Genomic DNA, 56751 nt, shown 5'->3' on the forward strand with positions numbered 1-56751 from the left:
CGAACAGTTGCCAATGCTCGGCGATCACGTCCCAGTTCATGTCGCATCCTTCAAGGTGGCGGTGGCGGTGGCGGTGGCGGTGGCAGTGGCGGTGGCAGTGGCGGGCATGGGCGCCGGCCGTTCGGCGCCCTGGGCGCCGCGGCGCTCGAACCAGCGCAGCACGAGCACGGAGGCCGTGGTGATCAGCAGGTAGACCGCCGCGGTGAGCAGGAAGAAGGTGAAGGGCTGGCGCGTCGCCTGGGCGGCGTTCTTGGCGCGGAACATGATGTCCTCCAGTCCCAGCACGGAGACCAGCGCGGTCGACTTGACCAGCACCAGCCAGGTGTTCGTGAAGCCCGGCAGCGCCAGCCGCGCCATCTGCGGCAGCACGATGCGCCAGCCGATGCGCAGCCGGCCGAGGCCGAAGGCCGAAGCCGCCTCGATTTGGCCCTTCGGAATGCCGAGGATGGCGCCGCGGAAGGTCTCGGTCAGGTAGGCGCCGAAGATCAGGCCCAGCGTGACGATGCCGGCGACGAAGGGATCGATGTCGACGGTGGTCTCGAACCCCATCCGTTCGAGCGCGAGGTTGGCCAGCGCCGGGCCGCCGTAGAAGAACAGCAGCATCAGCACCAGGTCCGGCACGCCGCGCACGAGCGTGGTGTAGGTCTCGGCCACGGCCGCGATCGCGCGGCCGCCCGACAGCTTGGCCCAGGCGCCGAGCAGGCCGAGCGCGATGGCCAGCAGCAGCGATCCGAGGGCCACTTCGAGCGTGACCGAACCGGCTGCCAGCACGTTCCAGAGATAGTCCATCAACGGCTCCCGAAGGGCGGCGACGCGCGCGTCAGTCCACCACCAGGGTGAACGGGAAGTACTTGTCGTTGATCTTCTTCAGCGTGCCGTTCTTGCGCAAGGACTGCAGGCCCTGGTTGAACAAGGCCTTGAGTTCCTTGTCGTCCTTGCGCACCGCGACCGCGACGCCTTCGCCGAGGGTCTTGTCGTCCTTGCCCGAGACCGAGGGGCCGACGAACTCGTAGCCCTTGCCGTCCTTGCTCAGGAAGCTGTCGTTGATCTGCACGACGAAGCCGAAATGCAGATCGGCGCGGCCGCTCAGGAGCTCCAGGTAGGGCTCGCTCGCGCCCTGGTAGTACTTGACGTCGGCGATGTCGCCGTAGAACTTGCGCACGTAGCTTGCCTGCGCGGTGCCGGCCTGCACCGCGATCTTCTTGCCCTTGAGGCCCTCGCGGCTGATGGGGATGTTCGCGCCCTTCTTGGCGACGAAGCGGTTCTCCATGCGGTAGTAGGGCTCGCTGAAGTCGATCACGCGCTTGCGGTCCTCGTTGATGTTCAGCGATGTGATCAGCGCATCGGACTTCTTCGTGACCAGGCCGGGAATCAGCGCGTCGAAGGCCACGTTGACCAGCTTGCACTTGAGCTTGAGCTCCTCGCACAGCGCATTGGAAAGGTCGACCTCGAAGCCGACCAGCTTGCCGTCAGGGCCGACCGATTCGAAGGGCGGGTAGGTCGCGTCCATCGCGATCGTGACCTCCTTCCATTCCTTGGCCGAGGCGCCGAGGGCGATGGCTGCCAGCGCGAGGGCGGCGAGTTGCTTCGCAGGGATCATCTTTCTCATGGTTTCTCCAAGGTGGGGCGAATGGGTGGGAAGAGGGGAGTCAGCGGGCGCTGATGACATGACGCAGCTCCTGGAAGGCCTGGAGGCCCCAGGGGCCCAGCTCGCGGCCCAGGCCGCTGCGCTTGAAGCCGCCCCAGGCGGTCTGCGGGAACACGAGTTGCGGCAGGTTGACCCAGGCGGTTCCGACCTCCAGCTGCGCGGCCACCCGCTGCGCGCGTTCGCGGTCGGTGGAGGCCACGCTCGCGACCAGGCCGAAGTCGCTGTCGTTGACCAGCGCCACCGCGTCGGCGTCCTGGTCGAAGGGCTGGACGCAGGCCACCGGGCCGAAGATCTCCTCGCGCCACAGGGCATCCGCGTGCGTGGCGTCGGTGAACACGGTGGGCTGCACCGCGAAGCCGCCGGCTCCGTCCAGGGCCCGGCCGCCGCAGCGCAGCCGCGCGCCGTCGGCCAGGCCGCGCTCGATGCGCGCGAGCACGCCGTCGCGCTGCGCGGCGCTGATCAGCGGGCCGAGGTCGACGGCCGGGTCGGCCGGGTCGCCGTGGCGCAGCGCCTGCGCGGCCACGACCAGGCGTTCGACGAAGGCCTCGTAGAGCGGGCGCGCCACCAGCGTGCGCGAGGTCGCCGAGCACATCTGGCCGGCGTTGTAGAAGGCGCCGCCGACGGCCAGCGCGACGGCGGCGTCCAGGTCGGCATCGTCGAGCACGATGAGGGACGACTTGCCGCCCAGCTCGAGGCTGACCCGTTGCAGGCGGCTGCCGCTGGCCTGGAGGATGCGCTGTCCGGTCGCGTTGCTGCCGGTGAAGGAGATCTTTGCCACGTCCGGGTGGCCGACCAGCGCCGCGCCGATCGCGCCGGCCCCGCAGACCAGGTTGACGACGCCGGGCGGCAGGCCGGAACGCAGCACGATGTCGATCAGCGCGATCTCGGCCAGCGGCGTCAGCTCGGAGGGCTTGAGCACCACCGTGCAGCCGGCCGCGAGCGCGGGCGCGAGCTTCCAGGCGGTGGTGACCATCGGGAAGTTCCACGGCACGACGAGAGCGGCCACACCCAGCGGGACGTACTGCAGTTGCGCACCCGCCGAGGCATCGGGCAGCGCAACCGCCTGCGGCGCCAGGCCGGCGCCCCGCTCGCACAGGTCGGCGTAGTAGGCGAAGGTGGCGATGACGTCGTCGACGTCGGTGCGCGCCTCCGCGGCCGGCTTGCCGTTGCACAGGCGCTGCAGGGCCTCGAGTTGCCCGCGTGCGTCGCGCACCTGTTCGGCGATGCGCCGCAGGCAGGCGCCGCGCTCGGCCGGCGTCGTGCTGCGCCAGTCGGGCAGGGCCCGGCGAGCCGAGGCGACGGCCTCGTCCACCTGCGCGATGCCGGCGGCCGGGAACGACAGGATCTCGGCGCCGGTCACCGGGTTGACGACCGGCAGCATCGCGCCGGCACCGGTCCGCCAGGTGCCGTCGATGGCGGCGCCGTCGGTGCGCAGGGAGTCGGGAGCAGCGTTCATGTCAGGTCAGCGGCGCGGCACGCCGGGCATCACGCAAAGAAGTTCGTAGGCCAGGTTGGCCGCCAGCAGCGCCGTCGTGCCCTGGGGGTCGTAGGGCGGCGACACCTCCACGACATCGGCGCCGACCAGGTCGAGGCCCCAGGCGCCGCGGATCACTTCCAGCGTCTGCGGCACCGTCAGGCCGGCGATCTCCGGCGTGCCGGTGCCCGGCGCGAAGGCGGGATCGATGCCGTCGATGTCGAGCGTGAAATAGACCGGGCCGCCGCCCACGCGCTCGCGCACCTCGCTCATCAGCGGCGTAAGCGAGCGGCCCCAGCATTCCTCGACCTGCACCACGCGGAAGCCCTGCTGGCGGCACCAGTCGAAATCTTCTGCCGTGTAGCCGGTGCCGCGCAGCCCGATCTGCACCACGCGCTGCGGATCGATCAGGCCTTCCTCGGCGGCGCGCCGGAAGGGCGTGCCGTGGGCGATCTTCTGGTCGAACATGGTGTCGTTGACGTCGGCGTGCGCGTCGATGTGGATCAGCCCGATCGGCCCATGGCGCTTGTGCAGGGCCCGCAGGATCGGCAGGGTGACCGTGTGGTCGCCGCCGAGGGTGATGGGCTTGCATCCGGCCGCGGCGATCGCATCGTAGGCGCGTTCGATGCGTGCGATGGAGTCGGGCAGGCTGTAGGGGTTGATGGCCACGTCGCCGAGGTCGGCGACCCGCAGCGCATCGAAGGGCGCCGCCCGGGTCGCCATGTTGTAGGGCCGCAGCAGCACCGACTCGCAACGGATCTGGCGCGGGCCGAAGCGCGTGCCGGAGCGGTTGGAGGTGCCGAGGTCGAAGGGGATGCCGACGAAGCCGACGTCGAGCTGCGATGGATCGTCGACCACCGGCAAACGCATCATGGTGGCGATGCCGCCGAAGCGGGGCATCTCGTTGCCGCCGAGGGGCTGGAAGAGGGGTTCAGTCATTGCTCACATCCATTCAGGTCGATGTAAAAAGTGCGTTCGTGTCCTGGGGGCATTTCCTGGATCCATCGGGCCCTGTGCCGGGCTCCCGGACGGATCGCGATGTCCATGTCGTGAATGCTAGTGACGGGCCTTGCGGGGTGCCATGGCAAAGACATCGCGTTTACATTGACAGAAATCGATGTATCGAACGGGAAAACCCTCATGCTGACCAACCTCTCCGACCTGGACCTGCGCCTCGTCCGGGTCTTCCTGGCGATCGTCGATGCGGGCGGCCTGTCGGCTGCGCAGGCCTCGCTCAATGTCGGTCAGTCGACGCTCAGCAGCCAGCTCGCGACGCTGGAGACACGGCTCGGCTTCGCGCTGTGCACGCGGGGGCGCAGCGGCTTCCGACTCACGCCGAAAGGCGAGCGCTTCGTGCAGCTGGCCCGCCGGCTGATGGACACCTTGAGCGACTTCAGCGCCGAGGCGCGCAACGTCGACCGGCAATTGGTCGGCAGCCTGAACATCGGCCTGATCGGCCATGCGCCGATGAGCCAGAACGTGCGCATCGGCCAGGCCATCGCGCGCTTCCGCCAGCGCGACGAGGCGGTGCGCTTCTCGATCGTGGTGCGCCCGCCGGGCGACCTGGAGGAGCAGTTGATCAGCGGCCAGCTGCAGGTCGCGGTGGGCTACTTCTGGCACCGCGTGCCCACGCTCGACTACACGCCGCTGTTCTCCGAGCGGCAGGTGGCCTGCTGCGGCCGCGAGCACCCGCTGTTCGCCCGCGCCGGCAAGCTGGCGATGGAAGACCTGGTCGGCTTCGACTGGGCCTGGCGCAGCTATCCGCTGCCCGAAGCGCAGCTGACGCAGCCGGCCCTGCGCGTGACCGCTGTGTCCGACAACATGGAGGCCACCGCGGTGCTCATCCTGTCCGGGCGGCACCTGGGCTATTTGCCGGAGCACTTCGCCGCGCCCTACATGGAGGCTGGGCTGCTGGCGCCCTTGAACCAGGCCACCATGCACTACAACGTCGGCTTCCACATGGCATCGCGCAAGCGGGCCTATCTGAACGACATCGCGCTGGCCTTCCAGGAGGATCTCCGGCAGGTCCATCTGTCGATGGGAGGCACGCAGGCATGATGGGGGCTGTCCGCGAGAAAGCCTTGGCGCAGCGCAGGGCTTCCTCCTTGGTGCAAGGTCGCAACAGGCCAACCATTCGAAGGAACGAGCAATGGCTGATTTCGATGTGAGCGGGATCGTTCGCGCGCTGCGCGGGGCGCGCGAGGAGTGGCGCGATGCCCAGAAGCGCTCGCGGGAGCCGGGAAGCCGCGAGTTTCCTTCGCGCGATGCGCTGGCCGCGATCGTCGAATCGCTGAAGGGCGCGCTGTTCCCGATGCGCCTGGGCCCGCCCGAGCTGCGCCACGAGAGCGAAGACTTCTACGTCGGCCACACGCTCGATTCGGCGCTGCAGTCGCTGCTGGCGCAGGGCCGGCTGGAGCTGCGCTACAACGCACGCCACCAGCCGCGCGACCCGGCCGAGATCGATGCCGAGGCGGAGCAGGCCGTGCGTGCCTTCGCCGCGGCGCTGCCGTCGATCCGCCGCCTGCTCGACGGCGACGTGCTCGCCGCCTACCAGGGCGACCCCGCCGCGAACAGCGTCGACGAAGTGCTGCTGTGCTACCCCGGCATCCTCGCGATGATCCATCACCGCCTCGCGCACCAGCTCTACGGGCTGGGCCTGCCGCTGCTGGCGCGCATCGTGGCCGAGCTCGCGCATGGGCAGACCGGCATCGACATCCATCCCGGCGCGCGCATCGACGTCGGCTTTTTCATCGACCATGGCACCGGCGTCGTGATCGGCGAGACCACGGTGATCGGCAAGCGCGTGCGCCTCTACCAGCATGTGACCCTGGGTGCCAAGCGCTTCCCCATCGACCCCGAAGGCAACCTGCAGAAGGGCCTGCCGCGGCATCCGATCGTGGAGGACGACGTGGTGATCTATGCCGGAGCCACCATCCTCGGCCGCGTGACGCTGGGCACGGGCGCGGTGATCGGCGGCAACACCTGGATCACCGACGATGTGCCGGCCGGCGCGAACATCACGCAGGCCAGTCTGCAGAAGGCGGGCTGCGATTGAGCTTTTCTGGAAAAGGTCAAAGACGCTTCGCATAATTTGCCGCACCCCAACACAAAGGAGCTTTCATGAGCCAGACCCGAATCGCCGTCATCGTCGGCAGCCTGCGCAAGGATTCCTTCAACCGCAAGCTTGCGCTCGCGCTCGCGCATCTGATGCCTTCGGACTTCACGCTGGAGCATCTGCGCATCGACGACCTGCCGCTCTACAACCAGGACGACGACGGCAACCAGGCGCCCTCGGTCAAGCGGCTCAAATCCGAGATCGCCGCCGCGCAAGGCTTGATCTTCGTGACGCCGGAATACAACCGCGCGTTGCCCGGCGTGCTGAAGAACGCGATCGATCACGCATCGCGGCCCTACGGGCAGAGTGCCTGGGCCGGCAAGCCGGCGGGGGTGATTGGCATCTCGGTCGGCGCCATCGGGACGGCCATCGCGCAGCAGCAGTTGCGCACCGTGCTGGCTTATCTGGACGTGCCCACGCTCGGCCAGCCCGAAGCCTTCATCCAGAACAAGGAAGGCTTGTTCGACGACAAGGGCCACATCGCCGAGGGCGGCAGCAAGAAATTCCTGCAGGGTTGGGTCGACAAGTACGTCGATTGGATCAAGCGCCACGCCACTGCCTGAGGCCCATCGGGTGCGACGCGGCTGAAACGCCGCCGGGCCGCATGGCGGCCCTTCGAGGCGCGTGAGGCCTGAGCCTCACGTCGCACTACTTTTTTGGAATCAAGCTGCCAGGGACGCGACGTCCTGGTTGGCAGCTTCGCCCGCCACCACGCCGATGTCGGCGCGTGCGGCACCGAGTGCGGCCGCCTTCGGCGCATCGCCCATGGCCAGGCCTTCGGCGCGCACGAAGCGCACATCGGTGATGCCCACAAAGCCCAGCACCACCTTGAGGTAGCTCTCCTGGTGCTCCATCGCCTGGCCGCCTTCGGTCGTCGAGTAGATGCCGCCGCGGGTGATGGCGACGATCACGGTCTTGCCGCCGGCGAGGCCCACGGGGCCCTTGTCGGTGTACTTGAAGGTGCGGCCGACCTGCGCGATGCGGTCGATCCAGGCCTTCAGCTGGCTGGGGATCGAGAAGTTGTAGAACGGGGCGCCGATCACGACCACGTCGGCGGCCAGGAACTGGCTCACCAGCTTTTCCGAAACCGCGTTCTCGGCGCGCTGGCGCTCGGTGAACTCGGTGCCGGCCGGCGCGCGGAAGCCCAGCGAATGGCCATCGAGGTGGCTGGGTGCGGAAACGGCCAGGTCCAGGTAATCAACTTCCGTGCCGGGGTGGTTGCTGCGCCAGGCGGCGACCGCTTCAGCGCTCAGCTGACGCGAAACGGAGTTGTCACCCAGGACGCTGGAATCGATGTGCAGCAGCTTCATGATCAATCGCTTTCTTTCGATGGGCGCCGGCGCGGGAATCGGTCGGCATGGGTGATAGTCTATTTTTGAGGCGAGTGATTGATAAGTCGGCAAATTTCACACAGTTCGTCCTGTTGATGGAACAATGCCGCCCATGCAAGACCTCAACGACATGGTTTTCTTCGCCGAGGTGGCCGAGCGCGGCGGCTTTGCGGCAGCCGGCCGGGCGCTGGGCATCCCCAAGTCGCGGCTGTCGCGCCGCGTGGCCGAGCTGGAAGGGCGGCTGGGCGTGCAGCTGTTGCAGCGCAGCACCCGGCAGCTGTCGCTGACGCCGGCCGGCGAGCTCTACCTGCGCCACAGCGTCGCGATGCGCGACGCGGCCCAGGCCGCGGCCGAGGCCATCGCCCAGGTGCAGACCGAACCGCGCGGCGTGGTACGCATCAGCTGCCCGATCACGCTGGCGCAGAGCGGCGTCGGCGTGCTGGTGTCGCAGTTCATGCTGCGCTACCCCGCGGTGCAGATCGAGATGCGCATCCTGAACCGGGCCGTCGACCCGATCGAAGAGGGCATCGACCTGGCGCTGCGCGTGCGGCCGGTCATCGAGGACAGCACGACGCTGGTGGCCAAGCAGCTCGCCACCTCCCGGGGCGTGCTGGTGGCCAGCCCGGACCAGCTCCGGCGCCAGGGCCCGGTGCGGACGGTGGATGAACTCGGGCGCCTGGACACGGTTTCGCAGTCGGCCGCGGATGGGCGTGCCAGCTGGTGCCTGGAAGGCCCAGGAGGTGCCAGGCACACGTTCCAGCACCAGCCGCGCTACTTGGCGGACGACCTGCTGACACTGAAATTCGCGGTGGTGGAGGGCGTCGGCGCCAGCATGCTGCCCGAGTACATGTGCAAGGACGACCTCGAGAAGGAGCGCCTGGTCCAGGTGCTGCCGGGCTGGGGCCCGCCGCCGGGCATCCTGCATGCGGTCTTTCCCTCGCGGCGGGCACTGGTGCCGGCGATTCGGAAACTGATCGATTTCCTTGCCGAGCACACCGGCGCGGGCGGTTTCATGCTCACGGTGTGACGTCGGTCTGAGGCGTTCCTTATTCGCTATATGCCATATTCAAACAAGTAGATATTCGTTTGGCTTTGAAGCAAGGCTTCGGAGAATCGGCGCTCCCTTCATCAATTAAAAAAAAGTGAGCGACGCGTGAGCGCAGCGACCATCGTCATCGTCCCCGGCTGGCGCGACTCCGGACCGGGCCACTGGCAGAGCCTGTGGGCCGAGCGCATGCAGGGCGCCGTGCGCGTGGTGCAGGACGACTGGATCACGCCCAAGCGCGAAGCCTGGGTGACGGCGCTCGAGACGCTGGTGCTGCAAAGCCCCGGCCCGGTTGTGATCGTCGCCCACAGCCTCGGCTGCATCGCCACCGCGCACCTGTCCGAGGCCGCCGCGGCCCGCATCCGCGGCGCGCTGCTGGTGGCGCCGGCCGATCCGGAACGGCGCGCCGCGCTCGCGGACTTCGCGCCCGTGCCTTACGCGAAGCTGCCGTACCGCAGCATCGTGGTGGCCAGCAGCAACGACCCCTATTGCCCGGTGCGCCTGGCCGGCGCCTATGCCCGCGCCTGGGGCAGCGAATTCGTTCGCATGCAGAATGCCGGCCATATCAACATCGATTCGGGGCACGGCGACTGGCCTTTGGGCTTGGCGCTGCTCCAGTCGCTGACGGACGACCCCCATGCGCCGACGGGCGTCCGTCCCCCCTTCGAACCACTGGCAACCCTATGACTTTCAAGACGACGAAGACGATCATTGCGGCCCTGGCGCTGGCGGCCGCCGCCGGCACCGCCTCGGCACAGACCCTGCTGAACGTGTCCTACGACGTGGCGCGCGAGTTCTACAAGGACTACAACGCGGCCTTCGTGGCCCACTACAAGAAGACCGCGGGCAAGGACGTCAAGATCGACCAGTCGCATGCCGGCTCCAGCGCCCAGGCGCGCGCCGTGGCCGACGGCCTGGAGGCCGACGTGGTGACCATGAACACCACCACCGACATCGACTTCCTCGCCAACGCCGGCGTGGTCGCCAAGGACTGGGCCAAGCGCTTCCCGCAGAACGCGGCGCCCACCACCTCGACCATGCTGTTCCTCACGCGCAACGGCAACCCCAAGGGCATCAAGGACTGGGACGACCTCGTCAAGCCCGGCGTGCAGGTGGTGATCGTCAACCCCAAGACCGGCGGCAACGGGCGCTATGCCTACCTCGCGGCCTGGGGCTACGTGAAGAAGAAGGGCGGCAGCGACGCGCAGGCCGCCGAGTTCGTGGGCAAGCTGTTCAAGAACGTGCCGGTGCTGGCGCGCGGCGGCCGCGACGCCACCACCGCCTTCCTGCAGCGCAACATCGGCGACGTGCTGATCACCTTCGAATCGGAAGTGGTCTCCATCGACCGCGAGTTCGGCGCCGGCAAGGTCGATGCGGTCTATCCCTCGATCAGCATCCTGGCCGAGAACCCGGTGGCGGTGGTCGAGCGCACGGTGAACAAGAAGGGCACCGGCGACCTCGCCAAGGCCTACCTCGACTACCTGTACTCCGACGAGGCGCAAGAGATCGCGGCCAAGCATGCGCTCCGCCCGCGGTCAGAAGCCGTGCTCAAGAAGCACGCCGCGACCTTCAAGCCCTTGCAGCTCTTCACCGTGCAGGAACTGTTCGGCAGCCTCGGCGAAGCGCAGAAGGTGCACTTCAATGACGGTGGTCAGTTCGACAAGCTCTACACGCCCGGCGCCAAGTAAAAAATGAGCGGTGCTCTTTCTTCGGCGCTGCCGGCACCGGCAGCGCCGTCCGCACGTCCGGGACGCCCAGGCGTCTCGCGCCGCGTGCTGCCCGGCTTTCATCTCACGCTGGGCTTTTCGCTCTTCTATCTCTGCCTGATCGTGCTGATCCCGCTGTCGGCGCTGGTCTTCAAGACCTCGGCGCTCAGCTGGGAGCAGTTCTGGACCGCGGTGACCGCGCCGCGCGTGATGGCTTCGTATCGCCTGACCTTCGGCGCCTCGCTGATCGCGGCGCTGGTCAACCTGGTCTTCGGGCTGCTCGTGGCCTGGGTGCTGGTGCGCTACAAGTTCCCGGGCAAGCGCATCGTCGACGCGCTGGTCGACCTGCCATTCGCGCTGCCCACCGCCGTGGCCGGCATCTCGCTCACGGCGCTGCTCGCGGGCAACGGCTGGATCGGCCAGTACCTCGAGCCCATGGGCATCAAGCTGGCCTTCACGCCGGCCGGCATTGTGATCGCGCTGATCTTCATCGGCCTGCCCTTCGTGGTGCGCACCGTGCAGCCCGTGCTCGAGGACACCGAGAAGGAACTGGAAGAGGCCGCCACCAGCCTCGGCGCGACCCGGCTGCAGACCTTCACCAAGGTGATCCTGCCCGCCATCACGCCGGCGCTGCTGACCGGCTTCGCGATGGCCTTCGCCCGCGCGATCGGCGAGTACGGCTCGGTGATTTTCATCGCCGGCAACATGCCGATGATTTCGGAGATCACGCCGCTGATCATCATCGGCAAGCTGGAGCAGTATGACTTTGCGGGCGCCACCGCGGTCGCGCTGGTGATGCTGGTGATCTCCTTCGCGCTGCTGCTGGTCATCAACGCGCTGCAGGCCTGGCAGCGGCGGCGTGGAGCCTCCGCATGAGCAATTCGCGCACCGTTCGCCGCGCCAAGGCCGGCACCACCGAGGCGGCCTGGGTGCGCTTCACGCTGATCGGCGTGGCGCTGGCCTTCATGTTCCTGTTCCTCGTGCTGCCGCTCGCCGCCGTGGCGACCGAGGCCTTGCGCAAGGGCGTCGGCGCCTACCTCGAGGCGCTGAAGGAGCCCGATGCCTGGAGCGCGATCCGCCTGACGCTGATCACCGCCGCCATCACGGTGCCGATGAACCTGGTCTTCGGCGTCGCCGCCGCCTGGGCCATCGCCAAGTTCGAGTTCCGCGGCAAGGCGCTGCTGACCACGCTGGTCGATCTTCCCTTTGCCGTGTCGCCGGTGGTGGCGGGCCTGATCTACGTGCTCGTCTTCGGCGCGCAGGGCTGGTTCGGCCCCTGGCTGGCGGCGCACGACATCAAGATCATCTTCGCCGTGCCGGGCATCGTGCTGGCCACGGTCTTCGTGACCTTCCCCTTCATCGCGCGCGAGCTGATCCCGCTGATGCAGGCGCAGGGTACCGAGGAAGAGCAGGCCGCCATCGTGCTCGGCGCGACCGGCTGGCAGACCTTCCGCCGCGTGACCCTGCCCAACATCAAGTGGGGCCTGCTGTACGGCGTGATCCTCTGCAACGCGCGCGCCATGGGCGAGTTCGGCGCGGTGTCGGTGGTCTCGGGCCACATCCGCGGCCAGACCAACACGATGCCGCTGCACGTGGAAGTGCTCTACAACGAATACCAGTCGGTGGCCGCCTTCGCGGTGGCCTCGCTGCTGGCCATCCTGGCGCTGGTCACGCTGGTCATCAAGTCGGTCATCGAATGGCGCCACGAGCGCGAGATGAAGGCCCTGGCCGAGCTGCCGCCCGAGCGGCCGCTGTCGGCAGCGCAAGCCTGAGGAGAACAGACATGAGCATTGAAATCCGCAACGTCAGCAAGCAGTTCGGCGACTTCCACGCGCTGCGCGACGTCAGCCTCGACGTCGATTCGGGCGAGCTGGTCGCGTTGCTGGGCCCCTCGGGCTGCGGCAAGACCACCTTGCTGCGCATCATCGCCGGCCTGGAGACGGCCGACGCCGGCAGCATCCTCTTCGCCGGCGAAGACACCACCGACGTGCATGTGCGCGAGCGCCAAGTCGGCTTCGTGTTCCAGCACTACGCGCTGTTCCGCCATATGACGGTGTTCGAGAACGTGGCCTTCGGCTTGCGCGTCAAGCCGCGCAGCCTGCGCCCGGGCGAGGCGCAGATCAAGGGCAAGGTGCACGAGCTGCTCAAGCTCGTGCAGCTCGACTGGCTGGCCGACCGCTACCCGGCCCAGCTCTCGGGCGGCCAGCGCCAGCGCATCGCGCTGGCCCGCGCGCTCGCGGTCGAGCCCAAGGTGCTGCTGCTCGACGAACCCTTCGGCGCCCTCGACGCCAAGGTCCGCAAGGAGCTGCGCCGCTGGCTGCGCCGGCTGCACGACGAGCTGCACGTCACCAGCATCTTCGTCACCCACGACCAGGAGGAGGCGCTGGAGGTCGCCGACCGCGTGGTGCTGATGAACGGTGGCCGCATCGAGCAGGTCGGCTCGCCGCAGGACGTGTGGGACCACCCGGCCAGCCCCTTCGTCTACGGCTTCCTCGGCGACGTGAACCTGTTTCACGGCCGCGCGCACGAGGGCGAGGTGCACCTGGAGGGCGTTCGCATCGATTCGCCCGAGCACCGCGACTTGCGCAACGGCAAGGCCCTGGCCTATGTGCGGCCGCACGACCTCGACGTCGAGCGCTATGTGCCCGGCGCCAGCGGCATCGTCGCGACCTTGAGCCGGGCTATCGTGGTCGGACCGATCGCGCGCCTGGAACTCGAACCGGTCGAATCGAATCCAGACAATCCTGGTTCCGGAACCATCATCGAGGCGCAACTCCCTGCGCAACAGTTCCGGGACCTGGGCTTGCGCGAAGGCGAGACGGTGGTTGCCACGCCGCGCCGGGCCCGCGTCTTCGTAGAGGGGCATTGATTTGTTGGACTGGTATTTCGAAGCGCCGCGCCGCGCGCTCGCGCTGATCTGCGCCGCCTGCGTGGCCATGCTGGCCTTTGGGCTTTATCTGCAGCATGTGGTGGGGCTCGAGCCGTGCCCGATGTGCATCGTGCAGCGCTATGCGCTGGTGCTGGTGGCGGTGTTCACCGGCCTGGCGGCGCTGAGCAAGGGCCGCGGCCTGCAGCTCACGGGCGCGACGCTTGCGCTGGTGATGGCGGTGGGCGGTGCCTATACGGCCGCGCGCCAGAGCTGGCTGCAGTGGTATCCGCCCGAGGTCGTGTCCTGCGGGCGCGACCTCTACGGGATGATCGAGACCTTTCCGCTGAAGCGGGCGCTGCCGATGATCTTCCGCGGCGGCGGGGACTGCACGCAGATCGACTGGACCTTTCTGGGGCTGTCGATCGCGAACTGGTCCTTCATTTCGTTCGTGGTCTTCGGCCTGCTGTTGCTGGGCCTGTTGTTCTGGCGCGGCGGCGGCGGCCGCGCTCAGACGGGCAGCGTGTCGAAGGCCGCGTAAGAAGTCGCGAGCCAGCTCTTCACGCGCTGGCGCTCCAGCAGCCCGAGCGCGTTGGGGCCTTCGCGGTCGTTGACCGACTTCCAGAAGCTGGTGTTGCGCGCATCGATCTTGCGCATGGTGGCGTCGTGCAGGCGGGGCAGGGCGATCACGCGTGCCCCATGCGCGGTCGCCTTGCTGAGCGACTGCGAGCCGAGCAGCAGGCCGAAGTCGTTGCCGCGGCCGTAGTTCTGCACCACGATGTAGTTGGGCCGGTTGCCGAAGGTGTCGACCAGCGTGCCGAGCAGGTCGCTCGAGTCCTTGCCGTCGTCCAGCACATGCCAGAAGTTGACCGTCACGCCGAGCTCGGCGAAGACGTCGAAGAGGTCCGAATCCTTGATCCAGCGCGCGAGCGGCGCCAGCGTCTGCGCTGCGAGGTCGACGATCACGCTCTGCTGCGGACGCGTCTCGAAGCCGTTGACCACCGTGTCCAGGCCCTCATAGCTGTCGACCACCACCGGCGAGGCGAAGCCCTCGTAGAAGCGGGTGAAGGAGCTGTGCGATCGATCGGTGTCGAAGCCCACGAAGGGCTTGCTGTGATCGATGAAGTACTGTGCCAGGACCCGGGCGGTGACGGACTTGCCGACACCGCCTTTTTCGCCGCCGATGAAGTTGAGGGAGCTCATGAGGTTGCTGGGGATGGATGGGGTGGAGAAGCGTGGGGCATTCTAGGGGCCAGGATGCCGAGGATCGACCTACCTGTTCACCATCGCAAAAAACGGCCCGAAGTTCCCCAGCAGCCAGTTCTGACTGAAGTCCAACGCCGCTCTCCGGTACTTCTCGTCAGCCTGCGCAGCCAGCAGGTCCAGCCGCGCCACCACCTTCGACAGCTCGCGATCGACCACCAAGTTGCGCCCGCGCTCGCTGATCTCGGTGGCCAGCAGCAGCGGCTGGCCATCCGGCCCGGTCTTCGAGCCGATCAGCCACAGCGAGATCTCGACGTTGCGCGCCGCGCGGTAGCTGTTCTCCGCGTTCACGCCGTCGAGCATGGTCTGCTCCCAGGTGCCGCCGTTGGCCTGCTTGAGCATGGAAGCCCAGCCGACCACCAGCGCCGCCACGCGATCGCCCTCGTAGGGCCTGGGCTGGGTCTCGAAGGCGAGGCGGATGGCGTCGATGCCGGTGGCGCCGCGCAGCTGGGCCAGCGGGGTGTCGTTCGAGATGGCGTCCCAGGTGCGCTGGGTCGCGTCCTCCGCGCTCGACGCCCACTTGCGCCATTCCCGCGGATTGCGCCGGTACAGCGAGAGCTGCACGCGCCGTATCGATTGCAGGTTGTCGCGCAGCGCCAGGTTGGCGATGCGGTTGGCGCCGGATTGCAGCCACTCGTTGCTGCCATAAGGCTCCGCGCGCTCGGTGCTGGCGCAGCCCGACAGGCCGAGGAGCGTTGCGGCCAGGCCGCCCATGAGCACGGCGCGGCGGCGCGCGAGAGGGGAAGAACGGAGGGATTCGCGCATGGCCCGCACGTTATCATCGCCGCCTCGGGCAGCAGCCGGTCCCGGAGGGTGAGGCCGGCGAATATTCCCTTACAAATCAATACCTTGGCAACCTAAGCCAAACCAGCCGTGCGTCTCAACTCGATCAAGCTCTCCGGCTTCAAGTCCTTCGCGGAACCCACCAATTTCCTTTTGCCCGGCCAGCTGGTGGGCGTGGTGGGCCCCAATGGCTGCGGCAAGTCGAACATCATGGATGCGGTGCGCTGGGTGCTCGGCGAATCGCGCGCCTCCGAGCTGCGTGGCGAGTCGATGCAGGACGTGATCTTCAACGGCACGACCACGCGCAAGCAGGCCAGCCGTTCGAGCGTGGAGCTGGTGTTCGACAACTCCGATCACCGCGCCGGCGGCCAGTGGTCGCAGTTTGCCGAGATCGCGGTCAAGCGGGTGCTGACGCGCGACGGCAATTCCAGCTACTTCATCAACAACCAGCTGGTGCGCCGGCGCGACGTGCAAGACGTGTTCCTGGGCACCGGCCTCGGCCCGCGCGCCTACGCGATCATCGGGCAGGGGACGATCAGCCGGATCATCGAATCCAAGCCCGAGGAGCTGCGCCTCTTCCTCGAAGAAGCCGCCGGCGTCTCCAAGTACAAGGAGCGCCGCCGCGAGACGGAGAACCGGCTCGGCGACACCCGCGAAAACCTGACCCGCGTCGAAGACATCCTGCGCGAGCTCGGCAGCAACCTGGAGCGGCTGGAGAAGCAGGCCGAGGTCGCGACGCGCTACAACACGCTGCAGGCCGACGCCACGCGCAAGCAGCACCAGCTGTGGTTCCTCAAGCGCAGCGAGAGCGAGGGCGACCAGTCCAAGGTCAAGGCCGATGGCGAGAAGGCGATCAACGACCTCGAAGCGCGCACGGCCGATCTGCGCCATGTCGAATCCGAGCTCGAGACCGTGCGCCAGGCCCACTACGCGGCCGGCGACCAGGTCAACCAGGCGCAGGGCAAGCTCTACGAGGCCAGCGCCGAGGTCGGCCGGCTGGAGGGCGAGATCCGCTTCGTGGTCGAGGGCCGCCAGCGGGTCGAGCAGCGTCTGGTGCAACTCGGCGAGCAGATCGCGCAATGGAACACGCGCCGCGAAGATGCCGAGGCCGAGATCGAGACGCTCGCCGGCCAGGGCGTGAATGCCGAGGAGCAGGCCGAGCTGCTGGCCGCGCAGCTCGAGGAGCATGACGCGCGGATTCCCAGCCTCGAAGAAGCGCAGCAACGCACGCAGGACGAGGCCAATGCCCAGCGCGCCAGCGTCTCGCAGGTGCAGCAGCAGATCCAGGTGCTGGCCGCCGACCAGCGCAACATCGAGGACCAGACCCGCCAGCTGACGCAGCGCGCCGAGCGCCTGCGCAGCGACCAGAACGCGCTCGCGGCGCCCGACGAGGCGCGGCTGCGCGACCTGCAGGAGCAGCTGGCCGCCGCGCAGGAAGCCGCCAGCGAAGCCGATGCGCGTCTGCACGAGCTGCAGGACGCCGTACCGCAACTCGACGAGGACCGCCGCGGCAAGCAGCAGGCCGTCAACACGGAGGGCGCGCGCCATGCCGAGCTGTCGGCCCGGCTCGAAGCGCTGAAGGCGCTGCAGGAGAAGGTCAAGACCGACGGCAAGCTCGCCCCCTGGCTGGCCAAGCACGGCCTCGAAGGCCTGCAGGGGCTGTGGAGCCGCATCCACATCGAGCAGGGCTGGGAGAACGCGCTCGAAGCCGCGCTGCGCGAGCGCCTGGGCGCGCTCGAAGTCAGCCGCCTCGACATGGTCCGCGCCTTCGGCGGCGATGCGCCTCCCGCCAAGCTGGCCTTCTACAGCCCGCCCACGGCCGCGGCGCCGCAGGCCCAGGGCGCGCTGCCGCGCCTCGCGGACCTGCTGCGCCTGGGCGACGCGGGCCAGCAGGCGCTGCTGTCCGGCTGGCTGCACGGCTGCTTCACGGCGCCGACGCTCGAAGAAGCACTGGCCCAGCGCGACAAGCTGCAGCCCGGCGAGGCGATCTACGTCCAGAGCGGCCATGCGGTCACCGCCCACGGCGTGAGCTTCTATGCGCAGGATTCCGAGCAGGCCGGCCTGCTGGCCCGCCAGCAGGAGATGGAAAACCTGGAGCGCCAGCTGCGCGCCCAGACGCTGATCAGCGAAGAGGCCCGCACCGCGCTGGCCCGTGCCGAGTCCGCCTACGGCGATGCGGCGCAGCGCCTGGTCACGGCGCGGCGCGAAGCGGCCGACACGCAGTCGCGCGCGCACGAGCTGCAGGTCGAGACGCTGCGCCTCACGCAGCTGGCCGAGCAGGCGCGCGTGCGCAGCGAGCAGCTGACCACCGACCTCGGCGAGGTCGAGGCGCAACTGGAAGAGCTGCAGGAAAAGCGCGTCGCTGCCGAAGGCCGCTTCGAGGAGCTGGACATGCAGCTGGCCGACAGCCAGGAGCGCCACGCCCAGCTCGACGAGCGCGTGATCGAGGCCGGCCGCGCCCTGTCCGCCAGCCGCGAGCAGCACCGCAGCCTGGAGCGCCAGGCGCAGGAGGCAGTCTTCGCGCAGCGCACGCTCGAAGCACGCCGCGCCGAGCTCAACCGCGCGATCGAGACGGCGACCCAGCAGGTCGTTTCGCTCGCTGAAGAAGACGAGCGCGCTCGCGTCGAGCTCGGCCGCCTGTCTGACGCTGCGGCCCAGGCCGGGCTGCAGGACGCGCTGTCCCTCAAGCTGGAACGCGAGACGGCGCTGGGCGCCACGCGCAGCCAGTACGACGACCTCACGCTCAAGCTGCGCGCCAGCGACGAGCGCCGCCTGCAGCTCGAGCGCGAGCTCGACCCGCTGCGCCAGCGCATCACGGAGTTGCAGCTGAAGGAGCAGGCCGCGCGCCTGGGCTTCGAGCAGTACCAGCAGCTGCTGACCGATGCCCAGGCCGACCTCGAGGCGGTCGCGCGGTCGATCGAGGACGACAAGGTCCGGCTGACCGGCCTGCAGTCCGAGATCGACCGCCTCAACCGCGAGGTTGCCGCGCTGGGTGCCGTCAACCTTGCCGCCCTCGACGAACTGACGGTCGCGCGCGAGCGCAAGACCTTCCTCGATGCCCAGTCGGCCGACCTCAACGAGGCCATCAACACGCTGGAGGATGCGATCCGCAAGATCGACGGCGAGACGCGCGAGCTGCTCGGCGGCACCTTCAAGATCGTCAACGAGCACTTCAGCCGGATGTTCCCGGAGCTCTTCGGCGGCGGCAACGCCAGGCTCATGATGACCGGCGACGAGATCCTCGATTCCGGCGTGCAGGTGATGGCGCAGCCGCCCGGCAAGAAGAACCAGACCATCCACCTGCTGTCGGGCGGCGAGAAGGCGCTGACCGCGATCGCACTGGTGTTCGCGATCTTCCAGCTGAATCCGGCGCCTTTCTGCCTGCTGGACGAAGTGGATGCGCCGCTGGACGACGCCAACACCGAGCGCTACGCCAAGCTGGTGACGGCGATGAGCCGCGAAACCCAGTTCCTCTTCATCAGCCACAACAAGATCGCGATGGAGATGGCCGAGCAGCTGATCGGCGTGACGATGCAGGAGCAGGGCGTCTCGCGCATCGTGGCGGTGGACATGGAATCTGCCGTATCGATGGCCGAGGCAGCATGAGCAATCTCTCGGTCGCGCTGGCGATCCTCGGCGGCCTCGTGCTGGCCACGGTGGTCGGCTACAACGCCTGGATGTCGCGCCGCAACGCGCCGCGCCAACCCGATGCGCCGGACGGCGCTGCGCCCGAAACGGCGCCGGCGCCCCTCCGCCGCGAGGAAGAGCCGGTGCTGCACGTGACCGGACATCCGGTCGCCGGCGCCGAGCGGCACGAGCCGCTGTTCGACCCCGACCTGCCCGCGCCCAGCGCGCTGCCGATCCCGACGGCCGACCGCCGTGGCGGGCTGGACCCGCTGATCGACGTGATCGCGCCCGTCACGCTGGAGGGCCTGGCCTCCGGCGACGCCGCCATCGCGGCCATGCCGGCCACGCGCCGCGCCGGCAGCAAGCCGGTGGCGATCGAAGGCCTCAATGAGCACACCGGCGAATGGGAACCGGCCGCGCCCGGCCAGCGCTACGGTGCCTTCCAGGCCGGCGTGCAGCTGGCCAACCGCACCGGTGCGCTCAACGAGATCGAGTACTCCGAGTTCGTGGTCAAGGCCCAGGCCTTCGCGGACGCGATCAACGGCGCGCCCGAGTTTCCCGAGATGCTCGACGAGGTGGCGCGGGCCCGCGAGCTCGACCAGTTCGCCAGTGCGCACGATGCCCAGCTGAGCTTCGTGCTGCGCGCGCTGCACGCCGCCTGGAGCCCGGGCTACGTGCAGCAGAATGCCGCGCGGCTGGGCTTCGTGGCCGGGATCATTCCGGGCCGCATGGTGCTGCCGGCGAGCGAGCTCGGGCTGCCGCCGATCCTGGGCCTGTCTTTCGACACGCAGGCCGCGCTGGCCGACGACCCGGCCCAGTCGGCCATTCGCGAGCTCACGCTGAGCCTGGATGTGCCCCAGGTCGACCGTAGCGAGCGCCCCTTCGCGCGCATGCGCGAAACGGCCGCGACGCTGGCGCGCGAGATGGACGGCGTCGTGACCGACAGCGACGGCCAGCTGCTGCGCGAGGAGACGATGGACGCGATCGGGGCCGATCTCGAGCAGCTCTACGACACCCTCGATTCGCGCGAGCTGTCGGCGGGTTCGCCGCTGGCCCGGCGCTTGTTCAGCTAAAAACGCGCTCTGATTCCGGAGATTTCCATGACCTCACGCGAGGAGGCGGCTCGCGAAGCCGCCGCACTGGGCGAGCAACTGCGCCGCCACGCCCATCTCTACTACGTGCTCGACGCGCCCGAGCTGCCCGACGCCGAGTACGACCGCCTGTTCCAGCGCCTGCAGGCGCTCGAAGCCGAACACCCCGAGCTGCGCACGCCCGACTCGCCCACGCAGCGCGTCGGCGGCAAGGCGCTGGAAGCCTTCGCCAAGGTGCGTCACAAGGTGCCGATGCTGTCCATCCGCACCGAAACCGACATCACGCCCGGTGGTGCCAGCGCCTTCGATGCGCGGGTGCGCCGCGAGCTGGGCCTGGCCGAGGATGCGCCGCAGGTCGAGTACGTGTGCGAGCTCAAGTTCGACGGCCTGGCCCTCAACCTGCGCTACGAGCAAGGCGTGCTGGTGCAGGCCGCCACCCGCGGCGACGGCGAGATCGGCGAGGACGTCACGCAGAGCATCCGCACGGTGCAGCAGATCCCGCTGCGTCTGCACGGCCAGGGCGCGGAGATTCCGCCGGTGGTGGAGGTGCGCGGCGAGGTCTATATGCGGCGCGACGACTTCGAGACGCTGAACGAGCGGCAGCGCGAGAAGATCGCCGCCGGGCAGAAGAACGAGAAGGTGTTCGTGAACCCGCGCAATGCCGCGGCCGGCGCGGTGCGCCAGCTCGATCCGGCGATCGCCGCGGCCCGGCCGCTGAGCTTCTTCGCCTACGGCCTCGGCGAGGTCACGCCGCCGGAGCAGGGCGGGCCCGCGCATGCCACGCAGTTCGACTGGCTGCAGCAGTTCCATGCGTGGGGCTTTCCGATCGGCACGCAGACGCAGCGCGCCCGCGGTGCCATTGAGCTGATCGCCTTCCACGAGACCATCGCGCGCCAGCGCGACGCGCTGCCCTACGACATCGACGGCGTGGTCTACAAGGTCGACAGCCTGGAGCTGCAGCGGCAGCTCGGCTTTGTCTCGCGCGAGCCGCGCTGGGCGGTGGCCCACAAGTACCCGGCGCAGGAGCAGCTGACCGAGGTGCTGGGCATCGAGGTGCAGGTGGGCCGCACCGGCAAGCTCACGCCGGTGGCCAAGCTGGCGCCCGTCTTCGTGGGCGGCGTCACCGTGACCAACGCCACGCTGCACAACGAGGACGAGGCCCGGCGCAAGGACGTGCGGGTGGGCGACACGGTGATCGTGCGGCGCGCCGGCGACGTGATTCCCGAGGTGGTGGGCGTCGTGCCCGAGAGCGCGGCGCGGCCGGCGGAGCAGCGCGGCCCGGTCTTCACCATGCCGCACAAGTGCCCCGTCTGCGGCTCCGACGCGCTGCGCGAGGAGGGCGAGGTCGACTACCGCTGCACCGGCGGCCTGTTCTGCGGCGCACAGCGCAAGGAGGCCATCTTGCATTTCGCGGCGCGGCGCGCGCTCGACATCGAAGGCCTGGGCGACAAGCTGGTCGAGCAGCTGGTGGACGGCCAGCTGATCCGCACGCTGCCCGATCTCTACAAGCTGGGCCTCACGACCCTGGCCGGGCTGGACCGCATGGCCGACAAGTCGGCGAAGAACCTGGTCGACGCCCTGGAAGCGTCGAAGAAGACCACGCTGCCGCGCTTCCTTTTCGGGCTGGGCATCCGCCACATCGGCGAAAGCACCGCCAAGGACCTGGCCAAGCACTTCGGCAAGCTCGACGCGATCATGGACGCGAGCGAGGAGCAACTGCTGGAGGTCAACGACGTCGGTCCGGTGGTCGCGCAGAGCCTGCGCACCTTTTTCGACCAGGCGCACAACCGCGAGGTGGTCGAGCAGCTGCGCGCCTGCGGCGTGAGCTGGGAAGAGGGCGAGCCGGCGGCGCGCGCGCCCAAGCCCCTCGCGGGCAAGACCTTCGTCATCACCGGCACCCTTCCTACGCTCAGCCGCGACGAGGCGAAGGAAAAACTGGAGGCAGCGGGCGCCAAAGTGGCCGGATCGGTCAGCAAGAAGACCGATTTCCTGGTGGCGGGCGCCGAGGCCGGCAGCAAGCTCGACAAGGCGACCGGGCTGGGGGTGGCCGTGATCGACGAGGCGCAGATGCTCGAGATCCTTGCCAACGGCCTTTGAGGTCTCGCCGAGCTTTACCGTGCGTTACGCAGCTTCATGCGATAGAAGTCAACAAGGTCTACAAGAGGACGTTGAACACATCAATACCGACCAGGAGTCCATCATGATCAAGAATCGCCGTCTATGGGGTGTTTGTGCCGTGCTCGGAGGCGCGGCGCTGCTCGGCGGCTGCGTGGCCGTGCCGGGAGGCTCCTACGGGTATTCCGAGCCCTATTACGCGGATCCGGGACCGGTCGTGGTCCAGCCGAACGTGTACATCGACGGCAGCTATGGCGGCGGTTATGGCGGCGGCTATTACTCCCGTCCGCGCTACCCCTATCCGTACTACGGGGGGCGCCCCGGCTATCACCCGCATCCGGGCTATCCGCGCGCCGGCTGGGGCGGGCGCCCGGCCGTCCCCGTACCCCCGCCGGCGCACGCCGGGCCGCGCAGCGGCGGCGGTGCAGGCGTCACGGTGCCGGTCCCGCCGGGTCGCAGCCCGCGCGAGATCAACCGCATGCTGAACTCGCCCGACTCGCGCACCCAGACGCCGCCCTGAGCCCGGGCGCGCGGACCGCGGTGGCGATAATGCCCGCATGACGGTACGCGAGATCCTCAAGATGGGCGACCCCCGGCTGCTGCGCATCGCGCAGCCGGTCGGCGCCTTCGACACCGACGAGCTGCACCTGCTGGTGCGGGACATGTTCGAGACCATGCACGCGGTGAACGGCGCCGGCCTCGCCGCGCCGCAAATCGGCGTCGACCAGCAGCTCGTCATCTTCGGCACCGACACCGTCAATCCGCGTTATCCGGACGCGCCGGCGGTGCCGCGCACGGTACTGATCAATCCCGTCATCACGCCCATCGGCGACGAGGAAGAAGAGGGTTGGGAAGGCTGCCTCTCGGTGCCCGGGCTGCGCGGTGTAGTGCCGCGCTTCGCCCATGTCCGCTACACCGGCTTCGACCCCTACGGCGACCCCATCGACCGCACGGTCAGCGGCTTTCATGCGCGTGTGGTGCAGCACGAGGTCGATCACCTGCTGGGCAAGCTCTATCCGATGCGGGTGCGCGATTTCTCGCGCTTCGGCTACACCGAGATCCTGTTTCCGGGTCTCGATGCGGCCGAAGACGAGTAGCCCGGACGATCAGTTGTAGCGGCCGCCCGTGCCGCCGACGCTGAAGCGGCCGGCACCCATGAAGGCCACGGCCAGCGCGCTGAAGAGGAACAGGCCCTGCAGCTCCAGCTCCCAGCCGCCCTGCTTGTTGAGCATACCGATCTGCTTCATGTGCACCAGCCAGATCGCGACCAGCATATTGATGACCACGATCCATGCGGCCGGCCGCGTGTAGAGGCCGATGATCAGCAGCACCGGCGCGACGATCTCGCCGACATAGACCAGGTAAGCCAGGGCGCCCGGCAGGCCATGCGCAGTCAGCATGCTGGCCGCGAAGCCCACGCCGCCGTTGATCTTGGCGATGCCATGCAGCAGCATCAGGATGCCCAGGGCCAAGCGGAGGATGAGTTTGCCGGTGTCGTCGGAACGGATCATGTTCGAAAGCCTTTCTGTTGTTAAAAAAACAGGGGCGATTGTGGTCGATTCCGCGCGCGTCTTCCTGACCGTCCTCTGACGGCCTGGGGAGACTCCCAGGCCGCTCAGGCCGCCAGCGCTTCGAGCAGCTCGGTCTCGATCGCCGCCTGCGTGCGCTGGCCCTGCAACTCGGGCCCGCTGATCAGGAAGGTGTCGTCCACGCGCTCGCCCAGGGTCGTGATCTTGGCGAGCTGCAGGTTCAGGTGATGGCGCGCGAGCACGCGCGCCACCGAGTACAGCAGGCCCACGCGGTCGCTGGCCGAGATGTTGAGCAGCCAGCGCTGCGCCTTCTCGTCGGGCAGGAGGCTGACCCGCGGCTTGATCGGGAAGCTGCGCACCCGGCGCGACACCCGGCCCTTGCTGGGCGAGGGCAGGGGGCCGGCCTCGTCCAGCGTCTTGGCGAGGCCGGTCTCGACCATGCTGATCAGGTCGCGGTAGTGCTCGGGGATGAAGGTGGTGACGACCTGGAAAGTGTCCAGCGCATAGCCGTTGGTGGTGGTGTGCACCTTGGCGTCGAGGATGCTGAAGGAGGACTGGTCGAAGTAGCCGCAGATGCGCGCAAACAGGTCGGGCTGGTCGGGCGTGTAGACCACCACCTGCAGTCCTTCGCCCACCGGCGAGAGCCGGGCACGCACCATGGCCGGCGCAAGCGGGTCGATCGGCACGTTCCTCGGCGGCACGTGCCGCGACAGCTGCTTGGTGTGCCAGGCGATCTCGGAGGCGTCGTGGCGCATGAAGTAGCCGACGTCGAGCGTCTCCCACAGCGCCTTGTGGGCCTCGAAGGGCTGCGCATGCAGCGCCAGCTGCACCAGCGCCTCGCGCTTGCGCGCCTCCACCTCGGCGCCGGGGTCGGGCATGCGGCCGCCCAGGGCGCGCAGCGTCGAGCGGTAGAGGTCTTCGAGCAGCTTGCCCTTCCAGGCGTTCCACACGCGCGGGGAGGTGCCGCGGATGTCGGCGATGGTGAGCAGGTAGAGCGCCGTCAGGTAGCGCTCGTTGCCCACGCGCTGCGCGAAACGGGCGATCACCTCCGGGTCGCTCAGGTCCTGCTTCTGCGCGACCTGGCTCATCACCAGGTGCTCGGACACCAGGAACTCGATCAGCCGCGCGTCCTCGCGCGGGATCTCGTGCTGGCGGCAGAAGCGCCGCACGTCGCGCGAGCCCAGCTCCGAATGGTCGCCGCCGCGGCCCTTGGCGATGTCGTGGAACAGCGCCGCGACGTAGAGGATCCAGGGCTTGTCCCAGCCGCCCGCGAGCTGCGAGCAGAAGGGGTATTCGTGCGCATGCTCGACGATGAAGAAGCGCCGCACGTTGCGCAGCACCATCAGGATGTGCTGGTCGACCGTGTAGACGTGGAACAGGTCGTGCTGCATCTGCCCGACGATGCTGCGGAACACCCGCAGGTAGCGGCCCAGCACCGAGGTCTGGTTCATCAGCCTGAAGGCGTGCGTGATGCCGCGCGGCTCCAGCAGGATGCGCATGAAGGTCGCGTGGTTCACGCGGTCGTTGCGGAACTTGCTGTCCATCACGTGGCGGGCGTTGTAGAGCGCGCGCAGCGTGCGCGCCGACAGGCCGTTGACGCCGATGGTCTTCTGGAAGAGCAAAAAGGTTTCGAGGATGGCGTGCGGGTCCTTGAGGTACAGGTCGTCGCTCGCGACCTCGATCAGGCCGCCCTTCTCGAAGAAGCGGTCGTTGATGCGGGTGGCCTGCTCCTCCTGCGGATTGAGCCGGTCGGCGATGTTGAGCAGCAGGATCTGGTTGAGCTGCGTCACCGCCTTGGCCGCCCAGTAGTAGCGGCGCATCAGCGCCTCGCTCGACTTTCGCTGCGACTCGCCGACATAGCCGAAGGTGGCCGCCACGGCCGTCTGCAGGTCGAACACCAGGCGGTCCTCGCGCCGGTTGGCGATCAGGTGCAGGCGGGCGCGGATCAGGCTGAGCAAGGCCTCGTTGCGCTTGATCTGCTGCACCTCGAAGGCGGTGGCCAGGCCGTTCTTCGCCAGGTCGTCCCAGCGCCTGCCGAAGCCCCCCGCCTTGGCCACCCAGAGGATGATCTGCAGGTCGCGCAGCCCGCCGGGCGATTCCTTGCAGTTGGGCTCCAGCGCGTAGGGCGTGTTCTCGTACTTCTGGTGCCGGTGCCGCATCTCCTGCGTCTTGGCGGCGAAGAAGGCGTGCGGGTCGATGTCGGCGAGGAAGCTCTTGCGGAAGGCCGCGTAGAGCTTCTTGTCGCCGGCGACCAGGCGGGATTCGAGCAGCGAGGTCTGGACCGTGACGTCCTTGGCGGCTTCGGCCAGGCATTCGTCCACCGTGCGCACGCTGGAGCCGATCTCGAGGCCCACGTCCCAGCAATGGCCGATGAAGGCCTCGATGCGTGACGGGTCGACATCGGTCGCATGGTCCTGCGGCAGCAGCAGCAGCACGTCGACGTCGGAAAAAGGGAACAGCTCGCCGCGCCCGAAGCCGCCGACCGCGACCAGCGCCAGCCGGTTGCCGAAGCCGGCGTCGGCCCACAGCGCATTGAGCGCCTCGTCGGCCAGGGCGGCGAGCTGGCGCAGCACGGTGTGGACGCTGCGCGTGGGGGCGCGCGCGCTGCGCGCCTGGTCGTACAGCGCCTGCTTGTGCGTGCGGTAGGCGTCGCGTAGCGAAGGGATGTCCACCATGGCAGCCTCTCGAAGGCCGGCGGGCGGCATCAAGCCGAAGTAGTGGCGAAGGCGGGCGGCGGCGGGCTGCCGGCCGAGAGCGTGAGCACCTCGTAGCCGGTCTCGGTCACCAGCACCGTGTGCTCCCACTGGGCCGACAGCGAGTGGTCGCGCGTGACGATGGTCCAGCCGTCGTACTGGCCGCCCCGGGCGTCTTCCTTGATGTCGCGCTTGCCGGCGTTGATCATCGGCTCGATGGTGAAGGTCATGCCGGGCTTGAGCTCGTCCAGCGTGCCGGGCTTGCCGTAGTGCAGCACCTGCGGCTCCTCGTGGAAGCCGCGGCCGATGCCGTGGCCGCAGAACTCGCGCACCACCGAGAAGCCGTTGCTCTCGGCGAAGCGCTGGATGGCGAAGCCGATGTCGCCCAGGTGCACGCCCGGCTTCACCTTGACGATGCCGTGCCACATGGCCTCGTAGGTGAAGGCGCACAGGCGCTTGGCCGCGATCGAGGCGTCGCCGACGACGAACATGCGGCTGGTGTCGCCATGCCAGCCGTCCTTGATGACCGTGACGTCGAGGTTGACGATGTCGCCCTTCTTGAGCGGCTTGTCGTTCGGGATGCCATGGCACACCACGTGGTTGACCGAGGTGCAGATGGACTTGGGGTAGGGCACGCTGGAGGCGCCCATGTAGTTGAGGGGGGCGGGAATGCCGCCCTGCACCTGCGTGATGTAGTCGTGCGCGAGCTTGTCGATCTCGTTGGTGGTCACGCCGGGCTTGACGTGCGGGGTCAGGTAATCCAGCACCTCGGAAGCGAGGCGGCATGCAATGCGCATGCCGGCCACGCCCTCGGCGTCTTTGTAGGTGATGCTCATGGGCCCGAATTATCCCATTCGGCCCGTTAAAATTGCGGGCTTGGCGCGGATGGCCCCAGTCAGCGGCCGCCGCCTACATTCCCCTGGTTTCCAACGCGGCCCGCCGGCCCACCCCGATCGTGACCTTGCCCCTGAATGCGCCTTCCCATCCCGTCGCCCCCGTGGTGACCTTCTTCGAGGGCGGCAGCGCGCTCAGCGGGTTCCGGGCCCGGCAGCTGCTGCCCCGGCTGCAGGCCATCGAGCCGCGCATCGAAGGCCTCTCGGCCCGCTTCGTGCACCTGGTCGCGACCGACCACGCGCTGGAAGGCGCCGAGCGCGAGCGCTTCGCCGCCCTGCTGGGCTACGGCGAGCCCTTCGATGCGCCCGCCAAGGCCGGGCCCACGCTGGTCGTCACGCCGCGTCTGGGCACGGTCTCGCCCTGGGCCTCCAAGGCCACCGACATCGCCCACAACTGCGGGCTGGCGCTGCGCCGGATCGAGCGCGTCACGCAGTACCACCTGGTGCTGAAGGCGCCGCTGCTGGGCAAGGCCCCCGTGCTCGACGTCGACCGGCTGGCCGCCCTGGGCGCGCTGCTGCATGACCGCATGACCGAATCGGTGCTCCCCGGCGTGGAGCAGGCGGCGGCGCTGTTCGCCGAGCTGCCGGGCCAGCCGATGGCGCAGGTCGACGTGCTGGCCGGCGGGCGTGCCGCGCTGGTCGAGGCCAACACGCGCTTCGGCCTGGCGCTGGCGCAGGACGAGATCGACTACCTGGTCGACGCCTTCACCCGGCTCGGCCGCAACCCCAGCGACGTCGAGCTGATGATGTTCGCGCAGGCCAACAGCGAGCACTGCCGCCACAAGATCTTCAACGCCGATTTCGTGATCGACGGCGAGGCGCAGCCGCAGAGCCTGTTCTCGATGATCCGGCACACCGAGCGCCAGAACCCACAGCACACGGTGGTGGCTTACGCCGACAACGCCTCGATCATGGAGGGCTCGCAGGTCGAGCGCTTCGTCGCCGCCTCGGCCGCCGGCCGCTACGACAAGCAGGACGCGCTGAACCACGTGCTGATGAAGGTCGAGACGCACAACCACCCGACCGCGATCTCGCCCTTCCCGGGCGCTTCGACCGGCGCCGGCGGCGAGATCCGCGACGAGGGCGCCACCGGCCGCGGCTCCAAGCCCAAGGCGGGGCTGACCGGCTTCACGGTGTCGAAGCTCTGGCCCGCCGAAGGCAGCTACGGCAAGCCCGAGCACATCGCCAGTCCGCTGCAGATCATGACCGAGGGCCCGCTGGGCGGCGCCGCCTTCAACAACGAGTTCGGCCGGCCCAACCTGCTGGGCTACTTCCGCGAGTACGAGCAGGCGATTTCCAGCGACCGCGACACGCTGCAGTGCGGCTACCACAAGCCCATCATGATCGCGGGCGGCCTGGGCAGCATCGATGCGGGGCAGACGAAGAAGATCCGATTCCCGGCGGGCTCGCTCTTGATCCAGCTGGGCGGCCCCGGCATGCGCATCGGCATGGGCGGAAGCGCGGCGAGCTCGATGGCCACCGGCGCCAACGCGGCCGAGCTGGATTTCGACTCGGTGCAGCGCGGCAACCCCGAGATCGAGCGGCGCGCGCAGGAGGTCATCAACCATTGCTGGCAGCAGGGCGAGGCCAACCCGATCTTGGCGATCCACGACGTCGGCGCGGGCGGCTTGAGCAATGCTTTCCCCGAGCTCAGCAACGACGCCGGCCGCGGCGCGCGCTTCGACCTGCGCGCCGTGCCGCTGGAGGAGTCGGGCCTGGCGCCCAAGGAGATCTGGTGCAACGAGAGCCAGGAGCGCTATGTGCTGGCGATCGCGCCGGAGTCGCTGGAACTGTTCAAGGCTTTCTGCGAGCGCGAGCGGTGTCCGTTTGCCGTGGTGGGCGTGGCGACGGAAGAGCGGCAGCTGCTGGTGGCCGATGAGGGCACCAAGCGCCAGCCGGTCGACATGCCCATGGACGTCCTCCTGGGCAAGCCCCCGAAGATGCTGCGCGACGTGCAGTCCATCGCCCGCCGGTTCAAGCCCCTCGACCTCACCGGCGTCGACCTGCAGAAGGCCGCCATCGACGTCCTCTCCCACCCCACCGTCGCCTCCAAGCGCTTCCTCGTCACCATCGGCGACCGGACCGTCGGCGGCCTGAGCCATCGCGACCAGATGGTCGGCCCCTGGCAAGTGCCGGTGGCCGACTGCGCCGTCACCCTGGCCGACTACACCGGCTTCGCCGGCGAGGCAATGAGCATGGGCGAGCGCACCCCGCTCGCCGCCCTCGACGCGCCGGCCTCCGGCCGCATGGCGGTGGCGGAGGCCATCACCAACCTGCTGGCCGCGCCCATCGAGCTCTCGCGCGTCAAGCTGTCGGCCAACTGGATGGCGGCCTGCGGCGAGCCGGGCGAGGACGCCGCGCTGTACGAGACGGTAAAGGCCGTGGGCCTGGCGCTCTGCCCGGCGCTCGGCATCTCGATTCCCGTCGGCAAGGATTCGCTGTCCATGCGCACCCAGTGGCAGGACCAGGGCGAGCAGAAAAAGGTCAGCTCGCCCGTGAGTCTGATCGTCAGCGCCTTTGCCACCCTGGCCGATGTGCGCGGCACGCTCACGCCGCAGCTGGATGCGAGCGAGCCCGACAGCACGCTGGTCCTGATCGACCTGGGCCGCGGCCGGCATCGCATGGCCGGCAGCATCCTGGCCCAGACCCTGGGGCAGAGCGGCGACGTGGTGCCGGACCTCGACGACCCGCAGGACCTGGTCAAGCTGGTGGCGGCCGTCAACGCCCTGCGCGCCGCGGGCAAGATCCTCGCGCTGCACGACCGCAGCGACGGCGGCCTGTTCGCCGCGGCCTGCGAGATGGCCTTTGCCGGCCACGTGGGCGTCGCCCTCAACGTCGACCTGCTGGTGACCGAGGGCGACGGCATCAGCGACAGCCGCGCCGAGTATGGCGACGCCAAGAACTGGGCCGGCCAGGTCAGCGCCCGGCGCGAGGAGCTCACGCTGAAGGCGCTCTTCAACGAAGAGCTGGGCCTGCTGCTGCAGGTGCGCACCGCCGAGCGCAACGAGGTGATGCAGACGCTGCGTGCGCACGGTCTCAGCGCCCACAGCCATTTCGTCGGCAAGACCCGGCCCGACGCCTCGGCCATCGAAGCCGGCAAGGCCAAGGTGGAGGTGTGGCGCGATGCCAAGGCCGTCTTCAGCGCCAGCCTGCACGACCTGCACCAGGTCTGGGACGCGGTGAGCTGGAAGATCTGCCGCGAGCGCGACAACCCCGACTGCGCCGACGCCGAGCACGCCGCCGCCGGCGAGCCGCAGGACCCGGGCCGCCACGTACACCTGGCGCCGGGCGTCGAAGAGAACGTGGCCGCGCCTTTCCTCAACCTCGCGCGGCCCAAGGTCGCGATCCTGCGCGAGCAGGGCGTCAACTCGCACGTCGAGATGGCCTATGCCTTCCACGAGGCCGGCTTCGAGTCCTTCGACGTCCACATGACCGACCTGCAGACGGGCAGGGCGGACCTGGCCGACTTCAAGGGCGTGGTGGCCTGCGGCGGCTTCAGCTACGGCGACACCCTGGGCGCCGGCATCGGCTGGGCGCGCAGCATCACCTTCAACCCGAAGTTGAGCGAGCAGTTCAAGGCCTTCTTCGGCCGCGCCGACACCTTCGGCCTGGGCGTGTGCAACGGCTGCCAGATGTTCGCCGAGCTGGCCGACATCATCCCCGGCGCCGAGGCCTGGCCCCGCTTCACCACCAACCAGAGCGAGCGCTTCGAGGCGCGGCTGTCGATGGTGGAGGTGCTCGACTCGCCCAGCCTGTTCTTCGCCGGCATGGCCGGAAGCCGGCTGCCCATCGCGGTGGCGCACGGCGAGGGCTACGCGAACTTCAAGCACCGCGGCGACCCGGCCAAGGCCATCGCCGCGATGCGCTACGTCGACAACCACGGCCAGGCGACCGAGCGCTATCCCTTCAACCCCAACGGCAGTGCCGGCGGCCTGACCTCGGTGACCACCGCCGACGGGCGCTTCACCGCGCTGATGCCGCATCCGGAGCGCGTGTTCCGCAATATCCAGATGAGCTGGACCTCGGGGAACTGCAGTGCGCTCAGCCCGTGGATGCGGATCTGGCGCAATGCGCGGAAGTGGGTGGGCTGAGCCCAAGAAAAAAGCGGCCCGCGGGCCGCTTTTTTCTTGGGCGAGGGAAAAGCCTTATTCGACTTTGGCCTTGGCGCGCAGCTCTTCCTGATACTTCTGCAGCCGCTGCTGCTGCAGCTGCTGCACGATCTGCGGCTTGACCTCGTCCAGCTTGGGCAGCTGGGCCTGGCGGATGTCGTCCACGCGGATGATGTGGTAGCCGAACTGCGACTTGACCGGGGCGGGGGTGGTCTCGCCCTTCTTGAGCTTGATCATCGCTTCCGAGAACTCGGGCACGAAGCTCGCGGGCGCGGCCCAGTCGAGGTCGCCGCCGTTGGCGCCGGAGCCCGGGTCCTTGCTCTGCTTCTTGGCGAGGTCCTCGAACTTGGCGCCCTTCTTGAGGTCGGCCAGGATCTTCTGGGCCTGGTCTTCCTTCTCGACCAGGATGTGGCGGGCCTTGTATTCCTTGCCGCCGTTGGCCGCGACGAACTTGTCGTACTCGGCCTGTGCGTCGGCGTCGGACACCGCGTTGGTCTTGCGGTAGTTGTCGAACAGCTGGCGGATCAGGATGGCCTGGCGCGCGAGCTCCAACTGGTTCTTGTAGTCGTCGGTGGCGTCCAGGCCCTGCTTCTGGGCTTCCTGCATGAAGATCTCGCGGGCGACCACTTCTTCACGCAGCTGGCCCTGCATCTCCGGCGTGACCGGCCGGCCGGCGGCCGCCAGTTGCTGGGCCAGCACGTCCATGCGCGCCTTGGGCACCGGCTTGCCGTTGACGATGGCCGCGTTCTGCGCGAAGGCGGGGAGGGCAGCAAGAAGGGCGACGGCGGCTGCGGCCTGCAGGAGTTGTTTCTTCATAAGGGGAGGGTACTTTTGCCGCCCGGAGAGGCGGGAAACAAAGCGCTTCAAAGCGTCTCGATAGCGATGGCGTGAAGGCCCTGTGCGATGAAAAGTTGCAGCGCATCATACACAAGCCGATGGCGCGCCACGCGCGGCTTTCCCTCGAAGAGAGGAGAGGCAATGCGCACCCGGAAATGGGTGCCGTAGCCCTCGGCATTGGAGCCCGCATGGCCGGCATGCGCCGCGCTCTCGTCGATCACCTCGAGCACGGTCGGTTGCAGCGTCGCCCGCAGGCGTGCGTCAAGGTCGGCAGCAGTCGGAAGGCTCATGCTGCAGGCTTGTCCGACTTGAGATGCGGCGAGATGTACAGCCCCTGCGCCACCAAAAACACGATCGGGAAGGCATAGCCCCAGAGCTTGAAGTTCACCCAGGCCTCGGTGCTGAAGTAGGCCGCCACGTAGCCGTTGATCGCGGCCATGAACACGCAGTAGGCGATCCACGCGACGTTGAGCCGCCCCCAGATCTGCGCCGGCAGCTCCAGCTGCGCGCCCAGCAGCATCTTGAGGAAGTTCTTCTTGAAGCCCCACAGCGCCACGGCCAGTGCCAGCGCCATCGCGCCGTAGAGCACCGTGGGCTTCCACTTGATGAAGCGGTCGTCATGCAGCAGCAGCGTGAGGGAGCCGAACAGCAGGATCAGCACCAGGGTGGCCTTCTGCATCGGCGCCAGCCGGCGCTCGTTGAACCAGGCGATGCCCATCTGCAGCACGGTGGCCGCCATCAGCACGCCGGTGGCGGTGTAGATGTCGTAGAGCTTGAAGGCGCCGAAGAACAGCAGGATCGGGAAGAAGTCGAGCAGCAACTTCATGTTCAGCGCTTTTTGAAATCGAGCGAGGCCGAGTTCATGCAGTAGCGCAGTCCGGTTTCGGTCGGGCCGTCGGGGAACACGTGGCCCAGGTGGGCGCCGCAGTTGGCGCAGACGTTTTCGGTGCGCACCATGCCGTGCGAGCGGTCGACGATGTTCTTGATGGCGCCGGGCACCGCCTCCTGCGAGAAGCTGGGCCAGCCGCAACCGGCGTCGAACTTGGTGGCCGATTCGAAGAGCTTGGCGCCGCAGCAGATGCAGTGGTAGCTGCCGTCTTCCCAGTGCGCTTCGTACTTGCCGGTGTAGGGGCGCTCGGTGGCGGCATGGCGCGTGACTTCGAAGGCGGCGGGCTCGGCGCCTTTCTCGGCCAGGACGGCCTTCCATTCGGCATCGGTTTTATGGACGGGTGCGGTCATGATGAGCAGCTGATTTCGATGGTGGAAGCCCAGTCGGGCGGGAAGCCGGCATAGGCCTCGTGGCCGGCGTGGTCTTCAAATGGGGTTTCGAGCAGCTTCAGCAAGGTGGCCAGGCCCGAGAAGTCTTTTTTCTGCGCCGATTCGATCGCCTGCTGGCCCAGGTGGTTCCGCAGGACGAATTTCGGATTGGCGCCGCGCATCGATTGTGCCGCCTGCGCCGCGGTCACCTGAGCGTGGCGCTGCGCGAAGGCCTGGAGCCAGCCGCCGATGCCGGCATGGTCGAGGAACAGGTCGCGCACCGCGGCCGGATCGCCGCCCGCCTTCAGGTCGGCGAGGCGGCGCCAGAAGATCGTGTAGTCCACTTTCTCCTGCGCCAGCAGCTTGAGCACGCCTTCGATCAGCGCGCGGTCGTCCGGCGCGGCCCCGGGCAGGCCCAGCTTGGCCCGCATGCGCGCCGCGTAGGCGTCGGGGAACACCGTCTTGTACGACTCCAGCGCGGCCACCGCGACTTCCTGGTCGCCGATCAGCGGCAGCAGCGCCTGGGCCAGGCAGAACAGGTTCCAGTAGGCGACGTTGGGCTGCTGGTTGTAGGCATAGCGTCCGCCCGTGTCGCTGTGGTTGCAGATGTGGCGCGGGTCGAAGCCGTCGAGGAACTGGAAGGGCCCGTAGTCGATGGTGAGCCCGAGGATGCTCATGTTGTCGGTGTTCATCACGCCGTGGCAGAAGCCGACGGCCTGCCACTGCGCGAGCAGCGCCGCGGTGCGCTCGCTCACCGCCTCGAGGAAGGCCGCGTAGGCGTTGCCGCCGAAGCGTTCGCTGTTGCGGCAGGCCGGGTAGAAGCGGTCGATCGTGAAGTCCGCCAGCGCGCGCAGCTCATCGACGCGATTGTTGGCCGCGAAATGCTCGAAGTGGCCGAAGCGGATGAAGCTGGGCGAGGCGCGCGTGACCACGGCGGCGGTTTCGAGCTCCTCGCGCACCACCTGTGCGTCGGAGCCGGTCACGCACAGGGCGCGCGTGGTGGGGATGCCCAGCGCGTGCATGGCCTCGCTGCAGAGGAACTCGCGGATGCTGGATCGCAGCACCGCCCGGCCGTCGCCCATGCGCGAGTAGGGCGTGCGCCCCGAGCCCTTGAGCTGCAGCTCCCAGCCGCTCGCGGTCTCGCCCAGCAGGATGGCGCGGCCGTCGCCCAACTGACCGGCCCAGACGCCGAACTGGTGGCCGCTGTAGACGCTGGCCAGCGGGCGAGTGCCGACGATCGGGACGTTGCCTGTGAAGGCAGCCAGGCCGTCTTGCGAATGCAGGCACGCTTCGTCCAGCCCGATCTCACGCGCCAGGGCCGGGCTGCGCCCGACCCAGTAGGGCTCGGGCAGGGGCGTGGGCCTGAGCTCGGTGAAGAAGGCAGGGCCCAGGGTGGAGAAACCGGCGGTCCAGTCGAGTCCGAGGTCGACCACTTCCGCTTCGTCTGCAAGCATGCTCATGGGGGCGATTGTCCCGTACCCATCGATCTCCGGGCCAAGAAGAGGCCATCACGGCCTTTCTGTTTCCATTTGTGTGCATCGGGCCGATATGGAGATTTCCGCTCGCGCAAGCCGTTAGAGTGCGGCCTCGCGATTCCTTCGCACCTCCACACCCCAAGTTTTTCCCCTCCCATGTCCAGTCTCATCGTCCACGGCGGCGCTCCCCTGCGCGGCCGGATCAGCCCATCGGCCAACAAGAACGCGGTGCTGCCCGTGCTCTGCGCCACCTTGCTCACGCGCGAGCCCCTGCGGCTGCACGGCGTGCCCGACATCACCGACGTGCGCAAGATCCTCGAGATCTTCCAGGCCCTGGGGAGCGAGGTGCGGCTCGACCGCGAGGCCGGCACGCTGGACCTGCACCACCGCGACACCGCCTTCGACGCCACGCGCCACCGCCTGCCGGAAGAGATGCGCTCCTCGATCATGTTGGTGCCGCCGCTGCTCGCCCGCTTCGGCGTGGCGCGGCTGGAGGACAACGTCAAGGGCTGCACCCTGGGCGTGCGCGAGATCGATCCGCATGTCGAGGTCTTCCGCCATTTCGGCGGCCGCGTCGAGCGCACCGAAGGCTCGCTGCTGGTGCGCCTGGCCGAGGGCATGCGGCCCGTGGACCACTGGCTGGACTACGCCTCCGTCACCACCACCGAGAACTTCGTGCTCTGCGCCGTGGCCGCCACCGGCACCTCGACGCTGACGAACGCGGCCTCGGAGCCCCACGTGCAGGAGTTCTGCCGCTTCATGGCGATGATGGGCGCGCGCATCGAGGGCATCGGCACCTCCAAGCTCACCGTGCATGGCGGTGCGCCGCTGGCCGGCGGCGAATTCCGCTTCGACGAGGACTTCCACGAGATCACCACCTTCCTGGCGCTGGGCGCGATCACCGGCGGGGAGGTGCAGGTGCGCAACAGCGCGCCCGGCCAGTTCCCGCTGATCGACCGCACCTTCGCCAAGTTCGGCGTGCAGATCGTGCATCGCGACGGCTGGTCCGAGGCCCGCCGCAGCGGCCCGCTGAAGGTGCAGGCCCCCTTCACGCCCAACGTGCTGACCAAGGTCGAGGCCGCGCCCTGGCCCTACTTCCCGGTGGACCTCCTGCCGATCTTCATCGCGCTGGGCGTGCGCGCCCAGGGCAACGCGATGTTCTGGAACAAGGTCTACGACGGCGCGCTGGGCTGGACGGGCGAGCTGTCGAAGTTCGGCGCCCATGTGTTCTCGTCCGACCCGCACAGGCTCATCACCTTCGGCGGCGGGCCGCTGGCGCCGGCCGTGGTCGAGAGCCCCTACATCATCCGCGTGGCGATCGCGCTCTTCATGGTCGCAGCCAGCATCGAGGGACGTTCGGAGATCCGCAACGCGGCGCCGATCCGGCGTGCGCATCCGCGCTTCGTGGAGAACCTGCGCAGCCTCGGGGTGCGCGTGGAGTGGACGCAGGAGGAGTAGGGCGGGGCCGCTGACGCTCAGTTCAGCAGCAGCGCGCCCGGCACCGTCACGGCGGGGCCGCCGGCGTCGTGCCATAGCCGTGCCCGGTACTGGGCCGGCGGCAGCCCGAACCAGCGCTTGCACGCCCGGAAGAAGTTGCTGGCGTCGACGAAGCCCAGCAGATCGGCCACCTCGTGCAGCGTGTGCCGCGCCTCGGCGAGGTACTGCCGCGCCAGCTCGCGCCGGGTGCGGTCGAGCAGGGCCTGGAAGGACACCGACTCCTCCTGCAGCCGCCGCTGCAGCGTGCGCTCGGCCAGGCCGAGGCCTGCCGCCACGTCCTGCCGGCGTGGCTCGCCCTGCTGCAGCCGGCGCGCGATCTCGGCGCAGACCCGAGCGCTGGTGCTGGTCTGGCCCAGCTGCGCGAGCTGGTTCTCCAGCAGTTCCGTGTGCATCGTGGCCAGTGCCGCGTGCTGCGTGGGAAGGGGCACCGTCATGTCAGCGTCCGACAGCAACATGCGGTTGGCGCGCGCATTGAAGCGGATCTCGCAGCCGAAGGCCTCGCGGTACAGCCGCTCGTCCACCGGCGCGGGGTGGACGAACTCCATCGCCAGCGGCCGCAGTTCGCGTCGAGTGAGCCACTGGCACAGGGTGAACACGGTCAGCATCGCGTACTCGGTGCGCTGCCGGGGGATCGGCAGGCTGCCGCCGCCCTGTTCCAGCGACATCCAGCTGCCGCGGGGGTCGGAGCTCATCGAGAACACGGTGGCGTCGGAGATCACGGGCATGTAGCGCGTGAGGGTGCCCAGCCCGGTGCGCAGGTCGGGAGTGCAGCTCATCGCATGGCCGACGGTGCCCAGCCGGCTGCAGGTCGCGGCCAGCCCACGGCTCAGGCCCAGCGTTGGCTTGCCCACTCGCGCCACCGCGAGCTGCCACAGCATCGTGACCTGATCGACGGCGAAGCGCGTGTCCTCCCGGTTCAGCGATTCGCGGTCGAAGCCCGCGTCGCGCAGCAGCGCCTGCACATTCAGGCCCTCGGCCTCGAACATCGTGAGCACACCCTCCAGCCAGGCGGCGGAACTGGTGCGGGATGGGGGTTGCAGCATGCAGCCGGCCCGGCGGGTCGGCTGCGGCATGGAGGCTCCTGAAGTCACTGTTTTGGCGCGCTTGCGATAACGCGGAACGGGCGGGCGATTCCTAGAATTCCGGCGGTGCCGGGGGGCGCAGCAGTATGGGCGCCCGAGGCCGATGCAGGAATTGCGACTAACCCGGTGTGCAGACGCCGAGGCGACAGTGCTCTGCGGGTTTCTGTCATTGTGGGATGCCCCGAAGATTGCGTGAATCGCAGGTGCCGGGCGGGCCCGTTTCCGCGGCCCCCCGGGTTTCGAATTTTGTTGTTTCAAGGAGCCTTCCGATGCTGGGTTTGATGCAGGACCAACCATTGCTGATCTCGTCGCTGATCGAGTTCGCCGAGCGCCACAACGGCGACGGGGAAATCGTCTCGCGGCGGGTCGAAGGCGACATCCACCGCAGCAGCTGGCGCCAGATCGCATCCCGTGCGCGCCAGGTCGCCAACGCGCTGGACCAGGAGCAGCTGATCTTCAGCGACCGGGTGGCGACCCTGGCCTGGAACGGCTACCGCCACCTGGAGCTGTACTACGGCGTCAGCGGCAGCGGCCGCGTGCTGCACACCATCAACCCGCGCCTGCACCCCGAGCAGATCGCCTGGATCGCGAACCACGCCGAAGACCAGATCCTGTGCTTCGACCTCAGCTTCCTGCCGCTGGTGCAGGCCGTGCATGCCAAGTGCGGCACCGTCAAGAAGTGGATCGCGCTGTGCGACGCCGACAAGCTGCCGGCCGACAGCGGCATCCCCAACCTGGTCAGCTACGAGGCCTGGATGAGCCCCCTGTCCGACCGATACGACTGGCCCAGCTTCGACGAGAACTCGGCCTCGAGCATGTGCTACACCAGCGGCACGACCGGCAACCCCAAGGCCGCGCTCTACAGCCACCGCTCGACCCTGCTGCATGCCTATGCCGCCGCGCTGCCGGATGTGATGAACGTGTCGGCACGCGACTCGGTGTTGCCCGTGGTGCCGATGTTCCACGTCAACGCCTGGGGCATTCCCTACTCGGCCGCGCTGACCGGCGCCAAGCTGGTGTTCCCCGGCCCGGCGCTGGACGGGAAGTCGGTCTACGAGCTGATCGAGAGCGAGCGCGTCACCTTCGCCGCCGGCGTGCCCACCGTCTGGCAGATGATGCTGGGCCACATGCAGGCGCAGGACCTGCGCTTCTCCACCCTGAAGCGGACCGTGATCGGCGGCTCGGCCTGCCCGCCGGCCATGATCAACGCCTTCCAGCAGCAGTACGGCGTGGAGGTGCTGCACGCCTGGGGCATGACCGAGATGTCGCCGCTGGGCACGCTCTGCACCCTGAAGAACAAGCACCTCTCGCAGTCGCAGGAGCAGCAGACGGCCATCCGCTTGAAGCAGGGCCGGGCCATCTACGGCGTCGACATGAAGATCGTCGACGGCGACGGCAAGGACCTGCCCTGGGACGGAAAGGCCTCCGGCGACCTGCTGGTCAAGGGCCCCTGGGTGGTCAAGGAGTACTTCAAGGGGGAGGGCGGCGACCCGCTGGTGCCCGATGCGCGCGGCCGCAGCTGGTTCCCCACCGGCGACGTCGCCACCATCGACCCCGACGGCTTCCTGCAGATCACAGACCGCAGCAAGGACGTCATCAAGTCCGGCGGCGAATGGATCAGCTCCATCGACATCGAGAACATCGCGGTGGCGCACCCGGCGGTCGCGATGGCGGCCTGCATCGGCGTGGCGCACCCCAAGTGGGACGAGCGGCCGATCGTGGTCGTGGTGAAGAAGCCCGGCGCCGAGCTCACGCGCGAGGAGCTGCTGGCCTTCTACGGCGGCAAGACCGTGGCCAAGTGGCAGGTGCCCGACGACGTGGTCTTCGTCGAGGCGATTCCATTGGGCGCGACCGGCAAGATCCTCAAGACCCGGCTGCGCGAGCAGCTGCGCGACTACAAGCTGCCGGAGTGCTGATGCCCGGCCATCCTACCGGCCGGTAGCACCTCCGCGGTGCAGCCTGTCGCCTGAGTGATAGAAAGCGCCCCCGCGGCGGGCTTCTTACGGGCATTCCCTGACGGGCGGGGGTGCAAAGACCAGTAACCTCATCTCGCATTGCAGCATTCAGGAGACAGAAATGAAATTCGCACTGAGCACATTGAGATTTGCAAGCGCGGCCATTCTCGCCGCCATCGCCACCGGCGCTCTGGCCCAGAAGGGCGAGACCGTGAAGATCGCGATGATCGAGGGGCTCTCGGGCCCCTTCGCCAACGTGGGGCAGAACCAGCTCAAGAGCTGGCAGCTCGTCACCGACAAGCTCAGCGGCGCCAAGAACCCCGCCGGCGTCAAGTTCGAAGTCGTCGGCATGGACAGCAAGAGCTCCCCGCAGGAGGCGCTCAACCTGCTGAAGGCGGCCAGCGACCAGGGCTTCCGCTATGTCACGCAGGGCAACGGCTCGAACGTGGCGGTGCCGCTGGCCGACGCCGTGGCCAAGCACAACGAGCGCAACCCCGGCAAGGAAATCATCTACCTGAACTACGCCGCGGTCGACCCGGTGCTCACCAACGAGAAGTGCAGCTACTCGCATTTCCGGCTCGACGCCGACACCTCCATGAAGATGGCGGCGCTGACCTCCTTCATGAAGGACCAGCCGAAGATCTCGAAGGTCTACCTCATCAACCAGAACTACTCGCACGGCCAGCAGGTCTCCAAGTACTTCAAGGAAGGCCTGGCGCGCAACCGGCCCGACGCCAAGATCGTGGGCGACGACCTGCATCCCCTGGGCCAGGTCAAGGACTTCGCGCCCTACGTGGCCAAGATCAAGCAGTCGGGCGCCGACACCATCGTCACCGGCAACTGGGGCCAGGACATGACGCTGCTGATCAAGGCGCTGAACGATTCCGGCCTGAAGATCCCGATCTACGCCTACTACGCGGGCGTGTCCGGCACCCCCACGGCGCTCGCGTCGGGCGGCGACCTCGAGGTCTACCAGATCGCCTACAACCACTCGAACTACACCGGCGAGCTCGGCACGCTGATGAACGAGTTCAAGACCAAGTTCGGCGACGACTTCTACACCTTCTCGATCTACAACGCGATCGTCATGCTGGGCGAGGCGATGGCCAAGGCCAAGTCCACCGACCCCATGAAGGTCGCCGCGGCCGTGGAGGGGCTGAAGTTCAAGGGCTTCAACGGCGAAACCGAGATGCGCAAGACCGACCACCAGCTCCAGCAGGGTCTCTGGATCTCCAAGTGGCAGAAGGTCGATGCCAAGTACAAGTACAACGTGGAGAACACGGGCTACACCTTCGCGCCCGTGAAGTATCTCGAGCCCTACATCGCCAGCACGCCCACGTCGTGCGAGATGAAGCGTCCGGCGCCCTGAGCCAGGCTCCACCAGCAAAACGCCGGCGGGTGATGCAAGTCGCTCCCCGGCGCTTTTTTTAGGCCTTGGCCATCGCGGCTGCAACGACGACGACGAACTCGTGGAATTCTTTGCCATTTCCCTCCTGAACGGCCTCAGCTACGGGCTGCTGCTGTTCATGCTGAGCTCGGGCCTCACGCTGATCTTCAGCATGATGGGCGTGCTCAACTTCGCGCACACCAGCTTCTACATGCTGGGTGCCTACTTCGCCTACACGATCTCCGGCGTGCTGGGCTTCTGGCCCGCGCTGGTCGTGGCGCCCCTGCTGGTCGGCGCGCTGGGCGCGCTGTTCGAGCGCTACAGCCTGCGGCGCGTCCACAAGTTCGGCCACGTGCCCGAGCTGCTCGTGACCTTCGGGCTGTCCTACCTGATCCTGGAACTGGTGCAGCTGGTGTGGGGCCGCGCCACCGTGCCCTACGGCCTGCCGCCGCAGCTGCAGGGGCCGCTGTTCACCCTGTTCGGGACGCAGTTCCCCAAGTCGCGCTCCTTCATCATGCTGCTCGCGCTGCTGATGCTGGTGTCGGTCTGGCTGCTGCTGACCCGCACGCGCATCGGCCTGGTGATCCAGGCCGCGCTGACCCATCCGGAAACGGTGGAGGCGCTGGGCCACAACGTGCCGCGCGTGTTCATGCTGGTGTTCGGCGGCGGCGCGGCGCTGGCTGCCCTGGCCGGCGTGATCGGCGGCAACACCTACGTGACCGAACCCGCCATGGCAGGCGCGGTCGGATCGATCGTGTTCGTGGTGGTGGTGGTCGGCGGCATGGGCTCGCTGGCGGGGGCCTTCCTGGCGTCCCTGCTGATCGGCGTGCTGCAGACCTTTGCCGTGGCCATCGACGAGTCGCTCGCCTCCGGGCTGCAGGCGCTGGGCGTCGCGGTGACGGCCAGCACTCCGGGCTACGACCTGCTTCAGCTCACCGTGGCGCAGATCGCCCCGATCCTGCCGTACCTGCTGCTGGTATTGATCCTGATCTTCCGGCCCAAGGGCCTCCTCGGCAAGCGGGAGGGATAACATGACAAAGAACGTGGCGCACGACGGCTTCGAGCCGGTGGGCAGCCCCGCGGAGGGTGCTGGACCGGCGCGCGCAAGCCAACGGGTTGCGTACTACCGCTTTAAGCCTTGGAACATCGGGCGCGCGCTGATCTGGACGCTCTTCGCCGTGAGCCTGATCGTTGCCCCGCTGATCTTCCGCAGCAGCCTGGCCCTGACCATGCTGTCCCAGATCGGCTACCTCATCATCATCTGCCTGAGCTACAACATCCTGCTCGGGCAGGGCGGCATGCTGAGCTTCGGGCACGCGGTGTACACGGGCCTGGGGGCCTTCATCGCGGTGCATGCGATGAACCTCGCCACCAAGGGCGCCGTGCCGCTGCCGCTGGTGACGATCCCGCTGGTCGGCGGCCTCGCGGGCGCGGGCTTCGCAATCCTGCTGGGCTACGTGACCACCAAGAAGTCCGGCACCACCTTCGCGATGATCACCCTGGGCATCGGCGAGCTGGTCGCGGCCATGTCCCTGATGTTCCCGGCCTTCTTCGGCGGGGAGGGCGGCGTCACCACCAACCGCGTCTACGGCACGCCCTTCCTGGGCCTCACCTTCGGGCCCCAGATCCAGGTGTACTACCTGATCGCGGCGTACTGCTTCGTCTCCACCGCGCTGATGTTCGCCTTCACCGGCACGCCGCTCGGCCGCATGCTCAACGCGGTGCGCGACAACCCCGAGCGCGTCGAGTTCATCGGCTACGACACGCAATGGGTGCGCTACATGGCCTTCATCATTGCCGGCTTCTTCGCCGGCATCGGCGGGGCGCTGGCTTCCATCAACTTCGAGATCGTCAACGCGTCGGACAGCCTGAGCACGGTCCGCTCGGGCGGCTACCTGCTGTTCACCTTCCTGGGCGGCGCGACCTTCTTCTTCGGGCCGATCATCGGCGCCGTGCTGCTGGTGCTGGCCTCGGTGCTGCTGTCGGAGCTGACCAAGGCCTGGTTGTTGTACCTGGGCCTGGTATTCCTGTTCATGGTGATGTTCGCCCCGGGCGGCATCGCGAGCCTGGTCATGATGAACCTGCGGGTAGCCAAGTTCGGCAAGTTCAAGCCGCTGTGGAGCCTGTACGGCGTCCTCATCCTCGCCGGGGCCGTGATGGTCGTCGGCGCGGCGGCCCTGGTCGAGATGATCTACCACATCCAGCTCAATGCGGCCGTTGGGCCCAAGCTCAACTTCATGGGGGTCGAGCTCGACACGTCGAGCGTGGCCAGTTGGGCCGGTGCCGGCGTCCTGCTGATGGTGGGCTTGGCGCTGGTGGAATGGGCGCGCCGTCGCTTCGCCACTGCCTGGGGCCACGCACAGGAGGAGATCGAAGCGGAAATCAAGCGCAGGGAGACGGCATGACGCACGCATTGGAACTCAAGGCCTTGCGCAAGAACTTCGGCAAGACCGAGATCATCCGCGGCGTGGACCTGGCGGTCGAAGCCGGCGAGCGCATCGCCATCATCGGGCCCAACGGCGCCGGCAAGTCCACGCTCTTCAACCTCATCAGCGGCCGCCTCGAGCCCACCAGCGGCGAGGTGCTGCTGCACGGCCAGCGCATCGACGGCCGCCGGCCCTACGAGATCAACCGCCTGGGCCTGTCGCGCAGCTTCCAGATCACCAACATCTTTCCCAAGCTCAGCGTCTTCGAGAACCTGCGCTGCGGCGTGCTGTGGAGCCTGGGCTACCGCTACAGCTTCCTGCGCTTCCTCTCGAACCTGGACGACGCCAACGAGCGTACCGAGGAACTGCTGCGGCAGGTCCACCTGGAAAAGAAGCGCGACGTGCAGGCGGTGAACCTTACCTACGCCGAGCAGCGGGCGCTGGAAATCGGCGTCACCATCGCCGGCGGCGCCAGCGTGATCCTGCTCGACGAGCCCACCGCCGGCATGAGCAAGACCGAGACGGCGCACTTCATCGCGCTGATCAAGCAGGTGACGGTCGGCAAGACCCTGCTCACCGTGGAGCACGACATGGGCGTGGTCTTCGGCCTGGCCGACAAAATTGCGGTGGTGGTGTATGGCGAGGTCATCGCCTTCGACAAGCCGGCGGCAGTGCGCGCTAACGCGCGCGTGCAGGAAGCCTATCTCGGCTCGTCGGTGGCCGACGCCCAGGCAGGAGGGCACTGAACATGCTCAAGCTCGAAGACATCCACGCCTACTACGGCAAGAGCCATGTGCTGCATGGCGTTTCCTTCGGGGTCAATCCCGGCGAAATCGTGGCCCTGCTGGGCCGCAACGGCTCGGGCCGCTCGACCACCGCCAAGGCCATCATGGGCCTGGTGCATGCCGAAGGCGGCCTGCACTGGAAGGGCCAGGACATCCTGCGCTGCAAGGCCTACGAGATCGCGCACCTGGGCATCGGCTACGTGCCGGAGAACCGCGACATCTTCCCCAAGCTCACCGTGCACCAGAACCTGCTGCTCGGGCAGAAGGGCAGCGGCAAGGGCAGCCGCTGGTCCTTCGACGACATGTACGGCATGTTCCCGCGCCTCAAGGAGCGCCAGCACACCGAGGCCGGCGTGCTCTCGGGCGGCGAGCAGCAGATGCTGACCCTGTGCCGCACGCTGATGGGCGACCCCGACCTGATCATCATCGACGAACCCACCGAAGGCCTGGCGCCCAAAATCGTCGAGCTGGTGGGGCAGTACCTGCGCACGCTCAAGGACAAGGGCATCTCGGTGCTGCTGATCGAGCAGAAGCTGACCATCGCGATGGCGATCTCCGACCGCGCGCTCGTCATGGGCCACGGCAGCATCGTCTTCGACGGCACGCCGAACAGCCTGCGCGCCGATGCCGCGACGCGCAAGGAGTGGCTCGAGGTTTGACTTCCGGCGGGACTTTGTCTCGCCAGCGACTGGAGGCCGTTGCCGGCCTCCTGGAAACGCCTAGAATTTCCGAAAAAAAGAACGTCCGTGCTTTTTAGATGCGGTGCAGCGTAGCAAGGTGCATGCTGCATCCCCTCCAACCCGTTTTTTCGATCCTCTCCCATCCCAAAGGAACGCAGCATGACGGCTGAATACAAAGTGCTCGGCGATGTCGCCGTGATCACCCTGGCGAACCCCCCGGTCAATGGCCTCGGTTTCTCGACGCGCACCGGCATCACCGACGGCCTGTCCAAGGCGCTGGAGGACGCGGCCGTCAAGGCGATCGTGATCACCGGCGCCGGCAAGGCCTTCTCGGGCGGCGCCGACATCAAGGAGTTCGGCACGCCCAAGGCGCTGCAGGACCCCAATCTCCTGAGCGTGATCCTCGCCCTCGAGGCGTCGACCAAGCCCATCGTCGCGGCCATCCATTCGGTGTGCATGGGCGGCGGCCTCGAGCTGGCCCTGGGATGCCACTACCGCGTGGCCGCGCCCGGCACCAGCGTCGCGCTGCCCGAAGTCAAGCTGGGCCTCCTGCCCGGCGCCGGCGGCACGCAGCGCCTGCCGCGCGTGCTGGGCGTGGAAACCGCGCTCAACATGATCGTGAGCGGCGAGCCCGTCAAGAGCGAGCTGCTCGCCTCGCTGCCCGGCCAGAAGCTCTTCGACAAGCTGGCCGCCTCGCCCGAGTCGCTGTTCGAGGAGGCGGTCGAGTTCGCCAAGTCGGTGGCCGCCAAGGACGGCGAGCTGCCGCTGGTGCGCAAGCTGCCCTGCAAGCATCCGCAGGGCGACGCCTACTTCCAGTTCGCGCGCAACATGGTCGGCGGCATGTCCAAGAACTACCCGGCGCCGCTGAAGTGCGTGGATGCGGTGCAGGCCGCCACGCAGATGAAGTTCGACGACGGCATGGCCGAGGAGCGCCGCCTCTTCACCGCGCTGATGTTCACGCCCGAATCGCTGGCGCTGCGCCACCTGTTCATGGCCGAGCGCGCGGCTTCGCGCATTCCCGATGTGCCGGAAGACACGCCCCAGCGCGCCATCAAGTCGGTGGGCGTGATCGGCGCCGGCACCATGGGCGGCGGCATCACGATGAACTTCCTGAATGCGGGCATCCCCGTCAAGATCCTCGAGATGAAGCAGGAGGCGCTGGACCGCGGCATCGGCACCATCCGCAAGAACTACGAGGCCCAGGTCAAGAAGGGCAAGCTCAAGGCCGACAAGTACGACCAGCGCATGGCGCTCCTGTCCACCACCCTGGCCTACGACGACCTGAAGGACGCCGACCTCATCATTGAGGCCGTGTTCGAGGAGCTGGGCGTCAAGGAGAAGGTGTTCGGCGAGCTGGACCGGGTCGCCAAGCCCGGCGCCATCCTGGCTTCCAACACCTCGACACTCGACGTCGACAAGATCGCCGCCTTCACCAAGCGCCCGCAAGACGTCGTCGGCATGCACTTCTTCAGCCCGGCCAACGTGATGAAGCTGCTGGAGGTGGTGCGCGGCAAGGAGACCGCCAAGGACGTGCTGGCCACGGTCATGGCCGTCGCCAAGAAGATCAAGAAGACCGCCGTGGTCTCGGGCGTGTGCGACGGCTTCATCGGCAACCGCATGATCGAGCAGTACTCGCGCCAGGCCGGCTTCCTGCTCGACGAAGGCGCCACGCCGCAGCAGGTGGACAAGGCCGTCGAGAAGTTCGGCTTTGCCATGGGCCCGTTCCGCATGGGCGACCTGGCCGGCAACGACATCGGCTGGGCCATCCGCAAGCGCCGCGCGGTCGAGTATCCCGACATGAAGTACAGCCGCACCGCCGACAAGCTCTGCGAGCTCGGCCGCTATGGCCAGAAGACCGGGGCAGGGTGGTACGACTACCAGGCGGGCAAGCGCGATGCGATCCCCTCGGAGCTGGTCAACAAGATGATCGAGGAGCACCGCAAGGAGCTGGGCATCACCCCGCGCAAGATCTCCGACGAGGAAATTGTGCAGCGCCTGGTGTACGCGCTGGTCAACGAGGGCGCGCACATCCTCGAGGACGGCATCGCCTCCAAGTCCGGCGACATCGACATGGTGTACCTCACCGGCTACGGCTTCCCGATCTGGCGCGGCGGCCCGATGCACTATGCCAACCAGGTGGGCCTCTACAACGTGGCGGAGGCCATGAAGCGCTTCGCCAGGAATCCGCGCGACGACGCGAGCTTCTGGCAGCCCGCGCCGCTGATCCGGAAGCTGGTGGCCGAAGGCAAGCAGTTCAGCTGACGCAGGCGGGCGAGGGCAGGCCATGGTCAAACGGGTGTTGTGGACGCTGCTGCTGGCCGTGGTCGTGCTGGCGGTGGTGATCGCGGGCAATACCTGGCGCCGGGCCTCGCTGCAGCTGCAGGTGTCGCCGGCGCAGCAGGTGGAGGTCGACGAGAAGGCGGCGGCCGACCGGCTGGCGGGCGCAATCCCGATCCGCACCGTCTCGGGCATGGAAGGGCTGCAGTCCGGCGGCGAAGAGTTCAAGAAGCTCCACGCCTACCTGGCGCAGCAGTTTCCCAAGCTGCATGCCACGCTCAAGAAAGAGGTGCTCGGCGACAACGCGCTGCTCTACACCTGGACCGGCAGCGATCCTTCCGCCAAGCCCATCGCGCTGATGGCGCACCAGGACGTGGTCCCCATCGCGCCGGGCACCGAGAAAGCCTGGGCGGCCGATCCCTTCAGCGGCCAGATCAAGGACGGCTTCGTCTGGGGCCGCGGCACCTGGGACAACAAGGGCAACCTGCTGGCCCAGATGGAGGCCATCGAGATGCTGGTGGCCCAAGGCTTCCAGCCGCGGCAGACCATCTATCTCATTTCAGGCGCCGACGAGGAAGTCAGCGGCCTGCGCGGCGCCAAGCCGATCGCCGAGCTGCTGAAGTCGCGGGGCGTGCGGCTCGAGTGGGTGCTCGACGAGGGCCTGGTGGTCACCGACGGGGTGCTGCCGGGCCTGAACAAGCCGGCCGCGCTGATCGGCATGGCGGAGAAGGGCTACGGCACCTTCTTCCTCTCGCTGGACCAGGCGCCCGGCCATTCCTCGATGCCGCCGAACAAGACGGCCATCGGCACGATGAGCGCGGCGCTCGCGCGGCTCGAGGCGAATCCGATGCCCGCGTCCATCACGGGCGTGGCCGCGGACATGTTCGCGACGATCGCGCCGGAAATGAATGGCCTCAACCGGGTGGCGCTCTCAAACCTCTGGCTCTTCGGACCGCTGGTACAGCGCCAGCTGGAGCAGGGCGCGAGCACCAACGCCATGCTGCGCACGACGACCGCGCTGACCATCGTGCGCGCGGGCAACAAGGACAACGTGCTGCCGGGGCGCGCCGAGGCCGCCGTCAACTTCCGCATCCTGCCGGGTGACACGCTGGCATCGGTGGAGGCGCATATTCGCAAGACCATTGCCAACGATGCGATCACGATCAAGCCCTATCCGGGCAACGCGGAACCGACGCCGGTCACGTCCAGCGAGAGCGCCAGCTACCGTGCGCTGCAGGCGGCGGTGCGGCAAGCCTTTCCGGATGTGATCGTCGTGCCCGGCCTGTACATCGCCGCATCGGATTCCCGGCATTTCGTCGATGTGGCCGACAGCATCTACCGCTTCTCGCCGGTGCGCGCGCGCCCCGAGGACCTGTCGCGCTTCCACGGCACCAACGAGCGCATCTCGATCGCCAACTACGTCGAGATGATCCGCTTCTATCACCAGCTGCTGCGCAACACCGCGCAGCCCCAGTAATCCTCTTCTTTCTTCAAAGGACCTCACCATGACCCGCGCCGTCATCGTCTCCACCGCCCGCACGCCGCTCGCCAAGAGCTGGAAGGGCTCCTTCAACATGACGCACGGCGCCACCCTGGGCGGCCATGCCGTGCAGCACGCCGTGGCGCGCGCCGGCATCGAGGCCGCGGAGGTCGACGACGTCATCATGGGCTGCGCCAACCCCGAGGGCGCCACCGGCGCCAACATCGCGCGCCAGATCGCGCTGCGCGCCGGCCTGCCCATCACCACCTCGGGCATGACCATCAACCGCTTCTGCTCCTCGGGCCTGCAAACCATCGCGACCGCCGCGCAGCGCATCGTGGCGGGCGAGGGCGAGGTCTATGTGGCGGGCGGCGTGGAGAGCATCTCCTGCGTGCAGAACGAGATGAACAAGCACATGCTGGCCGACCCCTGGCTGGTCAAGCACAAGCCCGAAATCTACTGGAACATGCTGCAGACCGCCGAGCAGGTGGCCAAGCGCTACGAGATCGGGCGCGACGCCATGGACGAGTACGGCGCTGCCAGCCAGCAGAAGGCCGCGGCCGCGCTCGAGAAGGGCCTGTTCAAGGACGAGATTGCGCCGATCACCGTGCTGGCCGGCGTGGCCGACCCGGTGCTGGGCCTGCGCACCAAGGAGGTCACGGTCGAGAACGACGAGGGCATCCGCGCCGGCACCACCAAGGAAGGCATCAGCGGCATCCGCCCGGCCCTTCCCGGCGGGCTGATCTCGGCCGGCAACGCCAGCCAGTTCTCCGACGGCGGCGGCGCCTGCGTGGTGATGGAGGAGAAGTACGCCGAGAAGAAGGGCCTGAAGCCCCTGGGCCGCTTCCTCGGCTTCGCGGTCGCAGGCTGCGAGCCCGACGAGATGGGCATCGGCCCTGTGTTCGCGATCCCCAAGGTGCTCAAGCGCCTGGGCCTGAAGATCGACGACATCGACCTGTGGGAGCTCAACGAGGCCTTCGCCGTGCAGGTGATCTACTGCCGCGACAAGCTGGGCATCCCGGGCGACCGCCTGAACGTCAACGGCGGCGCCATCGCGGTGGGCCACCCCTACGGCGTGAGCGGCCAGCGCCTGACCGGCCATGCGCTGATCGAGGGCAAGCGTCGCGGTGCGAAGAAGGTCGTGGTGACGATGTGCATCGGCGGCGGGATGGGCGCGGCGGGGGTGTTCGAGGTTCTCTGACACGCCATGAGCCTTCGCCCCACCCTCGACTTCCTGCTCTACGACTGGCTCCACGCCGAGTCGCTCAACGAGCGGGAGCGCTTTGCCGACCATTCGCGCGAGACCTTCGATGCGGTGCTCGACACCTGCGAGCGCATCGCGCGCGAGAAGTACGCGCCGCACAACCGCACCGTCGACACTCAGGAGCCGCACTTCGACGGCGAGAAGGTGATCCTGCCGCAAGCCACGCACGATGCGCACAAGGCCTTCGTCGAATCGGGCATGCTGAGCGCCGCGCAGGACTACGAGATCGGCGGCATGCAGCTGCCCTACACCCTGCAGGCAGCGGCCAACAGCTTCTTCGCCATGGCCTCGGTCAGCATCGGCTCCAACATGCTGACCAGCGGCAACGCCAACCTGCTGATGGTGCACGGCACGCCGATGCAGCAGGCGGTGTTCGCAAAGAACGAGTTTTCGGGGCGATGGGCGGGCACCATGTGCCTGTCGGAGCCGCAGGCGGGCTCCAGCCTCAGCGATGTGGCGACCCGCGCGGTGCCGGACGGCCCGGACTTCCAGGACGATCCGCTGGGGCCACGCTACCGGCTCACGGGCAACAAGATGTGGATCTCGGCCGGCGACCATGAGCTGACCGAGAACATCGTTCATATCGTGCTGGCCAAGATCCCCGACGAGAACGGCAAGCTGGTGCCAGGCACGCGCGGCATCTCGCTGTTCATCGTGCCGAAGAAGATGGTCGACACGGATGGGCAACTCACCGGTGAGCGCAACGATGTAGCCCTCGCCGGCCTCAACCACAAGCTCGGCTGGCGCGGCACCACCAACACGCTGCTCAACTTCGGCGAAGGCAAGTTCCCGGTCAACGGCAAGCCCGGCGCGGTGGGCTACCTGGTGGGCCAGCCCGGCAAGGGCCTGCACTGCATGTTCCACATGATGAACGAGGCCCGCATCGGCGTGGGCACCGCGGCCACCATGCTGGGCATGGCCGGCTACCACGCCTCGCTGGACTACGCGAAGAATCGGCCCCAGGGTCGGCACGCACAGAAAGCCGGCGCCAGCGCCGGGGGGCCGGCCGGCAAGGACGCCGCGAAGCCGCAGGTGCGCATCATCGAGCACGCCGACGTGCGCCGCATGCTGCTGGCGCAGAAGTCCTATTGCGAAGGCGCACTGGCGCTGGAGCTGTATTGCGCTCGCCTCGTCGACGAGCAGAAGACCGCCGACGCCCAGGCCGCCGACGACGCGCGCCTCCTGCTCGAGGTGCTGACGCCGATCGCCAAGAGCTGGCCCAGCGAGTGGTGCCTGGAGGCCAACTCGCTTGCGATCCAGGTGCATGGCGGCTACGGCTACACGCGCGACTTCCCGGTGGAGCAGTACTGGCGCGACAACCGCCTGAACATGATCCACGAGGGCACCCATGGCATCCAAGCCGCCGACCTGCTGGGCCGCAAGGTGCTGATGGAAGACGGCCGCGGCCTGCAGCTGCTGGCCGCGCGCATCACCGACACCATCGACCGCGCCGCGCGCGTGCCCTCGCTGGCCGCGCATGCCAAAGCGCTGGCCGAGGCCCTGCAGCGCATCGGCAGCGCCACCCGCGCGGCCTGGGCCACGGGCAACCCGCAGGACGCGCTGGCCAATGCCGTGCCCTACATGCAGGCCTTCGGCCACACGGTGCTGGCCTGGATCTGGCTCGACGTCGCCGAGCATGCCTTGGGCGGCGATGCCTCCAAGGCCCTGCCGGCCACGGCCGGGCGCGTGGGCGCGACCGACTATTTCTTTCACTACGAGTTGCCCAAAATCGGCGCCTGGCTCCAGGTGGTGGAGCGCCGCGACCCGACCTGCACAACCCTTCCCGAAGAAGCCTTCTGATGACCACCACCCCTCCCAAGCCCCATGCCAGGCTCGAGAAATGGATCTGGATCCTGATCTACGGGGGTCTGTTCCTGCTGATCCTCGGCATCGCGACCGGCCGCGCCAACGAGGCGCTGGGCTGGTCGATGGCCACGCCCGGCGTGCTGCTGGCGGTGGCCGGCGTGGTGCTCATCTACGTTCGCTCGAGGCTCAAGCCATGATCGAGCACATCGCGATGGCGAACCCCCTGAACCCGGAGACAAGACCATGAGCGCACGAAGCATCCAGAAACTGTTCGACCTGAGCGGCAAGACCGCCCTGGTCACCGGCGGCTCCCGCGGCCTGGGCCTGCAGATGGCCCACGCGCTGGGCGAGGCCGGCGCCAAGATCATGCTGAACTCGCGCAAGGCCGAGGACCTGGAGCAGGCCGCGGCCGAGCTGCAGGCGGCCGGCATCGACGCCCGCTGGATCGCCGCCGACTGCTCGAAGGAAGAAGACACGCGGCGCCTCGCCGACGAGACCCTGGAGCGCATGGGCGCGGTCGACATCCTGGTCAACAACGCGGGCGCCAGCTGGGGCGCGCCGGCCGAGGACCACCCGGTGGAGGCCTGGGACAAGGTGATGAACCTCAACGTCCGCGGCTACTTCATCCTCGCGCAGCAGATCGCGCGCGGCTGCATGATCCCGAAGAAGAGCGGGCGCATCATCAACATCGCCTCCATCGCGGGCCTGAACGGCAACCCGCCCGAGATGCAGACCCTGGCCTACAACACCTCCAAGAGCGCGGTGATCGGCTTCACGCACACGCTGGCGGCCGAATGGGGCCGCTACAACATCAACGTCAACGCGATCTGCCCGGGTTTCTTCATGACCAAGATGGCGGCCGGGCTGATCAAGTCCATCGGCGAGGAAAAAATGGCCTCGCATGCGCCGCTGGGCCGGCTGGGCGACGAGGAAGACCTCAAGGGCATCACCCTGCTGTACGCGAGCGATGCCGGCAAGCACATCACCGGCCAGTGGCTGGCCGTGGACGGCGGCGTGAGCGTGGTGCTCGGGGCCTGACATGGCCTCCGGGTCCGACGACATCAACATCCGCTCCTACGCGAGCCAGATCCCCTTCGCGCGCCACCTCGGCTTCGAGCTCACGAAGTTCGAGGGCGGCGAATCCGAGATCCACTACACGGCGAAGCCCGAGCACCTGAACACCTTCGACGTGACCCACGGCGGCGCCTGCATGACGCTGCTGGACATCACCATGGCCGCCGCCGCGCGCAGCCAGACGCCCGAGCTCGGCGTGGTCACCATCGAGATGAAGACCAGCTTCATGCGGCCCTCGGTCGGCCCGCTGCATGCGCGAGGCCGGCTGATGCACCGCACCGCCACGCTGGCCTTCACCGAAGCCACGATCTACGATGAACAGAAGCGCGTCTGCGCCCACGCCACCGGCACCTTCAAGTACGTGAAGCGACGCCTTCCCACCGGCCCCGGCAGCGCTAACGCCATGCGTCCGCCTTCTACCGACTAAGAGAAACCCGACATGCCCACCAATCGCCAGCAACTGCTCGACAACCGCCCCGAGGGCGAAGCCGTCGCCTCCAACTTCAAGCTCGTCAGTGCGCAGACGCCGCCGCTGAATGACAACCAGGTCCTGGTGCGCCACCACTACATGAGCCTGGACCCGTACATGCGCGGCCGCATGAACGATGCCAAGAGCTATGCCCAGCCGCAGCCCCTCGGCCAGGTGATGCAGGGCGGCACCGCCGGCGAGGTGGTGGAGAGCCGGCACCCCAAGTACGCCATCGGCGACAAGGTGGTCGGCTTCGGCGGCTGGCAGGAATACAGCGTGGTCGATGCCTCGCAGCCGGGCGCGCTGAAGAAGGTGGACACCACCCATGTGCCGCTGTCGCATTACCTCGGCGCCGTCGGCATGCCGGGCGTGACGGCCTGGTACGGGCTGGTGAAGATCATCGCCCCGAAGGCCGGCGAGACGCTCGTGGTCACGGCCGCCGCCGGCGCCGTGGGCAGCGCCTTCGGCGCGCTGGCCAAGGCGCGCGGCTGCCGGGTGGTCGGCATCGCGGGCGGCGCGGACAAGTGCAGGTACGTGAAGGACGAGCTGGGCTTCGATGCCTGCATCGACTACCGGCAGCACCCCGACGTCAAGAGCATGAGCGCCGCCCTCAAGGAAGCCTGCCCCGACGGCATCGACGGCTACTTCGAGAACGTCGGCGGCTACATCTTCGACGCCGTGCTGCTGCGTGCCAATGCCTTCGCGCGCATCGCGCTGTGCGGCATGATTGCCGGCTACGACGGGCAGGCGCTGCCGCTGGCCAACCCGGCGCTGTTCCTCATCAACCGGATCAAGCTCGAGGGCTTCATCGTCAGCGAGCACATGGAAGTCTGGCCCGAGGCGCTGGCCGAGCTGGGCCAGCTGGTCGCGAGCGGCAAGCTCAAGCCGCGCGAGTCGGTCGCGCAGGGCATCGAGTCGGCGCCGGAGGCCTTCCTGGGTCTGCTCAAGGGCAAGAATTTCGGCAAGCAACTGGTGAAGCTGATCTAGGCTTCACTCGCGCAAGGAGGCCGTGATGGACGCAACGCACGAGGTCTTCAACCAGCCGGAGCCGCTGGCCGGCTACAACCTGTTCGAGACCAACCGGCCGTTGCGCGATGCGCTCAAGTTCAACGCGCCGCAGCTGCAGCTTTCGCCGCTCGAACATCTGGGCGGCGTGCTCGGCTCGGCCGAGATGCAGGTCCATGCGCGGCTCGCGAACACGAATCCGCCGGTGCTGCACACGCACGATCGATTCGGGCGGCGCGTCGACGAAGTGGAGTTTCATCCGAGCTACCACGTGCTGATGAAGGCAGCGGTGGGGGCGGGCTTGCATGGCACGCCGTGGACGGGCGAATCGGCTTCGCCCCACGTTCAGCGCGCCGCCGGCTTCATGCTCTTCACCGAGCTCGAGCCCTCCATCCTCTGCCCCATCTCCATGAGCTACGCCGTCACGCCCGCCCTGCGCGGCAACGCGGCCATCCATGCCGACTGGGGGGCCAAGCTCGCGAGCCTCTGGTACGACCCAGCCCTGAAGCCCTGGCGCGACAAGCCCGGCGTGACCATGGGCATGGGCATGACCGAGAAGCAGGGCGGCTCCGACGTGCGGGCCAACACCACCCGCGCCGTGCGCGCCGGCAGCGACGCCTGGGGCGAGCGCTACGAGATCACCGGCCACAAGTGGTTCTTCTCCGCGCCGATGTGCGATGCCTTCCTGGTGCTGGCGCAGGCCCCCGCGGGCCTCAGCTGCTTCTTCCTGCCGCGCGTGCTCGACGACGGCAGCCGCAACGCCATCCGCATCCAGCGCCTGAAGGACAAGCTGGGCAACAAGGCCAACGCCAGCTCCGAGGTCGAGTTCCACGGTGCCAGCGCCTGGCTGGTGGGCGAGGAGGGCCGCGGCATCCCGCAGATCCTCGAGATGGGCACCATGACGCGCCTGGACTGCGCCCTGGGCACCAGCGGCCTGATGCGCCAGGCGCTCAGCCTCGCGCTGAACCATACGTCCCAGCGGCAGGCCTTCGGCAAGCCGCTCGCCCTGCAGCCGCTGATGAAGAACGTGCTGGCCGACCTCGCGCTCGAAAGCGAAGCGGCCACCGCGCTGGCGATCCGCCTGGCGCGCGCCTTCGACCGCCCGCAGGACGCGCACGAGCGCCTGATGGCGCGCCTGCTCACACCGGTGGCCAAGTTCTGGATCTGCAAGCGCGGCAGCCACTTTGCGCAGGAGGCGATGGAATGCCTCGGCGGCAACGGCTACGTGGAGGAGGGCGGCGAGGGCGTGATGGCGCGCATCTACCGCGAGATGCCGCTCAACTCCATCTGGGAAGGCGCCGGCAACATCATGGCGCTCGACCTGCTGCGCGGCCTGCGCAAGGGCGATGCCGTCGCCGCGCTGGCGCAGGAACTGAAGCCGGCGCGCGGCAGCGATGCGGCGCTCGACCGCCTGGCCGACGCGCTGCCCGCGCGCATCGAGGCCATGGCCACCGAGGCCGAGGCGCGCCGCCTCGCGCAGGACGTGGCGCTGGCCGTGCAGGCCGCTGTGCTGGTGCAGACCGCACCGCCTGCGGTCGCGGGCGCCTTCTGCGCCTCCCGCCTCGGCGGCGACTGGGGCCAGGCCTTCGGCACCCTGGGCGCCGGCACCGATTTCGATTCCATCATCGCGCGCGCCCAGCCCCGGTGAGCGCCGCAAGGAAGCAAGAAGAACCATGCCTGACCTGATCCTCCACCACTACGCCACCTCGCCCTTCTCCGAGAAGCTGCGCCTCGTGCTCGGCTACAAGAAGCTGGCCTGGAAGTCCGTGATCATTCCGCAGATCGCGCCCAAGCCCGACCTCGTCGCGCTCACCGGCGGCTACCGCCGCACGCCGGTGCTGCAGATCGGCGCCGACATCTACTGCGACACCTCGCTCATCTGCGACGTGCTGGAACACGTGGCGCCGCTGCCCTCGCTGTACCCCGAGCCGGGCAAGGGCCTGGAGCGCGTGGTCGCCCAGTGGGGCGACACCACGCTCTTCTGGGCCTCGATGGCCTACAGCATCAGCGGCAAGGGCACCGCCGATCTCTTCGCCAAGGCGCCGCCCGAGGCCGCCAAGGCCTTCGGCGAGGACCGCAAGGCCATGAGCGTGAACATGGTGCGGCACCGGCCCGGCGACGCCGCGGCGGCCTACAAGTCCTACCTGCGGCGCATGTCCGACATGCTCGACGACACCGACTACCTGGTCGGCGCCTATCCCACCGTGGCCGACTTCGCCTGCTACCACGCGCTGTGGTTCACCCGCAAGCGCACGCCCTCGATGGCCGGCATCCTGCAGATCACGCCGGCGGTGAGCGACTGGATGGACCGCATGGCCGCCATCGGCCACGGCACGATGGAGACCTTCGACGCCGCCCAGGCCCTCGCGGTGGCCGCCGCCAACACGCCGCACACGCTGCTGTCCGACAGCACCTTCCAGGACGAGCACGGCATCCCGCTGGGCACGCGCGTCACGGTCGCTGCCGAGAGCTTCGGCCCCGAGCCGACCGAAGGCGAACTGATGGCCGCGACCCGCACGCACTACACGCTGCGCCGCACCGACCCGCGGGCGGGCACGGTGCATGTGCACTTTCCGCGCATCGGGTACACCTTGCGCAAGGTCGAAGCCTGAACGTGAAGACGGGGACTGAACGCAGCAGTCGCAGAGGTTACGCAGAAGTCGCGCAAGGACAGCCAAAATTTTGGTTGTCGTCTTCCTCCGCAAAC

The 56751-nt window shown here is 68.2% G+C and carries 49 protein-coding genes and 1 pseudogene (1 of these 50 running past the window's edge); 33 read left to right on the top strand and 17 right to left on the bottom strand.

From position 1 onward, the window contains the following. The 5 genes in view from GXN78_RS26800 to speB are tightly spaced (at most 40 nt apart) and all read right to left on the bottom strand, a layout consistent with a single transcriptional unit that may run on beyond the window. Positions 1-40, bottom strand: the 5' portion of a protein-coding gene (locus GXN78_RS26800) for an ABC transporter permease (protein ID WP_106558101.1). 653 nt of this gene lie to the left of the window's left edge; the window shows 40 of its 693 coding nt (coding positions 1-40); it begins with the start codon at positions 38-40; the stop codon falls past the left edge of the window. Continuing rightward, a complete protein-coding gene (locus GXN78_RS26805) occupies positions 37-789 on the bottom strand; it encodes an ABC transporter permease subunit (RefSeq protein WP_106558102.1) in 753 nt (250 codons plus the stop codon). Before GXN78_RS26805 ends, GXN78_RS26800 begins: the two co-directional genes overlap by 4 nt. Before the next feature lie 31 nt (positions 790-820). Beyond that, entirely contained in the window at positions 821-1609 is a 789-nt protein-coding gene (locus GXN78_RS26810; protein ID WP_204162281.1) for a transporter substrate-binding domain-containing protein, read from the bottom strand. A gap of 40 nt (positions 1610-1649) precedes the next feature. Then, positions 1650-3104: an aldehyde dehydrogenase family protein gene (locus GXN78_RS26815; RefSeq protein WP_106558103.1), complete on the bottom strand. Its 1455-nt coding sequence runs from the start codon at positions 3102-3104 to the stop codon at positions 1650-1652. Between the two features lie 6 nt (positions 3105-3110). Then, positions 3111-4061: an agmatinase gene (gene speB / locus GXN78_RS26820; RefSeq protein WP_106558104.1), complete on the bottom strand. Its 951-nt coding sequence runs from the start codon at positions 4059-4061 to the stop codon at positions 3111-3113. Positions 4062-4262: 201 nt separating this feature from the next. Here speB and GXN78_RS26825 point away from each other — a divergent pair, with 201 nt between their 5' ends. The 3 genes from GXN78_RS26825 (at position 4263) to GXN78_RS26835 (ending at position 6800) form a co-directional block, all read left to right on the top strand. Continuing rightward, the gene (locus GXN78_RS26825) at positions 4263-5180 is read left to right on the top strand and encodes a LysR family transcriptional regulator (protein WP_106558105.1); all 918 of its coding nucleotides are present in this window, start codon (positions 4263-4265) and stop codon (positions 5178-5180) included. Between the two features lie 91 nt (positions 5181-5271). Beyond that, positions 5272-6177, top strand: a complete 906-nt coding sequence (gene epsC, locus GXN78_RS26830) for a serine O-acetyltransferase EpsC (protein WP_106558106.1) — start codon at positions 5272-5274, stop codon at positions 6175-6177. A gap of 65 nt (positions 6178-6242) precedes the next feature. Further along, positions 6243-6800: an NAD(P)H-dependent oxidoreductase gene (locus GXN78_RS26835; protein ID WP_106558107.1), complete on the top strand. Its 558-nt coding sequence runs from the start codon at positions 6243-6245 to the stop codon at positions 6798-6800. A 99-nt stretch (positions 6801-6899) separates the two neighbouring features. On the opposite strand, the gene GXN78_RS26840 is transcribed toward GXN78_RS26835, so the two are convergent. After that, on the bottom strand, positions 6900-7547 hold the full coding sequence (locus GXN78_RS26840) for an NAD(P)H-dependent oxidoreductase (protein WP_106558167.1): 648 nt from the start codon (positions 7545-7547) through the stop codon (positions 6900-6902). 133 nt (positions 7548-7680) lie between these two features. Here GXN78_RS26840 and GXN78_RS26845 point away from each other — a divergent pair, with 133 nt between their 5' ends. From GXN78_RS26845 to GXN78_RS26875, 7 genes are all read left to right on the top strand, one after another. Continuing rightward, positions 7681-8595, top strand: a complete 915-nt coding sequence (locus tag GXN78_RS26845) for a LysR family transcriptional regulator (RefSeq protein WP_106558108.1) — start codon at positions 7681-7683, stop codon at positions 8593-8595. Positions 8596-8721: 126 nt separating this feature from the next. Next, positions 8722-9300 carry an alpha/beta hydrolase gene (locus tag GXN78_RS26850; RefSeq protein WP_106558109.1) on the top strand — a complete coding sequence of 193 codons (579 nt, stop codon included), beginning with the start codon at positions 8722-8724 and terminating at the stop codon, positions 9298-9300. Beyond that, positions 9297-10301: a sulfate ABC transporter substrate-binding protein gene (locus GXN78_RS26855; protein ID WP_106558110.1), complete on the top strand. Its 1005-nt coding sequence runs from the start codon at positions 9297-9299 to the stop codon at positions 10299-10301. The genes GXN78_RS26850 and GXN78_RS26855 overlap by 4 nt, the downstream gene beginning before the upstream one ends. Positions 10302-10304: 3 nt before the next feature. Then, complete coding sequence (gene cysT, locus GXN78_RS26860; RefSeq protein WP_106558111.1) at positions 10305-11195, top strand: sulfate ABC transporter permease subunit CysT; 891 nt, start codon at positions 10305-10307, stop codon at positions 11193-11195. Continuing rightward, positions 11192-12091, top strand: coding sequence for a sulfate ABC transporter permease subunit CysW (gene cysW, locus GXN78_RS26865; protein ID WP_106558112.1), 900 nt, complete (start codon positions 11192-11194; stop codon positions 12089-12091). The genes cysT and cysW overlap by 4 nt, the downstream gene beginning before the upstream one ends. A gap of 11 nt (positions 12092-12102) precedes the next feature. Continuing rightward, on the top strand, positions 12103-13188 hold the full coding sequence (locus GXN78_RS26870; protein ID WP_106558113.1) for a sulfate ABC transporter ATP-binding protein: 1086 nt from the start codon (positions 12103-12105) through the stop codon (positions 13186-13188). Between the two features lies 1 nt (position 13189). Beyond that, the gene (locus tag GXN78_RS26875; RefSeq protein ID WP_106558114.1) at positions 13190-13726 is read left to right on the top strand and encodes a disulfide bond formation protein B; all 537 of its coding nucleotides are present in this window, start codon (positions 13190-13192) and stop codon (positions 13724-13726) included. On the opposite strand, the gene GXN78_RS26880 is transcribed toward GXN78_RS26875, so the two are convergent. Beyond that, positions 13696-14388, bottom strand: coding sequence for a mobilization protein (locus GXN78_RS26880; protein WP_106558115.1), 693 nt, complete (start codon positions 14386-14388; stop codon positions 13696-13698). The genes GXN78_RS26875 and GXN78_RS26880 overlap by 31 nt on opposite strands. A 69-nt stretch (positions 14389-14457) precedes the next feature. After that, positions 14458-15213 (bottom strand): hypothetical protein, encoded by a 756-nt coding sequence (locus tag GXN78_RS26885; protein WP_106558116.1) that lies wholly within the window; start codon positions 15211-15213, stop codon positions 14458-14460. Between the two features lie 108 nt (positions 15214-15321). Here GXN78_RS26885 and smc point away from each other — a divergent pair, with 108 nt between their 5' ends. The 5 genes from smc (at position 15322) to def (ending at position 23161) form a co-directional block, all read left to right on the top strand. Next, positions 15322-18837 carry a chromosome segregation protein SMC gene (gene smc / locus GXN78_RS26890; protein WP_106558117.1) on the top strand — a complete coding sequence of 1172 codons (3516 nt, stop codon included), beginning with the start codon at positions 15322-15324 and terminating at the stop codon, positions 18835-18837. Further along, on the top strand, positions 18834-19931 hold the full coding sequence (locus GXN78_RS26895) for a cell division protein ZipA C-terminal FtsZ-binding domain-containing protein (protein WP_106558118.1): 1098 nt from the start codon (positions 18834-18836) through the stop codon (positions 19929-19931). Before smc ends, GXN78_RS26895 begins: the two co-directional genes overlap by 4 nt. 27 nt (positions 19932-19958) lie before the next feature. Continuing rightward, the gene (gene ligA, locus GXN78_RS26900) at positions 19959-22046 is read left to right on the top strand and encodes an NAD-dependent DNA ligase LigA (RefSeq protein ID WP_106558119.1); all 2088 of its coding nucleotides are present in this window, start codon (positions 19959-19961) and stop codon (positions 22044-22046) included. Positions 22047-22281: 235 nt separating this feature from the next. After that, the gene (locus tag GXN78_RS26905) at positions 22282-22584 is read left to right on the top strand and encodes a hypothetical protein (protein WP_239142939.1); all 303 of its coding nucleotides are present in this window, start codon (positions 22282-22284) and stop codon (positions 22582-22584) included. Positions 22585-22621: 37 nt separating this feature from the next. Beyond that, entirely contained in the window at positions 22622-23161 is a 540-nt protein-coding gene (gene def / locus GXN78_RS26910) for a peptide deformylase (protein WP_106558120.1), read from the top strand. A 9-nt stretch (positions 23162-23170) separates the two neighbouring features. On the opposite strand, the gene GXN78_RS26915 is transcribed toward def, so the two are convergent. The 3 genes from GXN78_RS26915 to map form a co-directional block, all read right to left on the bottom strand. Then, positions 23171-23575, bottom strand: coding sequence for a DoxX family protein (locus GXN78_RS26915; RefSeq protein WP_106558121.1), 405 nt, complete (start codon positions 23573-23575; stop codon positions 23171-23173). A gap of 104 nt (positions 23576-23679) precedes the next feature. Further along, complete coding sequence (locus tag GXN78_RS26920) at positions 23680-26268, bottom strand: [protein-PII] uridylyltransferase (RefSeq protein WP_181360595.1); 2589 nt, start codon at positions 26266-26268, stop codon at positions 23680-23682. Between the two features lie 29 nt (positions 26269-26297). Then, a complete protein-coding gene (gene map, locus GXN78_RS26925; protein ID WP_106558122.1) occupies positions 26298-27122 on the bottom strand; it encodes a type I methionyl aminopeptidase in 825 nt (274 codons plus the stop codon). 119 nt (positions 27123-27241) lie between these two features. Between map and purL the strand changes: the two genes are divergently transcribed. Continuing rightward, positions 27242-31270 (top strand): phosphoribosylformylglycinamidine synthase, encoded by a 4029-nt coding sequence (purL, locus tag GXN78_RS26930; RefSeq protein WP_239142940.1) that lies wholly within the window; start codon positions 27242-27244, stop codon positions 31268-31270. A gap of 54 nt (positions 31271-31324) precedes the next feature. Here the strand turns inward: purL and GXN78_RS26935 are convergent, their stop codons facing one another. The 5 genes from GXN78_RS26935 to GXN78_RS26955 are packed head-to-tail and all read right to left on the bottom strand — an operon-like array spanning position 31325 to position 34842. Beyond that, positions 31325-32104 (bottom strand): peptidylprolyl isomerase, encoded by a 780-nt coding sequence (locus tag GXN78_RS26935; RefSeq protein WP_106558124.1) that lies wholly within the window; start codon positions 32102-32104, stop codon positions 31325-31327. A 47-nt stretch (positions 32105-32151) separates the two neighbouring features. Further along, positions 32152-32415, bottom strand: a complete 264-nt coding sequence (locus tag GXN78_RS26940) for a BolA family protein (protein ID WP_106558125.1) — start codon at positions 32413-32415, stop codon at positions 32152-32154. After that, positions 32412-32951 (bottom strand): septation protein A, encoded by a 540-nt coding sequence (locus tag GXN78_RS26945; protein WP_106558126.1) that lies wholly within the window; start codon positions 32949-32951, stop codon positions 32412-32414. Before GXN78_RS26945 ends, GXN78_RS26940 begins: the two co-directional genes overlap by 4 nt. A 2-nt stretch (positions 32952-32953) precedes the next feature. Beyond that, a complete protein-coding gene (gene msrB, locus GXN78_RS26950) occupies positions 32954-33364 on the bottom strand; it encodes a peptide-methionine (R)-S-oxide reductase MsrB (protein WP_106558127.1) in 411 nt (136 codons plus the stop codon). After that, on the bottom strand, positions 33361-34842 hold the full coding sequence (locus GXN78_RS26955) for a YdiU family protein (RefSeq protein ID WP_106558128.1): 1482 nt from the start codon (positions 34840-34842) through the stop codon (positions 33361-33363). Before GXN78_RS26955 ends, msrB begins: the two co-directional genes overlap by 4 nt. A gap of 171 nt (positions 34843-35013) precedes the next feature. On the opposite strand from GXN78_RS26955, the gene GXN78_RS26960 reads away from it, so the two are divergent. After that, complete coding sequence (locus GXN78_RS26960) at positions 35014-36315, top strand: UDP-N-acetylglucosamine 1-carboxyvinyltransferase (protein ID WP_106558129.1); 1302 nt, start codon at positions 35014-35016, stop codon at positions 36313-36315. A gap of 17 nt (positions 36316-36332) precedes the next feature. Here GXN78_RS26960 and GXN78_RS26965 read toward each other — a convergent pair whose 3' ends face one another. Further along, positions 36333-37427 carry an AraC family transcriptional regulator gene (locus GXN78_RS26965; RefSeq protein WP_106558130.1) on the bottom strand — a complete coding sequence of 365 codons (1095 nt, stop codon included), beginning with the start codon at positions 37425-37427 and terminating at the stop codon, positions 36333-36335. A gap of 278 nt (positions 37428-37705) precedes the next feature. Here GXN78_RS26965 and GXN78_RS26970 point away from each other — a divergent pair, with 278 nt between their 5' ends. The 16 genes and pseudogenes from GXN78_RS26970 (at position 37706) to GXN78_RS27045 (ending at position 56656) form a co-directional block, all read left to right on the top strand. After that, complete coding sequence (locus GXN78_RS26970; protein ID WP_106558131.1) at positions 37706-39352, top strand: 3-(methylthio)propionyl-CoA ligase; 1647 nt, start codon at positions 37706-37708, stop codon at positions 39350-39352. 160 nt (positions 39353-39512) lie between these two features. Beyond that, positions 39513-40760 (top strand): branched-chain amino acid ABC transporter substrate-binding protein, encoded by a 1248-nt coding sequence (locus GXN78_RS26975; protein WP_106558132.1) that lies wholly within the window; start codon positions 39513-39515, stop codon positions 40758-40760. A gap of 100 nt (positions 40761-40860) precedes the next feature. Then, positions 40861-41808 (top strand): branched-chain amino acid ABC transporter permease, encoded by a 948-nt coding sequence (locus GXN78_RS26980; protein ID WP_106558133.1) that lies wholly within the window; start codon positions 40861-40863, stop codon positions 41806-41808. A 1-nt stretch (position 41809) separates the two neighbouring features. Continuing rightward, positions 41810-43183 carry a branched-chain amino acid ABC transporter permease gene (locus GXN78_RS26985; RefSeq protein WP_106558134.1) on the top strand — a complete coding sequence of 458 codons (1374 nt, stop codon included), beginning with the start codon at positions 41810-41812 and terminating at the stop codon, positions 43181-43183. After that, positions 43180-43950: an ABC transporter ATP-binding protein gene (locus GXN78_RS26990; RefSeq protein WP_106558135.1), complete on the top strand. Its 771-nt coding sequence runs from the start codon at positions 43180-43182 to the stop codon at positions 43948-43950. The genes GXN78_RS26985 and GXN78_RS26990 overlap by 4 nt, the downstream gene beginning before the upstream one ends. 2 nt (positions 43951-43952) lie before the next feature. Continuing rightward, positions 43953-44648 carry an ABC transporter ATP-binding protein gene (locus tag GXN78_RS26995; protein WP_106558136.1) on the top strand — a complete coding sequence of 232 codons (696 nt, stop codon included), beginning with the start codon at positions 43953-43955 and terminating at the stop codon, positions 44646-44648. Between the two features lie 180 nt (positions 44649-44828). Next, positions 44829-46931, top strand: a complete 2103-nt coding sequence (locus tag GXN78_RS27000; protein WP_106558137.1) for a 3-hydroxyacyl-CoA dehydrogenase NAD-binding domain-containing protein — start codon at positions 44829-44831, stop codon at positions 46929-46931. 7 nt (positions 46932-46938) lie between these two features. Continuing rightward, positions 46939-48423, top strand: a pseudogene (locus GXN78_RS27005) (M20 family peptidase); the annotation flags it as partial. Positions 48424-48451: 28 nt separating this feature from the next. Next, positions 48452-49627: an acetyl-CoA C-acyltransferase gene (locus GXN78_RS27010; protein WP_106558139.1), complete on the top strand. Its 1176-nt coding sequence runs from the start codon at positions 48452-48454 to the stop codon at positions 49625-49627. A 6-nt stretch (positions 49628-49633) separates the two neighbouring features. Beyond that, the gene (locus GXN78_RS27015; RefSeq protein WP_106558140.1) at positions 49634-51490 is read left to right on the top strand and encodes an acyl-CoA dehydrogenase; all 1857 of its coding nucleotides are present in this window, start codon (positions 49634-49636) and stop codon (positions 51488-51490) included. Next, entirely contained in the window at positions 51490-51693 is a 204-nt protein-coding gene (locus GXN78_RS27020) for a hypothetical protein (protein ID WP_106558141.1), read from the top strand. The genes GXN78_RS27015 and GXN78_RS27020 overlap by 1 nt, the downstream gene beginning before the upstream one ends. Before the next feature lie 46 nt (positions 51694-51739). Beyond that, entirely contained in the window at positions 51740-52534 is a 795-nt protein-coding gene (locus tag GXN78_RS27025; protein WP_106558142.1) for an SDR family oxidoreductase, read from the top strand. Between the two features lies 1 nt (position 52535). After that, positions 52536-52997 carry a PaaI family thioesterase gene (locus tag GXN78_RS27030; protein WP_106558143.1) on the top strand — a complete coding sequence of 154 codons (462 nt, stop codon included), beginning with the start codon at positions 52536-52538 and terminating at the stop codon, positions 52995-52997. Between the two features lie 12 nt (positions 52998-53009). Next, a complete protein-coding gene (locus GXN78_RS27035; protein ID WP_106558144.1) occupies positions 53010-54026 on the top strand; it encodes an NADP-dependent oxidoreductase in 1017 nt (338 codons plus the stop codon). A 25-nt stretch (positions 54027-54051) separates the two neighbouring features. After that, positions 54052-55692 carry an isovaleryl-CoA dehydrogenase gene (locus tag GXN78_RS27040; protein WP_106558145.1) on the top strand — a complete coding sequence of 547 codons (1641 nt, stop codon included), beginning with the start codon at positions 54052-54054 and terminating at the stop codon, positions 55690-55692. A 25-nt stretch (positions 55693-55717) separates the two neighbouring features. Next, complete coding sequence (locus tag GXN78_RS27045; RefSeq protein WP_106558146.1) at positions 55718-56656, top strand: glutathione S-transferase family protein; 939 nt, start codon at positions 55718-55720, stop codon at positions 56654-56656. Positions 56657-56751 lie beyond the last annotated feature (95 nt).

The sequence above is a fragment of the Variovorax sp. WS11 genome, from assembly GCF_010499245.1.
Classification (GTDB): Bacteria; Pseudomonadota; Gammaproteobacteria; order Burkholderiales; family Burkholderiaceae_C; genus Variovorax.

Excerpts from the sequence above, each read along its gene's own strand:
- GXN78_RS27020 (WP_106558141.1), top strand. The coding sequence starts at position 51,490 with ATGACCACCACCCCTCCCAAGCCCCATGCCAGGCTCGAGAAATGGATC.
- GXN78_RS26935 (WP_106558124.1), bottom strand. The coding sequence starts at position 32,104 with ATGAAGAAACAACTCCTGCAGGCCGCAGCCGCCGTCGCCCTTCTTGCT.
- GXN78_RS26805 (WP_106558102.1), bottom strand. The coding sequence starts at position 789 with ATGGACTATCTCTGGAACGTGCTGGCAGCCGGTTCGGTCACGCTCGAA.
- GXN78_RS26840 (WP_106558167.1), bottom strand. The coding sequence starts at position 7,547 with ATGAAGCTGCTGCACATCGATTCCAGCGTCCTGGGTGACAACTCCGTT.
- GXN78_RS26845 (WP_106558108.1), top strand. The coding sequence starts at position 7,681 with ATGCAAGACCTCAACGACATGGTTTTCTTCGCCGAGGTGGCCGAGCGC.
- GXN78_RS26815 (WP_106558103.1), bottom strand. The coding sequence starts at position 3,104 with ATGAACGCTGCTCCCGACTCCCTGCGCACCGACGGCGCCGCCATCGAC.
- GXN78_RS27025 (WP_106558142.1), top strand. The coding sequence starts at position 51,740 with ATGAGCGCACGAAGCATCCAGAAACTGTTCGACCTGAGCGGCAAGACC.
- GXN78_RS26975 (WP_106558132.1), top strand. The coding sequence starts at position 39,513 with ATGAAATTCGCACTGAGCACATTGAGATTTGCAAGCGCGGCCATTCTC.
- msrB (WP_106558127.1), bottom strand. The coding sequence starts at position 33,364 with ATGACCGCACCCGTCCATAAAACCGATGCCGAATGGAAGGCCGTCCTG.
- GXN78_RS26810 (WP_204162281.1), bottom strand. The coding sequence starts at position 1,609 with ATGAGAAAGATGATCCCTGCGAAGCAACTCGCCGCCCTCGCGCTGGCA.
- GXN78_RS26870 (WP_106558113.1), top strand. The coding sequence starts at position 12,103 with ATGAGCATTGAAATCCGCAACGTCAGCAAGCAGTTCGGCGACTTCCAC.
- cysT (WP_106558111.1), top strand. The coding sequence starts at position 10,305 with ATGAGCGGTGCTCTTTCTTCGGCGCTGCCGGCACCGGCAGCGCCGTCC.
- GXN78_RS26835 (WP_106558107.1), top strand. The coding sequence starts at position 6,243 with ATGAGCCAGACCCGAATCGCCGTCATCGTCGGCAGCCTGCGCAAGGAT.
- GXN78_RS26825 (WP_106558105.1), top strand. The coding sequence starts at position 4,263 with ATGCTGACCAACCTCTCCGACCTGGACCTGCGCCTCGTCCGGGTCTTC.
- GXN78_RS26895 (WP_106558118.1), top strand. The coding sequence starts at position 18,834 with ATGAGCAATCTCTCGGTCGCGCTGGCGATCCTCGGCGGCCTCGTGCTG.
- GXN78_RS26955 (WP_106558128.1), bottom strand. The coding sequence starts at position 34,842 with ATGAGCATGCTTGCAGACGAAGCGGAAGTGGTCGACCTCGGACTCGAC.
- GXN78_RS26990 (WP_106558135.1), top strand. The coding sequence starts at position 43,180 with ATGACGCACGCATTGGAACTCAAGGCCTTGCGCAAGAACTTCGGCAAG.
- cysW (WP_106558112.1), top strand. The coding sequence starts at position 11,192 with ATGAGCAATTCGCGCACCGTTCGCCGCGCCAAGGCCGGCACCACCGAG.
- speB (WP_106558104.1), bottom strand. The coding sequence starts at position 4,061 with ATGACTGAACCCCTCTTCCAGCCCCTCGGCGGCAACGAGATGCCCCGC.
- epsC (WP_106558106.1), top strand. The coding sequence starts at position 5,272 with ATGGCTGATTTCGATGTGAGCGGGATCGTTCGCGCGCTGCGCGGGGCG.
- GXN78_RS27045 (WP_106558146.1), top strand. The coding sequence starts at position 55,718 with ATGCCTGACCTGATCCTCCACCACTACGCCACCTCGCCCTTCTCCGAG.
- GXN78_RS26920 (WP_181360595.1), bottom strand. The coding sequence starts at position 26,268 with ATGGTGGACATCCCTTCGCTACGCGACGCCTACCGCACGCACAAGCAG.
- map (WP_106558122.1), bottom strand. The coding sequence starts at position 27,122 with ATGAGCATCACCTACAAAGACGCCGAGGGCGTGGCCGGCATGCGCATT.
- ligA (WP_106558119.1), top strand. The coding sequence starts at position 19,959 with ATGACCTCACGCGAGGAGGCGGCTCGCGAAGCCGCCGCACTGGGCGAG.
- GXN78_RS27040 (WP_106558145.1), top strand. The coding sequence starts at position 54,052 with ATGGACGCAACGCACGAGGTCTTCAACCAGCCGGAGCCGCTGGCCGGC.
- GXN78_RS27030 (WP_106558143.1), top strand. The coding sequence starts at position 52,536 with ATGGCCTCCGGGTCCGACGACATCAACATCCGCTCCTACGCGAGCCAG.
- GXN78_RS26965 (WP_106558130.1), bottom strand. The coding sequence starts at position 37,427 with ATGCCGCAGCCGACCCGCCGGGCCGGCTGCATGCTGCAACCCCCATCC.
- GXN78_RS27015 (WP_106558140.1), top strand. The coding sequence starts at position 49,634 with ATGAGCCTTCGCCCCACCCTCGACTTCCTGCTCTACGACTGGCTCCAC.
- GXN78_RS26940 (WP_106558125.1), bottom strand. The coding sequence starts at position 32,415 with ATGAGCCTTCCGACTGCTGCCGACCTTGACGCACGCCTGCGGGCGACG.
- GXN78_RS26985 (WP_106558134.1), top strand. The coding sequence starts at position 41,810 with ATGACAAAGAACGTGGCGCACGACGGCTTCGAGCCGGTGGGCAGCCCC.
- GXN78_RS26880 (WP_106558115.1), bottom strand. The coding sequence starts at position 14,388 with ATGAGCTCCCTCAACTTCATCGGCGGCGAAAAAGGCGGTGTCGGCAAG.
- GXN78_RS27010 (WP_106558139.1), top strand. The coding sequence starts at position 48,452 with ATGACCCGCGCCGTCATCGTCTCCACCGCCCGCACGCCGCTCGCCAAG.
- GXN78_RS26970 (WP_106558131.1), top strand. The coding sequence starts at position 37,706 with ATGCTGGGTTTGATGCAGGACCAACCATTGCTGATCTCGTCGCTGATC.
- GXN78_RS26945 (WP_106558126.1), bottom strand. The coding sequence starts at position 32,951 with ATGAAGTTGCTGCTCGACTTCTTCCCGATCCTGCTGTTCTTCGGCGCC.
- GXN78_RS26960 (WP_106558129.1), top strand. The coding sequence starts at position 35,014 with ATGTCCAGTCTCATCGTCCACGGCGGCGCTCCCCTGCGCGGCCGGATC.
- GXN78_RS27000 (WP_106558137.1), top strand. The coding sequence starts at position 44,829 with ATGACGGCTGAATACAAAGTGCTCGGCGATGTCGCCGTGATCACCCTG.
- GXN78_RS27035 (WP_106558144.1), top strand. The coding sequence starts at position 53,010 with ATGCCCACCAATCGCCAGCAACTGCTCGACAACCGCCCCGAGGGCGAA.
- GXN78_RS26915 (WP_106558121.1), bottom strand. The coding sequence starts at position 23,575 with ATGATCCGTTCCGACGACACCGGCAAACTCATCCTCCGCTTGGCCCTG.
- GXN78_RS26885 (WP_106558116.1), bottom strand. The coding sequence starts at position 15,213 with ATGCGCGAATCCCTCCGTTCTTCCCCTCTCGCGCGCCGCCGCGCCGTG.
- GXN78_RS26855 (WP_106558110.1), top strand. The coding sequence starts at position 9,297 with ATGACTTTCAAGACGACGAAGACGATCATTGCGGCCCTGGCGCTGGCG.
- def (WP_106558120.1), top strand. The coding sequence starts at position 22,622 with ATGACGGTACGCGAGATCCTCAAGATGGGCGACCCCCGGCTGCTGCGC.
- GXN78_RS26995 (WP_106558136.1), top strand. The coding sequence starts at position 43,953 with ATGCTCAAGCTCGAAGACATCCACGCCTACTACGGCAAGAGCCATGTG.